This window comes from Mucilaginibacter sp. UYP27, from assembly GCF_040547175.1.
GTDB lineage: Bacteria > Bacteroidota > Bacteroidia > Sphingobacteriales > Sphingobacteriaceae > Mucilaginibacter.
Window position 1 is genome coordinate 403701 of sequence record NZ_JBEPPE010000002.1, and the last position, 56783, is coordinate 460483.

The 56783-nt window shown below is 43.4% G+C and carries 61 protein-coding genes and 1 tRNA gene (2 of these 62 cut by a window edge); 37 read left to right on the plus strand and 25 right to left on the minus strand.

Annotated features, from left to right (window positions below; translation table 11 throughout):
- A protein-coding gene (locus tag ABIB39_RS09635) for an FG-GAP repeat domain-containing protein (RefSeq protein ID WP_354429418.1) crosses the window boundary here: on the plus strand, nucleotides 1-237 show its final stretch. The gene continues 3114 nt to the left of window position 1, outside the view; only the last 237 of its 3351 coding nucleotides appear in the window; its start codon lies beyond the left edge, outside the window; the stop codon is at nucleotides 235-237.
- A 6-nt stretch (nucleotides 238-243) separates the two neighbouring features.
- Here the strand turns inward: ABIB39_RS09635 and ABIB39_RS09640 are convergent, their stop codons facing one another.
- The gene (locus ABIB39_RS09640) at nucleotides 244-1179 is read right to left on the minus strand and encodes a GyrI-like domain-containing protein (protein ID WP_354429420.1); all 936 of its coding nucleotides are present in this window, start codon (nucleotides 1177-1179) and stop codon (nucleotides 244-246) included.
- Between the two features lie 204 nt (nucleotides 1180-1383).
- On the opposite strand from ABIB39_RS09640, the gene ABIB39_RS09645 reads away from it, so the two are divergent.
- The 3 genes from ABIB39_RS09645 (at nucleotide 1384) to ABIB39_RS09655 (ending at nucleotide 5139) form a co-directional block, all read left to right on the plus strand.
- The gene (locus ABIB39_RS09645) at nucleotides 1384-2712 is read left to right on the plus strand and encodes a vanadium-dependent haloperoxidase (protein ID WP_354429422.1); all 1329 of its coding nucleotides are present in this window, start codon (nucleotides 1384-1386) and stop codon (nucleotides 2710-2712) included.
- A gap of 9 nt (nucleotides 2713-2721) precedes the next feature.
- Nucleotides 2722-4752: a kojibiose hydrolase gene (locus ABIB39_RS09650; protein ID WP_354429423.1), complete on the plus strand. Its 2031-nt coding sequence runs from the start codon at nucleotides 2722-2724 to the stop codon at nucleotides 4750-4752.
- A gap of 93 nt (nucleotides 4753-4845) precedes the next feature.
- Nucleotides 4846-5139 carry a TIGR03643 family protein gene (locus ABIB39_RS09655; RefSeq protein ID WP_354429425.1) on the plus strand — a complete coding sequence of 98 codons (294 nt, stop codon included), beginning with the start codon at nucleotides 4846-4848 and terminating at the stop codon, nucleotides 5137-5139.
- 111 nt (nucleotides 5140-5250) lie between these two features.
- Here the strand turns inward: ABIB39_RS09655 and ABIB39_RS09660 are convergent, their stop codons facing one another.
- Complete coding sequence (locus ABIB39_RS09660) at nucleotides 5251-5484, minus strand: endonuclease/exonuclease/phosphatase family protein (protein ID WP_354429427.1); 234 nt, start codon at nucleotides 5482-5484, stop codon at nucleotides 5251-5253.
- Between the two features lie 97 nt (nucleotides 5485-5581).
- Between ABIB39_RS09660 and ABIB39_RS09665 the strand changes: the two genes are divergently transcribed.
- The gene (locus tag ABIB39_RS09665) at nucleotides 5582-6925 is read left to right on the plus strand and encodes a M28 family peptidase (RefSeq protein ID WP_354429429.1); all 1344 of its coding nucleotides are present in this window, start codon (nucleotides 5582-5584) and stop codon (nucleotides 6923-6925) included.
- 18 nt (nucleotides 6926-6943) lie between these two features.
- On the opposite strand, the gene treA is transcribed toward ABIB39_RS09665, so the two are convergent.
- Together treA and ABIB39_RS09675 are read right to left on the minus strand one after the other, a co-directional pair.
- Entirely contained in the window at nucleotides 6944-8518 is a 1575-nt protein-coding gene (gene treA / locus ABIB39_RS09670; protein WP_354429430.1) for an alpha,alpha-trehalase TreA, read from the minus strand.
- An 89-nt stretch (nucleotides 8519-8607) separates the two neighbouring features.
- Entirely contained in the window at nucleotides 8608-9276 is a 669-nt protein-coding gene (locus tag ABIB39_RS09675) for a phosphatase PAP2-related protein (RefSeq protein ID WP_354429431.1), read from the minus strand.
- Nucleotides 9277-9463: 187 nt separating this feature from the next.
- On the opposite strand from ABIB39_RS09675, the gene eat reads away from it, so the two are divergent.
- The 4 genes from eat to eutC all read left to right on the plus strand — a co-directional run bounded on the left by eat (nucleotide 9464) and on the right by eutC (nucleotide 13621).
- Nucleotides 9464-10825, plus strand: coding sequence for an ethanolamine permease (gene eat, locus ABIB39_RS09680; RefSeq protein WP_354429433.1), 1362 nt, complete (start codon nucleotides 9464-9466; stop codon nucleotides 10823-10825).
- An 81-nt stretch (nucleotides 10826-10906) separates the two neighbouring features.
- Nucleotides 10907-11284, plus strand: a complete 378-nt coding sequence (locus ABIB39_RS09685) for a plastocyanin/azurin family copper-binding protein (protein WP_354429435.1) — start codon at nucleotides 10907-10909, stop codon at nucleotides 11282-11284.
- A gap of 202 nt (nucleotides 11285-11486) precedes the next feature.
- Nucleotides 11487-12875 (plus strand): ethanolamine ammonia-lyase subunit EutB, encoded by a 1389-nt coding sequence (locus ABIB39_RS09690; RefSeq protein WP_354429437.1) that lies wholly within the window; start codon nucleotides 11487-11489, stop codon nucleotides 12873-12875.
- Nucleotides 12863-13621 carry an ethanolamine ammonia-lyase subunit EutC gene (gene eutC, locus ABIB39_RS09695; protein ID WP_354429439.1) on the plus strand — a complete coding sequence of 253 codons (759 nt, stop codon included), beginning with the start codon at nucleotides 12863-12865 and terminating at the stop codon, nucleotides 13619-13621. The genes ABIB39_RS09690 and eutC overlap by 13 nt, the downstream gene beginning before the upstream one ends.
- 6 nt (nucleotides 13622-13627) lie before the next feature.
- On the opposite strand, the gene ABIB39_RS09700 is transcribed toward eutC, so the two are convergent.
- Nucleotides 13628-13981 carry a DUF4174 domain-containing protein gene (locus ABIB39_RS09700; protein ID WP_354429440.1) on the minus strand — a complete coding sequence of 118 codons (354 nt, stop codon included), beginning with the start codon at nucleotides 13979-13981 and terminating at the stop codon, nucleotides 13628-13630.
- Nucleotides 13982-14144: 163 nt separating this feature from the next.
- Here ABIB39_RS09700 and ABIB39_RS09705 point away from each other — a divergent pair, with 163 nt between their 5' ends.
- The 6 genes from ABIB39_RS09705 (at nucleotide 14145) to ABIB39_RS09730 (ending at nucleotide 18767) form a co-directional block, all read left to right on the plus strand.
- Nucleotides 14145-15347, plus strand: coding sequence for a GAF domain-containing sensor histidine kinase (locus ABIB39_RS09705; protein ID WP_354429442.1), 1203 nt, complete (start codon nucleotides 14145-14147; stop codon nucleotides 15345-15347).
- Nucleotides 15348-15482: 135 nt separating this feature from the next.
- The gene (locus ABIB39_RS09710) at nucleotides 15483-16418 is read left to right on the plus strand and encodes a sugar phosphate isomerase/epimerase family protein (protein WP_354429444.1); all 936 of its coding nucleotides are present in this window, start codon (nucleotides 15483-15485) and stop codon (nucleotides 16416-16418) included.
- An 83-nt stretch (nucleotides 16419-16501) separates the two neighbouring features.
- Nucleotides 16502-16897, plus strand: coding sequence for a hypothetical protein (locus tag ABIB39_RS09715; RefSeq protein ID WP_354429446.1), 396 nt, complete (start codon nucleotides 16502-16504; stop codon nucleotides 16895-16897).
- 9 nt (nucleotides 16898-16906) lie between these two features.
- Complete coding sequence (locus ABIB39_RS09720) at nucleotides 16907-17563, plus strand: hypothetical protein (RefSeq protein ID WP_354429448.1); 657 nt, start codon at nucleotides 16907-16909, stop codon at nucleotides 17561-17563.
- Nucleotides 17564-17618: 55 nt separating this feature from the next.
- Nucleotides 17619-18188, plus strand: a complete 570-nt coding sequence (locus ABIB39_RS09725) for a Crp/Fnr family transcriptional regulator (protein ID WP_354429450.1) — start codon at nucleotides 17619-17621, stop codon at nucleotides 18186-18188.
- A gap of 135 nt (nucleotides 18189-18323) precedes the next feature.
- A complete protein-coding gene (locus tag ABIB39_RS09730) occupies nucleotides 18324-18767 on the plus strand; it encodes a carboxymuconolactone decarboxylase family protein (protein WP_354429451.1) in 444 nt (147 codons plus the stop codon).
- Nucleotides 18768-18948: 181 nt separating this feature from the next.
- On the opposite strand, the gene ABIB39_RS09735 is transcribed toward ABIB39_RS09730, so the two are convergent.
- From ABIB39_RS09735 to ychF, 4 genes are all read right to left on the minus strand, one after another.
- Complete coding sequence (locus tag ABIB39_RS09735; RefSeq protein WP_354429453.1) at nucleotides 18949-19290, minus strand: hypothetical protein; 342 nt, start codon at nucleotides 19288-19290, stop codon at nucleotides 18949-18951.
- A 177-nt stretch (nucleotides 19291-19467) separates the two neighbouring features.
- Nucleotides 19468-19539, minus strand: a tRNA-Arg gene (locus tag ABIB39_RS09740).
- A gap of 104 nt (nucleotides 19540-19643) precedes the next feature.
- Nucleotides 19644-20651 carry an SDR family oxidoreductase gene (locus ABIB39_RS09745; RefSeq protein ID WP_354429454.1) on the minus strand — a complete coding sequence of 336 codons (1008 nt, stop codon included), beginning with the start codon at nucleotides 20649-20651 and terminating at the stop codon, nucleotides 19644-19646.
- Between the two features lie 134 nt (nucleotides 20652-20785).
- The gene (ychF, locus tag ABIB39_RS09750) at nucleotides 20786-21889 is read right to left on the minus strand and encodes a redox-regulated ATPase YchF (protein WP_354429455.1); all 1104 of its coding nucleotides are present in this window, start codon (nucleotides 21887-21889) and stop codon (nucleotides 20786-20788) included.
- A 194-nt stretch (nucleotides 21890-22083) separates the two neighbouring features.
- Here ychF and mgtE point away from each other — a divergent pair, with 194 nt between their 5' ends.
- The gene (gene mgtE / locus ABIB39_RS09755; protein ID WP_354429457.1) at nucleotides 22084-23454 is read left to right on the plus strand and encodes a magnesium transporter; all 1371 of its coding nucleotides are present in this window, start codon (nucleotides 22084-22086) and stop codon (nucleotides 23452-23454) included.
- Between the two features lie 91 nt (nucleotides 23455-23545).
- Nucleotides 23546-24025 carry a DUF5362 family protein gene (locus ABIB39_RS09760; protein ID WP_354429459.1) on the plus strand — a complete coding sequence of 160 codons (480 nt, stop codon included), beginning with the start codon at nucleotides 23546-23548 and terminating at the stop codon, nucleotides 24023-24025.
- Between the two features lie 81 nt (nucleotides 24026-24106).
- On the opposite strand, the gene ABIB39_RS09765 is transcribed toward ABIB39_RS09760, so the two are convergent.
- Nucleotides 24107-24427: a DUF3276 family protein gene (locus ABIB39_RS09765; RefSeq protein ID WP_354429460.1), complete on the minus strand. Its 321-nt coding sequence runs from the start codon at nucleotides 24425-24427 to the stop codon at nucleotides 24107-24109.
- A gap of 127 nt (nucleotides 24428-24554) precedes the next feature.
- Nucleotides 24555-26342, minus strand: coding sequence for an ABC transporter ATP-binding protein (locus ABIB39_RS09770; protein WP_354429462.1), 1788 nt, complete (start codon nucleotides 26340-26342; stop codon nucleotides 24555-24557).
- A 210-nt stretch (nucleotides 26343-26552) separates the two neighbouring features.
- On the opposite strand from ABIB39_RS09770, the gene ABIB39_RS09775 reads away from it, so the two are divergent.
- The 9 genes from ABIB39_RS09775 (at nucleotide 26553) to ABIB39_RS09815 (ending at nucleotide 32686) form a co-directional block, all read left to right on the plus strand.
- Nucleotides 26553-27638, plus strand: coding sequence for a Glu/Leu/Phe/Val family dehydrogenase (locus ABIB39_RS09775; protein WP_354429464.1), 1086 nt, complete (start codon nucleotides 26553-26555; stop codon nucleotides 27636-27638).
- A gap of 42 nt (nucleotides 27639-27680) precedes the next feature.
- The gene (gene nusB / locus ABIB39_RS09780; protein WP_354429466.1) at nucleotides 27681-28628 is read left to right on the plus strand and encodes a transcription antitermination factor NusB; all 948 of its coding nucleotides are present in this window, start codon (nucleotides 27681-27683) and stop codon (nucleotides 28626-28628) included.
- A 7-nt stretch (nucleotides 28629-28635) separates the two neighbouring features.
- Nucleotides 28636-29079: a DUF1573 domain-containing protein gene (locus tag ABIB39_RS09785; RefSeq protein ID WP_354429467.1), complete on the plus strand. Its 444-nt coding sequence runs from the start codon at nucleotides 28636-28638 to the stop codon at nucleotides 29077-29079.
- Between the two features lie 66 nt (nucleotides 29080-29145).
- A complete protein-coding gene (gene yajC, locus ABIB39_RS09790) occupies nucleotides 29146-29466 on the plus strand; it encodes a preprotein translocase subunit YajC (protein ID WP_354429469.1) in 321 nt (106 codons plus the stop codon).
- Between the two features lie 96 nt (nucleotides 29467-29562).
- The gene (locus tag ABIB39_RS09795; RefSeq protein ID WP_354429471.1) at nucleotides 29563-30510 is read left to right on the plus strand and encodes a YbbR-like domain-containing protein; all 948 of its coding nucleotides are present in this window, start codon (nucleotides 29563-29565) and stop codon (nucleotides 30508-30510) included.
- Nucleotides 30510-31112, plus strand: coding sequence for a dephospho-CoA kinase (gene coaE, locus ABIB39_RS09800; RefSeq protein ID WP_354429472.1), 603 nt, complete (start codon nucleotides 30510-30512; stop codon nucleotides 31110-31112). Before ABIB39_RS09795 ends, coaE begins: the two co-directional genes overlap by 1 nt.
- Complete coding sequence (locus ABIB39_RS09805; RefSeq protein ID WP_354429473.1) at nucleotides 31109-32047, plus strand: exonuclease; 939 nt, start codon at nucleotides 31109-31111, stop codon at nucleotides 32045-32047. The genes coaE and ABIB39_RS09805 overlap by 4 nt, the downstream gene beginning before the upstream one ends.
- Nucleotides 32047-32208, plus strand: a complete 162-nt coding sequence (locus ABIB39_RS09810) for a DUF5522 domain-containing protein (RefSeq protein ID WP_354429475.1) — start codon at nucleotides 32047-32049, stop codon at nucleotides 32206-32208. The genes ABIB39_RS09805 and ABIB39_RS09810 overlap by 1 nt, the downstream gene beginning before the upstream one ends.
- 28 nt (nucleotides 32209-32236) lie before the next feature.
- The gene (locus ABIB39_RS09815; protein ID WP_354429477.1) at nucleotides 32237-32686 is read left to right on the plus strand and encodes a MarR family winged helix-turn-helix transcriptional regulator; all 450 of its coding nucleotides are present in this window, start codon (nucleotides 32237-32239) and stop codon (nucleotides 32684-32686) included.
- A gap of 172 nt (nucleotides 32687-32858) precedes the next feature.
- Here the strand turns inward: ABIB39_RS09815 and ABIB39_RS09820 are convergent, their stop codons facing one another.
- A complete protein-coding gene (locus tag ABIB39_RS09820; protein ID WP_354429479.1) occupies nucleotides 32859-33428 on the minus strand; it encodes a phosphatase PAP2 family protein in 570 nt (189 codons plus the stop codon).
- A 135-nt stretch (nucleotides 33429-33563) separates the two neighbouring features.
- Here ABIB39_RS09820 and glmM point away from each other — a divergent pair, with 135 nt between their 5' ends.
- From glmM to ABIB39_RS09840, 4 genes are all read left to right on the plus strand, one after another.
- Complete coding sequence (gene glmM / locus ABIB39_RS09825) at nucleotides 33564-34955, plus strand: phosphoglucosamine mutase (protein WP_354429481.1); 1392 nt, start codon at nucleotides 33564-33566, stop codon at nucleotides 34953-34955.
- Between the two features lie 75 nt (nucleotides 34956-35030).
- The gene (locus ABIB39_RS09830) at nucleotides 35031-36167 is read left to right on the plus strand and encodes a cysteine desulfurase family protein (RefSeq protein ID WP_354429482.1); all 1137 of its coding nucleotides are present in this window, start codon (nucleotides 35031-35033) and stop codon (nucleotides 36165-36167) included.
- An 85-nt stretch (nucleotides 36168-36252) separates the two neighbouring features.
- Nucleotides 36253-36648, plus strand: a complete 396-nt coding sequence (locus tag ABIB39_RS09835) for a hypothetical protein (RefSeq protein WP_354429484.1) — start codon at nucleotides 36253-36255, stop codon at nucleotides 36646-36648.
- 82 nt (nucleotides 36649-36730) lie between these two features.
- Entirely contained in the window at nucleotides 36731-37021 is a 291-nt protein-coding gene (locus ABIB39_RS09840; protein ID WP_354429486.1) for a hypothetical protein, read from the plus strand.
- A gap of 91 nt (nucleotides 37022-37112) precedes the next feature.
- On the opposite strand, the gene accD is transcribed toward ABIB39_RS09840, so the two are convergent.
- Complete coding sequence (gene accD / locus ABIB39_RS09845) at nucleotides 37113-38000, minus strand: acetyl-CoA carboxylase, carboxyltransferase subunit beta (RefSeq protein WP_354430119.1); 888 nt, start codon at nucleotides 37998-38000, stop codon at nucleotides 37113-37115.
- A gap of 255 nt (nucleotides 38001-38255) precedes the next feature.
- Here accD and fbaA point away from each other — a divergent pair, with 255 nt between their 5' ends.
- The 3 genes from fbaA to ABIB39_RS09860 all read left to right on the plus strand — a co-directional run bounded on the left by fbaA (nucleotide 38256) and on the right by ABIB39_RS09860 (nucleotide 40312).
- Entirely contained in the window at nucleotides 38256-39335 is a 1080-nt protein-coding gene (gene fbaA / locus ABIB39_RS09850) for a class II fructose-bisphosphate aldolase (protein WP_354429487.1), read from the plus strand.
- Nucleotides 39336-39417: 82 nt separating this feature from the next.
- Nucleotides 39418-39918 (plus strand): low affinity iron permease family protein, encoded by a 501-nt coding sequence (locus ABIB39_RS09855; RefSeq protein WP_354429488.1) that lies wholly within the window; start codon nucleotides 39418-39420, stop codon nucleotides 39916-39918.
- Nucleotides 39884-40312: a GNAT family N-acetyltransferase gene (locus tag ABIB39_RS09860; protein ID WP_354429490.1), complete on the plus strand. Its 429-nt coding sequence runs from the start codon at nucleotides 39884-39886 to the stop codon at nucleotides 40310-40312. Before ABIB39_RS09855 ends, ABIB39_RS09860 begins: the two co-directional genes overlap by 35 nt.
- 89 nt (nucleotides 40313-40401) lie before the next feature.
- On the opposite strand, the gene ABIB39_RS09865 is transcribed toward ABIB39_RS09860, so the two are convergent.
- The 7 genes from ABIB39_RS09865 to ABIB39_RS09895 form a co-directional block, all read right to left on the minus strand.
- Nucleotides 40402-41259, minus strand: coding sequence for a hydroxymethylglutaryl-CoA lyase (locus ABIB39_RS09865; RefSeq protein WP_354429492.1), 858 nt, complete (start codon nucleotides 41257-41259; stop codon nucleotides 40402-40404).
- Nucleotides 41260-41263: 4 nt separating this feature from the next.
- The gene (locus ABIB39_RS09870; RefSeq protein WP_354429494.1) at nucleotides 41264-42577 is read right to left on the minus strand and encodes an NAD(P)/FAD-dependent oxidoreductase; all 1314 of its coding nucleotides are present in this window, start codon (nucleotides 42575-42577) and stop codon (nucleotides 41264-41266) included.
- Nucleotides 42578-42672: 95 nt separating this feature from the next.
- Complete coding sequence (secDF, locus tag ABIB39_RS09875; RefSeq protein ID WP_354429496.1) at nucleotides 42673-45660, minus strand: protein translocase subunit SecDF; 2988 nt, start codon at nucleotides 45658-45660, stop codon at nucleotides 42673-42675.
- A gap of 114 nt (nucleotides 45661-45774) precedes the next feature.
- Entirely contained in the window at nucleotides 45775-46257 is a 483-nt protein-coding gene (locus ABIB39_RS09880) for a dihydrofolate reductase (protein WP_354429498.1), read from the minus strand.
- On the minus strand, nucleotides 46254-46634 hold the full coding sequence (locus tag ABIB39_RS09885) for a type II toxin-antitoxin system death-on-curing family toxin (RefSeq protein WP_354429500.1): 381 nt from the start codon (nucleotides 46632-46634) through the stop codon (nucleotides 46254-46256). Before ABIB39_RS09885 ends, ABIB39_RS09880 begins: the two co-directional genes overlap by 4 nt.
- Nucleotides 46631-46831 (minus strand): hypothetical protein, encoded by a 201-nt coding sequence (locus ABIB39_RS09890; RefSeq protein ID WP_354429501.1) that lies wholly within the window; start codon nucleotides 46829-46831, stop codon nucleotides 46631-46633. The genes ABIB39_RS09885 and ABIB39_RS09890 overlap by 4 nt, the downstream gene beginning before the upstream one ends.
- A gap of 25 nt (nucleotides 46832-46856) precedes the next feature.
- Nucleotides 46857-47678 (minus strand): thymidylate synthase, encoded by an 822-nt coding sequence (locus ABIB39_RS09895; RefSeq protein ID WP_354429503.1) that lies wholly within the window; start codon nucleotides 47676-47678, stop codon nucleotides 46857-46859.
- Nucleotides 47679-47888: 210 nt separating this feature from the next.
- On the opposite strand from ABIB39_RS09895, the gene ispE reads away from it, so the two are divergent.
- Entirely contained in the window at nucleotides 47889-48692 is an 804-nt protein-coding gene (gene ispE, locus ABIB39_RS09900; RefSeq protein ID WP_354429504.1) for a 4-(cytidine 5'-diphospho)-2-C-methyl-D-erythritol kinase, read from the plus strand.
- Nucleotides 48693-48742: 50 nt separating this feature from the next.
- Here the strand turns inward: ispE and ABIB39_RS09905 are convergent, their stop codons facing one another.
- The 4 genes from ABIB39_RS09905 to tgt form a co-directional block, all read right to left on the minus strand.
- Nucleotides 48743-49027 carry a hypothetical protein gene (locus ABIB39_RS09905; RefSeq protein ID WP_354429506.1) on the minus strand — a complete coding sequence of 95 codons (285 nt, stop codon included), beginning with the start codon at nucleotides 49025-49027 and terminating at the stop codon, nucleotides 48743-48745.
- Nucleotides 49028-49847: 820 nt separating this feature from the next.
- Nucleotides 49848-50771, minus strand: a complete 924-nt coding sequence (locus tag ABIB39_RS09910) for a DMT family transporter (protein ID WP_354429508.1) — start codon at nucleotides 50769-50771, stop codon at nucleotides 49848-49850.
- Nucleotides 50771-51886, minus strand: coding sequence for an LptF/LptG family permease (locus ABIB39_RS09915; RefSeq protein ID WP_354429510.1), 1116 nt, complete (start codon nucleotides 51884-51886; stop codon nucleotides 50771-50773). Before ABIB39_RS09915 ends, ABIB39_RS09910 begins: the two co-directional genes overlap by 1 nt.
- Complete coding sequence (gene tgt, locus ABIB39_RS09920; protein ID WP_354429512.1) at nucleotides 51887-53017, minus strand: tRNA guanosine(34) transglycosylase Tgt; 1131 nt, start codon at nucleotides 53015-53017, stop codon at nucleotides 51887-51889.
- A gap of 204 nt (nucleotides 53018-53221) precedes the next feature.
- Here tgt and ABIB39_RS09925 point away from each other — a divergent pair, with 204 nt between their 5' ends.
- Genes ABIB39_RS09925 through rsmG form a run of 3 tightly spaced genes read left to right on the plus strand, consistent with a single transcriptional unit; the run spans nucleotide 53222 to nucleotide 55552 of the window.
- The gene (locus tag ABIB39_RS09925; protein ID WP_502916199.1) at nucleotides 53222-54340 is read left to right on the plus strand and encodes a glycosyltransferase; all 1119 of its coding nucleotides are present in this window, start codon (nucleotides 53222-53224) and stop codon (nucleotides 54338-54340) included.
- On the plus strand, nucleotides 54331-54936 hold the full coding sequence (locus tag ABIB39_RS09930) for an RNA polymerase sigma factor (protein WP_354429516.1): 606 nt from the start codon (nucleotides 54331-54333) through the stop codon (nucleotides 54934-54936). The genes ABIB39_RS09925 and ABIB39_RS09930 overlap by 10 nt, the downstream gene beginning before the upstream one ends.
- Nucleotides 54926-55552: a 16S rRNA (guanine(527)-N(7))-methyltransferase RsmG gene (gene rsmG / locus ABIB39_RS09935; RefSeq protein ID WP_354429517.1), complete on the plus strand. Its 627-nt coding sequence runs from the start codon at nucleotides 54926-54928 to the stop codon at nucleotides 55550-55552. The genes ABIB39_RS09930 and rsmG overlap by 11 nt, the downstream gene beginning before the upstream one ends.
- Here the strand turns inward: rsmG and ABIB39_RS09940 are convergent, their stop codons facing one another.
- A protein-coding gene (locus tag ABIB39_RS09940; protein WP_354429519.1) for a TonB family protein crosses the window boundary here: on the minus strand, nucleotides 55553-56783 show its 3' portion. Its footprint extends 980 nt past the window's final position; only the last 1231 of its 2211 coding nucleotides appear in the window; its start codon lies off the right edge, out of view; its stop codon occupies nucleotides 55553-55555. It abuts the gene before it with no gap.

Below are 56783 nucleotides of genomic sequence, written 5' to 3' on the forward strand. Positions count from 1 at the left end.
TTACTAATTAACGGTAACTTTTGGGGTGTTGTACCTTACGAGGGTAAATATGACGCTTTGGGTTTGGTTACCGCACATTATGATAAAAGCACTAAACAGTTTTCGCCGCCGCAATATTGGCTAAACCCCTTGCTTAACTCTCAGGAAATAACTGCCTTACAATCTATAAAGGTTTCAGGGGCTGATGCCTTTATTGTTACCACTTATAATGGTAAGCTAATATTGGTTACGAAATAGCCGTATTTAATAACTTGGATAATAGATCTTAGTTACCCACTTTGCGGAGTCTGGTTCTCTAAGCCTGTTGGTAAGTAGCGAGCCATAAGGCATAGCAGGTGATTTTAGGCCCTTGTTTTCCTGGAATTTTTTAAGCTGGTTAAAGGCTATTTCAACGGTATGAAAACCGCCCTTAACTTGTGTAGTGAGCAAGTTGCCTCCTTTAGGTAGTTTGTTAATTACGGAACCTTTTGAAGGCGTTATCAATTTATTAATAGGTATGGCAACCATAACCTGGTACCCATTATCCACCTGGTGAATATTTACCATAGGTGAATCTAACTCCATGGCGTTTTGACCGCTTACCTGCGTTTTTAAATCGGCAATAGCGGCGTAAATTATTTTTACTGATGGGTAAGACGTTGTATTGGTAGTGGTAGCTATCACTATCGGAAATTTTATCTTTTCGGCAGCAACCGTAATGCCATATATATTGCTGTCCTGTTGCATGAATTGTTTAAAGCGGCTAAGGATGCTGTCGATATTTTTGGTTTCCTGTTTGATCTTCAAATATCCGGTTACCCTGCTGATGGGGTTAAGCTCGCTCATTGTTTGGGTAACCCAGGTAACTTTACAAACCTCATCGCTGCTTGCCAGGTAGGAGATATTGCCGGTCAGGTTAATGCCTTTGGGGTCTATTATTACATCAATGCCGGAGTTAGTGTTTTTTTGCAGCAGAAATTCAATACCATTATAAGTAAACAGATCTGGGTTTGAAGCGCTGTGTTTTCCCGGCCACCATTTATCCCATGGCTTTTTATTTACCAGGAATTTAGCCACGTTAACATCTGTCGCATCAATCTGAACAATGTGGGTAGTTTTTATTTTTTGTGGGATAATAAAGTAAATGCTGATGAAGGCCAGGAGAAGGATGCAAAAGGATATCAGGAACGGTTTTTTCATAAGAAGTAACGAAATATTTTGTCGTGGAGCAAAACTAATTTGACCCTTTTATTGGTGTAAAAGTAATTATTTAGATGGGTTAAAATCAAACAATTTATGTAATGGGCTATTAGCTAAAAAACCTTATATTAGCCTGTTATCCAACAAAAGCCAATAGATATTTGATGCTTATAGAGCATCGTTTTTCTTAAACCAAATTATAATATGAACCGTTTCCTGTTTTTGATTGCAGGTGTAATTTTAATGTTTACATCCTGCAAGAAAGCCGACTACCAAAAGGTTACCCACGACCCCGAACTTTACCGGTCCACCGTAAAAAGACTGAACGATATAGTATTGGAAAATAACTTTCCGCCGGTGATAGCATCCCGGAATTATGTTTACGCAAACATAGCCGCTTACGAAGTTATCGCCGCCGGCGATCCAACGCATTACCGCTCATTAGCCGGGCAAATAAAGCACCTGCCAAAGGCGCCGCAGCCCGAAAGAGGTAGGGAGATTGATTTTCAGTTCGCATCATTGTTGTCTTTTTGTTTTGTAGGTAACGCGGTTACCTTTCCCGAAGGGAGCATGTCTGTTTATGTTGATGAACTGAAACAGAAAGCCAAAGACGCCGGTATGCCGTCGGATGTATTTGAAAACTCTGTTGCTTACTCAGATAGTGTTGCTAAACATATCATGAAATGGAGCAAAAAAGACCATTACGCCCAAACCCGCTCGGCAAGTAAATATACTGTTACCCGCAAGGATGGCCGCTGGATCCCTACGCCGCCAATGTATGCCCAGGCGCTTGAGCCGCACTGGGGTGAGATCCGCACCTTGGTGTTAGATTCAGCTTCGCAGATCCCTGCACCTGAGGCACCTGCTTATAATATGACGGATAAAACCGGTGTGTTTTACAAAGCCGTTATGGAAGTTAAAACCCTTGGCGACAGCCTAACTACCGACCAAAAACACATGGCCGATTTTTGGGATGATAATGCTTTTAAAATGAATGTTATCGGCCATGCGTCATTTGCTACCAAAAAATTTGGCCCCGCAGGCCATTGGATGAACATTGCCGGTATTGGCTCAAAAATGACGAAAGCCGACTTTGGCACAACGGTAGCAGCTTATACGCAATCTTCGATAGCCTTATTTGATGCCTTTATAAACTGCTGGTATGTAAAATATAAATCAAATAGCGTGCGCCCCGAAACGGTAATAACAAAACTGATTGACCCCGATTGGAGGCCACGCATCCAAACGCCGCCATTCCCGGAATATATAAGCGGGCATGCCGTAATATCTGCCGCCGCTGCCGAAGTACTTACCCATGCCTTTGGCGATAATTTGCCATATACCGATGCATCAGAATCTGAATTTGACATACCCGAGCGCAAGTTCCCGTCTTTTAGGGGCGCTGCGCAAGAGGCTGGTTTGTCGCGAGTTTATGGTGGCATCCATTACAAAAATGCCTGTGTTATCGGTAATATGTCGGGCCGTAAAATTGGCGCTCTGGTGGTCGAAAAATTAAAATTAAAGATCAAGTAAATTGCTTTTATGAGAAAATTAGCTTTCCTCGTTATAGTATTTAGCACTATTGCTGTTGGCGTGCAGGCACAAAGCCCATGGGTAATTAAAGCCGATAAAATAGACCCCAACAACTATTACGGCATAACCGTAGCTAATGGGATGATCGGTATCGTATCATCGCCCGAGCCTTTTAAAGTGAAGAATGTGGTGCTTGCAGGAGCGTATGACTTATATGGACGTGGCCGGGTAAGCAACTTTTTGAACAGTTTTAACCTCCTTAATATGTACCTGGAAGTTGACGGTAAACGCCTTGATGCCAAAATGGTAAGTAATATGAAACAGGAATTGGATATGCAGCATGCCGCCATGACAACCACGTTTGATTATGGCGACAAGGCGAGTATCAAATACACCTATTATTCATTGCGGCAATTGCCATTTACCGTTTTGATGGATGTTGCCATCACCGCTAAAAAGAACATCAACATCACAGCCGCCAGCGTTATGGAGGCGCCCGATGCCTTGAAGGAAGTACAGAATTATTACAACGAGATTGACAGGCCGCATGTAACCATTAGCCTGCTTACATCAACCGCAAAATCGCCTACGGGCAAGTTACAGTTGTGTGCATCAACTTCGTTTTTGTTTAACGAAGAGCATGGCAAGGAGCCGCGCGTTATCCACGAAATGTGGGACAATAACATGCACCTGATGAAGTTTAGCCGCGCTATCGGTGCAGGCCAAACGTACAAATATGGGGTAACAGGGTCGTCCATAACATCAGCACACCACGCCGACCCGTTGAACGAGGCGGAACGTTTAACCATTTTTGCCAAATTGGAGGGCCACGATAGGCTGATCCAGTTCCATAACAAGGCTTGGGACGAACTTTGGAAAAGCGACATCCAGATAGAAGGCGATGCACAGGCGCAGCAGGATGTTCACAGCATGTTATATCACCTGTATTCGTTCTCGCGTGCAGGCACGGCATTATCTCCATCGCCAATGGGCTTATCCGGTTTGGGTTACAACGGCCATGTGTTTTGGGATACCGATCTATGGATGTTCCCGGCGATGCTGATGATGCACCCGGAGATAGCAAGATCCATGGTGGAGTACCGTTTTGAAAGATTAGAGAACGCCCGGAAAAACGCTTTCTCGCATGGTTATAAAGGGGCGATGTTCCCTTGGGAGAGTGCCGATAGCGGCGTGGAAGAAACACCGGTTTGGGCATTAAGCGGCCCGTTTGAACACCACATAAGTGCCGATGTTGCCAACGCTGCCTGGGCTTATTACTGCGTAACGCAGGATAAGCAATGGCTGCGCGAAAGGGGCTGGCCGATCTTATCGGCAACTGCCGATTTTTGGGCGAGCAGGGTGGAGCGCAACGGCGCCGGCCATTATGACATTAAGAATGTAGTTGCTGCCGATGAGTGGGCAGAAAATATTGATAACAACGCATTCACCAATGCCGCCGCGAAGTCTAATTTGATGAATGCTACCGCCGCCGCGCAGATCTTGGGCATACAAGCCGATAGCGATTGGGTGAATGTTGCCAACAATATCCCAATCTTAAAAATGGCAAACGGCGTAACGCAGGAGCATGCGCAGTACAAAGGCGAAGGTATCAAGCAAGCTGATGTGAACCTGTTAGCTTATCCGCTTAAAACTATTACCGACCCGGTACAGATAAGAAAAGACCTGGAGTACTATGAAACCCGCGTACCAAACGAAGGTACCCCGGCCATGACGCAGGGCGTATTTGCCCTTCTTTACGCCCGCCTTGGCGATGGACAAAAAGCGTACAAATGGTTTAAGGAAGCGTACGAGCCAAACCTAAACCCGCCGTTTCGTGTGATAGCGGAAACCAAAGGCGGTACCAACCCTTACTTTGCAACGGGCGCGGGCGGTATTATCCAGGCCATGCTCATGGGTTTTGGAGGATTGGATATTACACCAACCGGCATCGTGCAAATAAAAAGCAAGCTGCCTGCCAATTGGAAATCAATAAAAATAACCGGGGTAGGAACGAATAAGGCGACCTACACGGTGAAATAACATCACCCCCGAATACACTGTGGAGACGCGATACCTCGCGTCTCTTTTTGTTTAAACGGACTAACAAATTTTGATTTTAAGGGTTAAACAAGCATGAGCAAAGCCGCAAACATTACTAACCTTTCCATAATTGACACAGATCGCGTGATGGAAATGGCATGGGAAGACCGTACGCCATTTGATGCTATAAAAGCGCAATTTGGCTTGAGCGAACAAAATGTAATAGACGTGATGCGCAGGCAAATGAAATTATCCAGTTTTAAAATGTGGCGGGCAAGGGTGCAGGGCAGGCAAACTAAACATGCAAAATTACAGGTTGACGGTACTGATAGGTTTAAATGTAATTTACAACGGCAGATAACGCTGAATAAGATAAGCAAGCGGTAAATTATGAGATAATAATTTTACAACAACTCGTTTTATTCTTTCTCTTTCTTCTCTTGAGCTTCTTCTATATCGTCTTCATCGGCCGTTAACGGTTGCTGATGGTTATAGGCATCAGCATCCAGTTGGATGTCCAAAAAAAATCGGAAAGTGGTCTGACCCGTAATTAGATAAGCGTTTTATTTTGTTTAGTTTAAAATGCCTTGAAATAAAAGCATGATCTAATGGAAAGCGCACAAAAAAATAATGCGCATGAAACGAATTGAAAAAGCCACGGCCACGCCTCCGATCAAGCAATCCGCTCAAAAAACCGGAATTTTTAATTTGATTGCTATGTTTAAGGCACAATGTTAAATTATTTGGTGCACCAATTTATATAGCATTGGTAACGCATATAATACAGGTTTAAATTACCCGCACCGATTGTTATTTTATAAATTGCCTTATGAAATGTTTTAGTCTGCTTAGCATCTTTTTTATCGCCTTTTCGGCATCTGCACAAACTACCGTAAAGCAGGATGCGGGCATCAAACAAATGGTAGAAGAGGTGTCTTCTAAAAAAATCGAAGCTATTGTACATAAACTGGTGAGCTTTAAAACCCGCCATACACTAAGCGATACGGTTAGTAAAACCGAGGGCGTTGGCGCTGCCCGTAACTGGATCAAAGCCGAATATGAAAAATATGCTGCCCCCTCAAACGGGCGCATGAAGGTACAGTTTGATGAGTTTATCCAGCCACAGGGTAATCGGATTGACAGGCCCACGCCCATGAAGAACATTTTGGCGATCTTAAAAGGGACTGATACTGCTAATAAACGTATTTACATCGTATCCGGCCATTACGATTCAAGGGTGACAAATGTGATGAATGTAAAATCATTTGCTCCCGGCGCGGTCGACGATGCATCTGGCACGGCGGTTTCTATGGAACTTGCACGGGTGATGGCTAAACGGTCGTTCCCGGCAACCATCATATTTATGGCCGTGGTGGGCGAGGAGCAGGGGCTGTATGGCTCTACCAATGTTGCTAAACGCGCTAAGGCCGGGGGCTGGCAGATTGATGCCATGTTGAATAATGATATAGTAGGTAATACCTATGGCATGGAAACCGGCCTGAAAGATAACCGCAGCGTACGCGTATTTAGCGAAGGGGTACCTGCCGCCGAGACTGATAAGCAGGCCGCAATTCGGAATTCAGTAGGGGGAGAAAATGATAGCCCTGCGAGAGAACTGGCCCGTTACACCAAGGAAGTAGCCGAGCGTTATGTAGAACAACTGGATGTAAAACTCATTTACCGCCGCGACCGTTACCTGCGTGGCGGCGACCATACACCATTCTCGCAACAAGGTTATACCGCCATCCGGATCACCGAAATGAACGAGGATTTTAACCGCCAGCACCAGGATATCCGAAAAGAAAACGGTGTAGACTACGGCGACCTGCCAGATTTTGCCGATTACGATTACACCCAAAAAGTTGCCCGCATGAACCTATCCGTACTGGCAAACCTTGCCCTCGCGCCGGCATCGCCACAAAATGTAGGGATTATCACCAGTGGTCTTACCAATAAAACGCAATTGAAATGGGATGCCCCAAAAGGCAAATCCCCGGCGGGTTATTACGTGCTGATGCGCGAAACCATCAGCCCGTATTGGGAAAAGAAATTTTGGTTTACAGGCACAACTGCCAACATCGGCTACTCAAAAGATAACTATTTATTTGCTGTGCAAGCCGTGGATGCAGATGGGCACGAAAGTTTGCCGGTGTTTCCTAAGCCGGTGAGATAGAAAACAGATAGTGGTCAGTTATTCTCCCTGCTGCTCCTCATAATGATACCTGTTCATCAACTTTAATAATACCCCGTTCGTCCACCCGAAACCATCCTGGAGTGGATATTCGCCGCCGCCTGCTGTTAGACTGGTATCAACTACGTTGTACTTTTCTAACAGCTTGCCGGTCTTCTTAAATACGCGGATGTTTAGCTGCAGCCAGCGGGTGGCAATATCTTTAGCCAGTTCGCTGTGCCCATAGTTCTCCAACCCGTCAATAGCCATGTATTGCAGAGGAGCCCAACCGTTTGGCGCGTCCCATTGCTGGCCGCTAAAGTTTAGCGTAGTAACCAGTCCGCCCGGTTTCAGAAAATTGGCCTTTAAGCCTTCGGCTATCTTGTTTGCCTGCATAGGCGTTGCCAGCTTAAACTCCAGCGGGAAAACAGCCGCCAAAGTTTGGATTGGCGAAAATCGCTTCGCAACGAAGTTATAGTCGCCAAACCAGCCTGTTTTTTCATCCCAAAAGTATTTCAGGATGGCTTTTTTGCGGGTAGTTGCTTTGGCAGTATATGCGGTGTAAAGTTTCGTGTTGCCTTTAATTTGATAGCTGTGGGCAATAGTTAATTCAAGATTGTACAACAGGCAGTTTAGGTCTACAGGTACAAGGTTGGTAGTCTCGATAGTACCCAAGGTAGCCGCATCGCTAAACCAGCGGCTGCTAAAATCCCAGCCGCTTGCTGCTGCCGCACGCACGTTGTGGTAAAATACGGGTAAGGGTTGTTTGGTGGTTTTAGCGGCATCCACATCTTTAATATAGCTTTCCTCGCGTGGCTCGTCGCTTTCGTCCCAGTACCGGTTAAGCAGTGTGCCGTCGGCCATGCGTACGGCGCGATGAGTTGCTTTGTTATTAGCCAATGTTGCGCCGCCAAGCATCCAGTAGTTATATTCCTTTATTAATTGCGGTTGATACTTGCTGAGGATGGCCTTGCCCTCGCTTTTTGCCAGCAAATTTACCATCAATGAGAAAAATGGCGGCTGCGAACGGGTTGAGTAATAGGCACGGTTCCCGTTGGGGATAAAACCGTAAGTATCTATCAGGTAAGCAAAGTTATCTATCATGTTGCTGATCACTTTTGTTTGCTTACTTTCTTGAAGACCAAGCATCGTAAAGTAACTATCCCAGTAATAGATCTCGCGGAAACGGCCGCCCGGTACAATATAGGGGTTAGGCAAAGCCGCTAATGATGATAGCTTTGAAGTGGCATCCGGCTTGCGTTGCAGCACCTGCCAAAGGGTATCAATATGTTTACGGATGCCGTCCTCAATATTAGTTTGAAAGGCATGGGTAACGCCTGATGGTACGGTAAAATTAGCCATCACAAACGCCTTAAGGTCGAAACCTGCTTTGCCTAATTGCTCGTTATAGGCTTTCATGATCTGCGACGGCGCGTATTTCGGCGTACAGTCCACAAAGGTTTTATTATCCGGAAATATAGTAGATGATTGTACCGACTCGAACAAGCCGGGAAACAACTGGCGCGGTGTTCTTTGCTGTGCTTTCACTACAAAAGTGCAAAGCAATAAGGCTGCCACAATAAAGGTTTTTTTCATTTATAAGGGGTATTATAGGTTATAACCAGAGCCCTTAAATTTAAACTTTTAATGCAGTAAATACAAGCGGGTTATAGCGGCGGCGATACTTAGTTTTCGCTGTTTTTAAGCTGATCGAGCTTTAGGATTTTGCGCACCGCCAAAAATATGAGGTAAACCAAAAATGGTGCGGCAACAACGTCAATAGTGTAGTGGATGTGTTGAACAAGCAACAACACCATCACTGCTATGATGGCTATAAAGCCCATTACCTTGTCGCTACGTTTTTCCAAACATAAAAATATCAGCACCATAGTTGAGGTATGCCCCGAGAAGAACAAATCGCGTGTAATAACTGTGTTTCCGTAAAAAACGTTGGTAAGTGGGTCTAACAGGTGAATAAGGCCAACGGGAGGGTCAAGCGGTATGAGATATATGGTTAGCATGCGGGCAAGGTTGATGAATATCAGCGTCCACACGTAGTTGATGTATATAACCGGGTTGTAGAGTGCACGCGCGAATGTCAGCGCAGCCATGCCCCAAATAATAGTAAATATGATTATGGATACATCATGGGCGGGTATATTAGCCAAAACCCAATCGCTAAGTAAAACACCTTGTCGTTTTTGTATATAGTTAAAAAATATGGGCATGCCCGATAGCATGATAGCCACAATGAATGAGCCTATTAATAATTTATCACGTTTTTTAGGTGATTGCAGGGCAGTAGTCCAGGCTTGTTTTACAGAAGGTTTACCTAATTCCGTCACTATACACATTAATTAAAGGAGCGCAAATTTACGAAAACCCCCTATATTAAATAAGGGTTAGTTGAATATTACATTTTCGTTAGAATAGACGGAGTTGATAAACAATTGTTACTAAAGTTATTACTAATTGTTGTTTTTATTTGAATAATTTTAATGAGTATATTAAGGCGTTGTAAAACTCATAAAACTAAAGCCTTTGGAAAACATCAACGCCAAACAACTGAAACGGGTATTAAAGCCCATCCATCTTTGGGCAATTGCGGTAGGGCTGGTTATATCCGGCGAGTATTTTGGCTGGAACCTTGGCTGGGCGGTATCCGGTACCATCGGTTTCCTGATCGCCACATTGGTGGTTACGCTGATGTACATCACCTTTATTTTTAGTTATACCGAATTAACCAGCGCCATACCACATGCCGGCGGTGCTTTCGCCTATGCCTACAGGGCTATGGGGCCTTTTGGCGGGTTAATAGCCGGCTATGCTACACTTATAGATTTTTTGCTTGCTACACCTGCTATCGCGTTTTCATTAGGGGCATACCTGCATTTTTTGCATCCGCAGATAGGGGTTTTGCCATCGGCGCTGGTATTCAACGTGGTGTTTATTCTGCTCAATATTTCGGGGGTGAAGGAATCGGCAACCTTCTCGGTTTTCATAACCATTTTGGCCGTGGGCGAGCTTTTGCTTTTTATGGGTGTGGTTGCACCATCCTTTAAAATGGATAATTATTTAGCCAACCCAATGCCTTTTGGCTGGAGCGGTGTGTTTGCTGCCCTGCCCTTTGCAGTATGGTTTTACCTGGCGATAGAGGGCGTTGCTATGGTTGCCGAAGAAGTAAGAGACCCCAAACGCAACATCCCGAGGGGGTATATTTCGGCATTAATAACCCTTGTGTTTTTAGCATTGGGGGTAATGATATTAACCGGCGGCGTTACCGACTGGCGCAAACTTAGCAACCTTGATTACCCGCTGCCCGAAGCCATTGGTATCGTATTAGGTAAGGCAAACGGACTCACAAAAGTGTTTGCCAGTATAGGCTTATTCGGGCTTATCGCATCTATCCATGGTACCATACTGGCATCATCAAGGCAGGTATTCGCGATGGCCCGGAGCGGTTATTTGCCGCGTGGCCTGGCATCCGTTAATAAAAAATTTAAAACACCGCACTGGGCTATTGTGTCCGGAGGGGCTATCAGCTTTATTGCATTGTTTACCGGCACAACCGGGCAAATTATCATTTTATCGGTTATGGGGGCAGTAGTGATGTATATGATGAGCATGATAAGCCTGTTCATTCTTCGTAAAAAAGAGCCCCGTATGGAGCGGCCTTTCGCTGCCATATTTTACCCCGTGTTCCCGGCTATTGCATTGGTTATCTCTACCATTTGTATGTTTGCCATAATGTATTACAACTTTATGTTGAGTATGATCTTCTTCGCCGGGCTTGCTATTGCAATTGCTATTTTTATGCTAATGGGGAAACATAAAGTGCGGATAATGGACGATGAGCTGATGGAAAAAGCGTTGGAGCAGCCGGTTATTCCAACCTCAAAATAAATCTTTAAAAAACATTCTTGGGGCAAAGCAACCATCCTGTAAATGTGGGCGTAATCATATTAAACACTAAAACCATTTAATATGAAAAAGTACATCTTAGGGATCTCGTTGATGATAGCGGTTGTGATTATGGGTATTGCGGCTTGTTCAAAATCAAGCAGCAGCAACCCAACCCCCGAAACACCAACCAACCCATCAAAACCGGCTACAGGCGCTACAGTAAGCATTTCGGGTTTCGCCTTTTCCCCTGCAAGTGTAACTATTAAGGCCGGCGAGGCAGTAAAATGGACAAATTCTGATACTGCACCACACACAGCGACAGATGTTGCCGGTTCATTTGACAGCGGAACACTAAATCAGGCAGGTTCGTTTACACACACATTTGCAACGGCAGGTACTTACACCTACAAATGCGTTATCCATTCTACAATGGCTACGGCAACCGTTGTGGTACAATAATTAATTGTTGTGAGTAATTGATAGGTGAGCATTTGCTGTGGATAGGGTTGGTGAGGATTTTTATTCATCACGGCGGTGCTCACTCTTTTTTCTCTGTGTTGCAGCACTGCATTACCCTTGCCAATGTTAAGCTTTTATTAAAACAGGCTATTATTGCCGGTTTTTACGTCGAAGAATTTATCTTAGTAAAAACTAAAGCAATATGCCATATCAGCATACCGTACAAGGGAAGGTTTACGGGTTTGATAACCTGCGGGTATTGCTGGCAAAAGCCTCGCCGTTCCGTACAGGGGATGCGCTGGCGAAATTAAGTGCGGAAACCTACGAAGAACGCGTTGCCGCCCAGATAGCACTTGCGGATGTCCCCCTCAAGGCTTTCCTGACCGAGGCCGTTATCCCTTATGAAGACGATGACGTTACCCGCCTTATTATAGATACTCATGATTCCTTAGCTTTCCAATCCATAAGCCATTTAACCGTTGGCGAACTTCGCGACTGGCTCCTGAAAGACAAAACAGACACCCCTGTGCTAAAAAGCATCGAAGATGCCATAACGCCCGAAATGGCTGCCGCGGTATCTAAAATAATGCGCAACCAGGATCTGATAGCGGTAGCAAAAAAATGCGAAGTGGTTACCCGGTTCCGCAATACCATAGGCTTAAAGGGGCATTTTGCTACCCGCTTACAACCTAACCATCCAACAGATGATCCGCGAGGTATTGCCGCCAGTTTGATAGAAGGGCTGTTGTATGGCAGCGGCGATGCGGTAATTGGAATTAACCCCGCTACAGATAGTCCCCAGGCGGTAATGCAGATCTTAACCTTGGTTGATAACCTGCGGCAGCAGTTTGAGATCCCTACTCAAAGCTGTGTGCTAAGCCATATCACCACCACAATAGAGCTTATCAATAAAAATGCGCCCGTCGATCTTTGTTTTCAATCTATCGCGGGTACGCAAAAGGCTAATACAAGTTTCGGCGTAAGTTTGTCTTTATTAGAGGAGGCTTACCTAGCAACGCTATCCTTAAACCGCGGCACGGTTGGCAATAACGTAATGTACTTTGAAACAGGTCAGGGTAGCGCGCTGTCTGCTAATGCGCATCACGGGGTAGATCAGCAAACCTGCGAGGCGAGGGCTTACGCGGTGGCAAAAAAGTTCAATCCTTTTTTGGTGAACTCGGTAGTGGGATTTATTGGGCCAGAGTATTTATACGATGGTAAACAGATCATCCGCGCAGCACTGGAGGATCACTTTTGCGCAAAACTGCTTGGCTTGCCCATGGGAATGGATATTTGCTACACCAACCACGCCGAGGCTGACCAGGACGATATGGACAACCTGCTTACCCTGCTTGGGGTTGCCGGCTGTAATTTTATTATGGGCATCCCCGGCAGCGATGATATTATGCTAAATTACCAGAGTACATCCTTCCATGATGCTTTATATCTGCGTAAAGTGCTTGGCCTTAAACCCGCGCCCGAGTTTGAACAATGGCTGATAAAACAAGGTATATTTGATGAACAAGGTAACCGATCTGCCACTGCTGCCGCAGGTTTGTTAAAAGATATGGGGAGTTTATGGATAAAATAACCAAGCCGGAACAACCCGACCCGTTAAGTTTTTTAAAGGAGTTTACCGCTGCCCGGATCGCGATTGGCGCAACGGGTAGCAGCATCCCAACCAAGCAATCGTTACAATTTAAACTGGCGCACGCCCATGCCCGCGATGCGGTTTATTCTGCTATGGATACAGAAAGTTTGGAAGATGCGCTGGCGCAATTCCATCGGCCGGTTTTGCAGTTGCATAGTATGGCTGATAGCCGTGCACATTATCTGCAGCGCCCCGATCTTGGCCGTAAACCCAGCGAAGAATCCCTTAACCGCCTTGCCGACCAAATAACCGGCGACGATATTGTAATTATTATTGCCGATGGGTTATCCGCGATTGCTATAAATAAAAACGTGCTGCCGCTTTTGCAATTGCTTATTCCGAAACTATCAGCCGCTAATTTGAAAATCGCGCCCTTGTGCCTTGTGCAGCAGGGCCGGGTAGCCATAGGCGATGATATAGCCCACGAATTACAAGCGAAGTTTTCCATTATGCTTATTGGCGAAAGGCCGGGGCTTAGCTCCTCAGATAGTATTGGCGCTTACTTAACCTATCAGCCCAAACCCGGTTTAAAGGATAACTCGCGCAATTGCATTTCAAACATCCGCCCCGGTGGGTTGGATTTTAACTCGGCTGCCAATAAGATCTTTTACCTGGTGCAGGAGAGTTTTAAGCGTAAGTTATCAGGTGTGGAATTGAAAGATAATGAGGGCTTGATAGGATTATAAATAAAATTATTGTTTCTTCATTTCCTTTTTACGCATGGGCATCGCGTCAATAATCCCGTAAAGGTTTTGAAGGGCTATAGGTTGCGAATTACGGTATTTCTCACCGCCGTCTTTGCCGGTTAATGTAACAGTAAAAAATCCTCTTATCTTATTTTTTTCGAATACAGCTGCAGTTTCGTTACTGTAGATATAGGTTTGGATAACGATATTCCTGCTGGCAAGCCCGGGCTTATCACTGTTTAATATTTTTAATTGCTGCGTGTAGGCAGCATTATCAGCACTGGTTGTATATAAAGTTAAAACACGTTTTTCATTGGTTTGAAAAAATAATACTATCGATAAGATAATTAAGCGTGTCATAAATATTGTTTATAATGTATAGAATTTAACTGAAATTGATTGTTGTATAAAACCCCAAAGTGGTACAAACTTAAAACTAAAAGGAATAATTGGCCTTTTCGGATATTTTTTTGACAACCTTTATAATAAATATACGTAATTAATTTCGAACCAATTCTTATATATGCAGAACCAGCCGATACCCGGGAATGAAATGGAACGGATCATCAGTCTGTCCGACTTCGACCTTGATTACACCAGTTTCCAGGACAATTTTAAAGACCTTGCCAAGTTAGCAGCAAAAGTTGCCGGTACCGAGATCTCGCTTATTAACCTCATAGATTCGTTTACGCAATGGACGATCACTAACCATGGGTTAGATATTGAACAGATGCCGCGCGAGGAATCTGTTTGCCAGTACACCATCGCCAGTCCCGAAGATCATTTTGAAGTGAAAGACCTAAAGGCTGACGAGCGTTTTAAAGACAGGTTTTATGTGGCAGACGACCCAAACCTGCGTTATTATTACGGCATCCCGCTAAAAACTGCTGAAGGGCATAACCTTGGCGCGCTTTGTATGCTCGATAAGGACCTCAAAACACTGTCTCCCGAAAAGGTAGAACTCTTAACGATCATCGCCGACGAAATTGTAAACCGACTGAACGCGCACCGCGTAATTACCGGCCTTAAAACCAAACTGCACGAGGCGAATGAAACTAAAAAGAAAGTGGCCCATGACATTCGCGGGCCGTTGGGCGGCATTATAGGCCTGGCGCAGGTAATAAGCGAACAGGGGCAGGAGAACGAGATTGACGAAGTGTTGGAGTTTATAAACCTGATACAGCGCAGCGGCCGCTCGTTACTGGAACTTGCCGATGAGATCCTTACCGCTGATAAACCTCAGCGCGACCTAAAAGCTGATGAGTTTAACCTCATTGTTTTTAAGGATAAACTGGAAAAGCTATACACGCCGCAAGCGGTATATAAAAAAATTAAGTTCACGGTAAACACATCCGTAAATTCATCAACCATACCATTTTCAAAAAATAAGTTGCTGCAAATAACGGGTAACCTCATCTCAAACGCTATGAAGTTTACCCCCGTTAACGGCAGTGTATCAGTAGATTTGAGCCTGAAGATAGAAGAAACCCAAAATTTGTTGCAAATAAATGTAACCGATACGGGCGTAGGCTTAAGCCAGCAAGCTATTGATACTATACTAAGCGGCAAGGCCGAATCTACAAATGGTACAGGAGGCGAGCAGGGCTACGGCTTTGGGCTGGCACTGGTAAAACACCTGGTAGATACCCTGAAAGGCAATATGCACATTTATTCGCACCCGGGTAAGGGCGCTAATTTTGAGATAGCATTGCCGCAGGTACAGTAGGCAGATTGTAGTAGGCAGTTAGCAAACTTAATTACCATGCAAACCGCACCAAGTAAAACTTTTAATACATAATTTGATGGGTGTTATAATTTGATAACTTTATATCAACCAACACACATCAAACCGTATCGAATCATGAAAAAGCAAACCTTAAGCAGGCGCCAGTTTATTGGCACCGGAGCCATCGCGGCAACCGGGGTGCTGTTCCTTTCAAAAATATCTTTTGCCAACTCGTTGCTTAACGGGTTTGCTAAGCCAAGCATGATAAACGGCGTGCAGATAGGGGTGATCACCTATTCGTTCCGCAGTATGCCGGGCACTGCCGAAGACCTGCTAAAATACTGTATAAACTGTAACATAAACGCCATTGAGTTAATGGGAGATGCCGCAGAATCCTATGCCGGCGCACCTAAGCGCGAGCAAGGCCAGAACTGGACAGCCTTTGCTCCCAAAATGGCCGAATGGCGCACAAATGCACCTATGGATAAGTTTAAGGAACTGCGCAAAATGTATAATGATGCCGGTGTAAGCATCTACGCCTGGAAACCCAATGCGCTGGGCACAAAAAATACCGACGCCGAGATTGAATACGCTTTTAATGCCGGTAAAGCGTTGGGATGCAACCATGTTACTGTCGAGCTGCCTGATAACGCCCAAACCAAACGCCTCGGCGACCTGGCTACCAAACATAAAATGATGGTAGGCTACCATGCCCACACGCAGGCCACCCCAACCCTTTGGGATGCCGCTTTGGGGCAATCGAAATATAACGGCATCAACCTGGATATTGGGCACTATGCATCGGGTACCAGCAGTAGCCCCGTTCCTTTCATTGAGAAATACCACGACCGTATTACCAGCATGCACATTAAAGATCGTAAGTTTAATAACGGGCCTAACGCGGTTTGGGGACAAGGCGATACCCCGATAAAAGAGGTTTTAGCCCTGATGAAGAAAAATAAATACAAGTTCCCGGCTACAATTGAGCTGGAATACAATATTCCCGAAGGCTCTGACGCGGTTAAAGAGGTGAAAGTGTGCCGCGCCTATGCCGCGGATGCATTAAAATAGCAAGCGTGTGCAACCTATTGATAAATATGGCGTCTATTGTATAGTCACCTTATTTAATTTATCCCAATTTCTACATTCGCTCCATGAAAAAATACATCTACCTTTTCGTTATTGCACTTATTGCCAGCAGCTGCAGTTACACCGTTTATGATATGGCTAAAGGCAGGTTAGATATAGCCCCAAAAGCAACATATAACGTTAATTACACAACAGAAATACCTGCCGGTACAACTGCTACCATCAGCTATATTGATAAGGATAATACCAGGCATGTAGAGAAAGAATACACAGGCAAATTAGATAAATCGGTAGTGTTACCCTCAGGCCAGGATGTTAAGTTAACCGTTGATGTTAATCTGCCAAAAACCACTCCGGCAAGCCAGCTGGTAACCACTATTAAAGTAGATGGCGAAGTTGTTGACACCAAAACTCAAACGGGCAAAAAAGTTTTATACAGGTTTGAGTTTAAGCTGCCATAAGTTTTTCAAATGGCAGATCTTAAAATTACAGGCGGGGCGTACATTGGCAGAAGCAGGGCCACGTGGCCGTTTGCCAAATTAACGGTAAACGACCGTTTGTTAGAACTTAATGCAGGTATTATTGGCAAATTTGTGTTTAAGCCATCGGATATCGTTACTATAAGGCCTTATGATGGATTTGCAGGATTTGTTAACGGTGTTGAGATAGTGCACACCGTACAAAGCTATAAGGAGCGCATTGTGTTCACTTCGTCAAAAGGTGTTAACGAGGTGATCAGGCTTATAAAACAAACCGGGTTTTTAGATAATAAAGATAAGCAGGGTTTAATATACGATTATGATATAGATGCTTTAAGGGCAAGCGGCACCTTCCCTCTAAAAACCCTCCCAACAGTTGTAATTGTTGTGATTTGGAACCTTTTGTTTTTTATCGATTTCACCGGGATAATGAAGGGAGAAATGCCAGCTAATTCTTTTTACTCGGGCCGTAATCTTGCAATAACGTATATGCTTGTATTGGCTTTACTGATACTTGTATTTAAGCCTCTAAGCAGTTTGATCTTAAAAGAAGGCCGTAGTGTTGGTGATATTATGCCATTTCTACTGTTCCTGATGTTTATACTTTCTATTTTGCTTGCAGGTTCATTACTGGCGCCGGTTAGTTAACTTTACCCGCACAGTGATTGATTATCATATAGAATAATTGCTAAATAGTAGAAATATGTATCCACAACTACTGGCCCACATTAAACGCCAGGTGCAGCTTAACCCGCAGGAAGAGCAGATGCTTTGCGATAGCATGGAGTTGAAAAAATACAAGAAGAAGGAAATCATCCTGGAGCCGGGCCAGCATTGCAAGGGTGAGTATTTTGTACTGAGCGGGTTGCTGCGCCAGTATTACGTTAACGCCAAGCTTAACGAACAGATTGTACAATTTGCCTTAGAGAACTGGTGGATAGCCGACCATGACAGTATTGTAAACGAATTGCCCGCAGGTACTTACATCCAAACTATCGAAGCATCAGAAATATTATTGCTGCATAACCGCGATAAAGGCCCGCTACTAGAGCAGATCCCCAAGTTGGATACCTACTTTAGGCTAACTATGCAACGGGCTTTTATAGCCTCGCAACGCCGCATAGGCTTTCTGTTCAACCAAACCGATGAGGAACGCTACAGATACTTCACCGCCATGTTCCCCGGCTTTGTACAGCGAGTGCCGCAATATATGCTGGCATCATACCTCGGTTTTACCCCACAATTTTTAAGCAGGATAAGAGCGAAGGGGTAGAGAATAGAGCCAAGAGAAAAGAATCCAGACGTAAGATTTTTATTCTAGGCTCTGGATTCTAATTTTTCTTAACCTCAGTTCATTTTTCTGAAGGGTGCTTATACGCAACTTTGTCTTAACAAAAACAAGAAGACAATGACAAGAGCAAACATTTTAACTACCCAGCCCGATGCTTACAAAGCAATAATGGCTTTAGAAAATTTCGTTATCAGCAGCGAAATAGAACCACTGCATAAAGAATTGATCAAACTTCGTTCATCACAAATTAATGGTTGTGCCTACTGTTTAGATATGCATAGCAGGGATGCCCGCAAACTTGGCGAAACCGAGCAGCGCATTTACACATTAAGCGCCTGGAGAGATACCCCGTTCTTTGACCAAAAGGAGCAGGCGATATTGGCGTTAACCGAAGAAGTTACATTGATTAATAAAAAAGGAGCGTCTGATGATACCTACAATAAGGCTACCGAACTATTGGGCGCTAAATACGTAGGCCAGGTTATTATAGCCATCATCACTATAAACGCCTGGAACAGGATAGCCATCAGCTCTCACTTCCAGCCCGCGTTGCAAAAGTAATTTCAGCCGTATTTTATGCATTGTGCTCACGATTTTACACCACGTTAAATTATTAAAAAACTGTTTATCAGCTTATTGAGTATATTTTTTCGAGCGTTCACGCGTGAACGTGAACACCAATTGCCAATAAAAAAGCCATCTGCAATTGCGGATGGCTGTTCTTAATTTATATCGGGTTTGCTTATTTAAAAGCAGATATGTGTGTTGTTTTGATGCTGAGGATAAAAGATTTACCTACGCTTATTTTGATGTTTTTGTCCTGAAGCATCTCTTTGATGGCCTCGTCCGTTTTAAGGGCCTCATACAGATCGCGGGCTACAGCCGAACCGCTGATGTTGTTGGTTACCTTGCCGTTTTCCATAGCGATGTTAAACGTATAGCCAGATTTTCCCCTGTCGCCTGCCGACTCGAAATCGGTGATGTTCAGTTTAAAACTTTGGTCTTCGTTTAAGCTCCTTTTTAAATGCAGGCGTATAACTGGGATATATTTTCTCCAGGTTGTTAAATATTTTCTTTCTTCCATGTGTGTGTGTAAAGGTAAAATAATTAATTGGTTACACTAACTATTCTACCGTTTATCTGTTACAGACAACTGCATTATGCGTAAGCTATTATATGCATAACGGATAAATGCTGATCTTATTTGAAATTAATTAAGACAAAAAACCGCCTTAAAATTAATTAAGACGGTTGCTATAAGTGTCCACGATGAGATTCGAACTCATATCGACGGCTTCGGAGGCCATAATTCTATCCATTGAACTACGCGGACAATATTTGCGCAAATATAGAATTTTTGCTGCTACTATGTGTCACAATATAAAAAGCCCGGGTGGCATGTTGCAGCAACCCGGGCTTTTTATAATATTGGGAACGTTACGGCATACCCGCACCGCCGGATGATCCATAGATCTGTCCGGTTGCGTAGCTTGCATCCGCAGCGGCTAACTGTACATAAATGGAAGCCAGTTCTGCAGGTTGGCCGGGGCGGCCCATTGGGGTTTGCCCACCAAACTGTTTTAATTTTTCTTGTGTTGCGCCACCGCTAACCTGTAATGGTGTCCAAATTGGGCCGGGGGCGACGCCGTTTACGCGGATACCTTTTGGTGCCAATTGCTTAGCCAGCGAGCGCACATAGTTAGTGGTTGCCGCTTTAGTCTGGGCGTAATCATACAGATCGCCCGATGGATCTGTAGCTTGTTCTGATGTTGTGCCGATGATAGCCGAGCCAGGTTTTAAATAGGGCAACGCTGCTTTAATGGTCCAGAAGGGGGCATAGATATTAGTCTTCATGGTCCAGTCGAATTGCTCGGTACTAATATCCAATATCGACGGGTGCGTTTGCTGGCGGCCGGCGTTGTTCACCAATATATCCAGTCCGCCTAATTGTTTAGCCGCATCGTCCACCATTCTTTTACAAAAGGCTTCGTCGCGAAGGTCACCGGGAATGGCTACCGCTTTGCGTCCTGCTGCTTTTATCAGGGCGATGACTTCACGTGCATCCGGTTCCTCTGCAGGCAGGTAATTGATGGCAACATCGGCACCTTCACGGGCATAAGCTATTGCCGCAGCACGCCCCATGCCCGAGTCGCCACCAGTTATAAGTGCTTTTCTGCCCGCCAACCTGCCTGATCCTTTGTAGCTTTTTTCGCCATGATCGGGCACAGGGTCCATTTTACCGGCCAAGCCAGGCCATGGTTGCAATTGGCCGTTAAATGGTGGCTTCGGATACTTGGTTTGTGGGTCTTCCAGCGATTGCGCTGTTTGATTAGATGAGCTAAACGCCTCTGTAGCGCCTAAAACCGGGGATACCGCAACTGCGGCAAGCCCTGCACCAAGACCGCCAATTACGGTCCTCCGGCTAATTTTTTTATCGTTATTCATAGGGTAGTTTTCGTTATAGTATAATATAATAACCCATGGTTTGTAATTTAGTTTGAGGGATTTAGGAAATTGTTAAATAAAAAACCCCGCTTAAGCGGGGTTTACATTATCTTACTCCCCCTACGGGGCTGGGGTTACACGTTAAACCTAAAGTGCATAATGTCGCCATCCTGCACAATGTAGGTTTTACCTTCAACGCTCATTTTTCCGTTCTCTTTTATAACCGCTTCAGATCCGTTGAACTTTACAAAGTCTTCATACTTGATAACCTCGGCACGGATGAAGCCTTTCTCAAAATCTGTGTGGATAACACCTGCTGCTTGTGGAGCTGTAAAACCTTTTGTGATGGTCCAGGCGCGTACTTCCTGTACACCCGCGGTAAAATAGGTAGCAAGGTTAAGTAAGCTATAGGCAGTTTTAATCAGTTTGTTCACACCTGATTCTGTCAAGCCCAGATCACCTAAAAATTCCTGGCGTTCTTCAAAGGATTCCAATTCAGCGATTTCGGCTTCTATTTGTGCAGATATGACCAAAACCTGCGCCCCTTCTTCTTTCGCAATAGCTTTTACCAACTCTACATAAGCATTGCCCGTAGTAACAGAACCTTCGTCCACGTTACAAACGTACAATACCGGTTTAGCAGTCAGCAACCAAATATCTTCGATGTATTCTTTATCCTCTTCAGCAACGGGGGCAGTGCGTGCGCTTTTACCTTCAAGCAAATGGTTTTTGTACACGTTAAGTACGTCGTAGGTTTTTTTAGCTTCTTTGTCGCCGCCTGTTTTGGCCATTTTCTCAACCTTCTGGATCTTCTTTTCTATCGAATCCAGGTCTTTCAACTGTAATTCGGTGTCGATGATCTCCTTATCGCGGATAGGGTTAACAGAACCATCAACGTGAATTACGTTATCGTTATCAAAGCAACGCAATACGTGCAGTATAGCGTTCGTAGCGCGAATATTTGCCAGGAACTGGTTACCCAAACCCTCGCCTTTACTGGCACCTTTAACAAGGCCTGCAATGTCAACTATCTCAATAACATTCGGTACGATGCTTTTGGGGTTAACAATCTCGGTTAGTTTTGTAAGGCGCTCATCAGGTACGGTAATTACCCCCACATTTGGCTCGATTGTACAGAACGGAAAGTTTGCCGCCTGTGCCTTGGCATTTGATAAACAGTTAAAAAGTGTTGACTTACCCACATTTGGTAAGCCTACTATACCACATTGTAAACCCATTTGTTTGTTTTTTGAATCAAGATTTCAAGAAGTAGGAACAAGAAAAGAATCTTGTCTCTTGATTCTTGTTCTCCTGCCTCTTTTAAAGGCGCAAAGATAACAGAAAAAAAGCCTTGTAATTTGAAAAAATAAACGACTTTTGCCAGCGTCGCAAAAGGCAGAAAAATAGGTTAATAAGATGTAAACACGGGCTTATGGAAGAGATGGTTGAGCAAATAGAATTACTACTGCAGCAGGAGGATACCACGCAGCTACAGGAATATTTGAACAACATGAATATCTCTGACGTTGAGGAACTTATAGATGAACTGCCTGAGCACGGCCCTAAATTTATCGAGATACTATCTATTAACCGCGCGGTTAATGTATTCCGCATCCTTGATTTCCCTACTCAGGAAAGGATCATCAAAAAACTTTCGGGCAAAAAGGTAAGCGAGATTGTAAATGAACTGCCACCCGATGACCGTACCGCATTTTTTAGCGAATTACATGGCGATGCGGTTGCCAAATTGATCCTGCACCTTTCGCCCGCCGACCGTAAAGAGGCGCTTTCTCTTTTGGGTTATAAAGAAGACAGCGTTGGCCGTTTGATGACACCCGATTATATAGCCGTCAAAAAAAGCTGGGATGTAACGCGAGTGCTATCGCACATACGCCGGTACGGTAAAAACTCCGAAACTATCGATGTTATATATGTAATAGGAGAGAATGGTATTCTGCTGGATGATATCCGGATCCGCGAGATACTACTCGTTGCACCCGAAACTAAAATAAGCGACCTGATGGATGGCCGCCTCATCGCCCTGAGTGCAAACGACCCGCAGGAAGATGCGATAAACGTGTTCAGGATGAACAACAGGACGGCCTTGCCGGTTACCGACAAAGAGAACATACTACTTGGTATTGTTACGGTAGATGATATTCTGTGGATTGCAAATGAAGAATACACAGAGGATATCCAAAAAATTGGAGGTACCGAGGCTTTGGACGAGCCATATTTAGATATAAACCTTTTTCGCCTGGTAAAAAAGCGGATAAGTTGGCTCATTGTACTTTTCCTGGGCGAAATGCTTACGGCAACTGCTATGGGGCACTTTGAACACGCTATCGCCAACACTGTAGTATTGGCCCTGTTTGTACCGCTTATTATATCAAGCGGGGGTAACAGTGGGTCGCAGGCATCAACGCTAATTATACAGGCTATGGCATTAGGGGAGGTAACCATAAGTGATTGGTGGCGGGTTATGCGCCGCGAAATAATATCCGGCCTGTTACTGGGTACAACCCTTGGTGTAATAGGTTTTATGCGAATTTACATATGGACACTTTTTAGCAATATATATGGCCCCGAATGGATGACAGTTGGGTTTATAGTAGGTATCGCTCTTGTCGGCGTAGTGTTATGGGGATCATTAGCAGGCTCTATGCTGCCATTACTGTTAAAAAAGTTAGGGGCCGACCCTGCGACATCATCCGCACCATTCGTGGCAACGCTGGTAGATGTTACCGGCCTCATTATTTACTTTACTATTGCAGTCTTATTTATGCCGGGTATTAACCATTAAGAATTTTTATTCTATAATGTTGGTTTATTGCTTGTTTCAGTTCAGATAATTTATATCTTTAAAAGAAATTCAAACACCCTAAACTAACACAATGGAAATTGACGAAATGCCGGTACAACCGGTAACACCCGAGCCACAGATCATTTTAAACGAACAAGCGCAGTATTACTTACAAAAAGCCGGACAATGGGCCTACTTTTTAGGTATAATGGGCTTTGTTGGTACAGCCTTTATTGCTATAATGGCATTATTTGTGGGTACTATTTTTACCACAATGGCTACCATTAACCCAATGATGGCTGCAGCCGCTGGTATGGGCGGTTTATTTACAGTGATATACTTGCTTATAGCTTTAATAAGCTTTTTCTTTGCTTTGTATCTTTACCAATTTGGTGATCGTATTAAAAAAGGAATCACCTACAAAAGTGCAGAAGATGTAACTATAGCGCTTAGTAAGCTCAAATCATTTTTTAAACTTTGGGGTGTATTTACGGTAGTATATCTTTCGTTTGTTGCACTGATGATTATCATAAGCATCTTAGGTGGCGCAGCCGGAATGATGAACAGGTAACGAACTTAAACGTTTATAAACAAGAAGCCCCGCTTAATTAAGCGGGGCTTTCTTTTATAATTTAGGTTTATTTATTTTTTATTAGAAAGAGAAATCTTCGTCGGCTTTGGCGGTTTCAACGTTTTCACCAAATTCATAGCGTTTCTCAACCACTTCCTGATGCTCTTTAATGTAATCTACAGTGTCTTTAAGGCCTTCGGCAAATTTTTCAAAGTCTTCTTTATAAAGGAAAATTTTATGTTTTACAAAAACACCGTCCTCTAAACGTTTTTTACTTTCAGTGATAGTCACGTAGTAATCGTTAGACCTGGTTGCTTTTACATCAAAAAAATAAGTTCGTTTACCGGCCCTTATCTTTTTGGAGTACACTTCTTCACGCTCTCTATTGTCAAAATCTCCCATAAATTTTTTATTGTAATAGTTTTGGTGGCATAAATATATATAAAAAACTAATTGCAAGTATTTAATTAAATCACAATTAGATCTTTATTTCAATCTTTTACGCCAATTAAGAGTAAAGGGTTGCGTTTTAAGCTTGTTCCTCTTCTTCCAGCAGTTGTTTTTCGTATAACTCAAAGTATGGGCCTTTAAGTTCCATTAACTGGTTGTGGGTGCCTTGCTCTACAATTTCACCATTATCAAGCACTAAAATGTTGTCGGCGTTTTTGATGGTGGAGATACGGTGCGATATAATTACGCTGGTTTTGCCTTGCATAATTCGGCCAAGGTTGCTCAATATTTCTTCTTCGGTGCGGGTATCAACGGCAGACAAACAATCATCAAATATCAATACCTGCGGATGCTTTACTATAGCCCTGGCAATGCTTACCCGCTGCTTTTGTCCGCCAGAAAGGGTTACGCCACGCTCGCCTATCAGGGTTTCGAAGCCCTTCTCCAGCTCCATAATATTATTGTAAACGGCAGCATCCTTTGCGGCTTTCTCTACACGTGGCATATCCAGCAGATCGGCGCTGAAGGCTATGTTGTGAGATATGATATCCGAGAACAGGAAAACCTCCTGCGGTACAAAGCCAATTTGCGACCGGTAGTTATCCAGGTTAAGCTGGAGTAATGATTTATCGTCCACCAGGATCTCGCCGCCGGTTGTGTCGTACATGCGCATCACCAGGTTGGCAATGGTAGATTTTCCAGACCCGGTACGACCAATAATCGCCACCATTTCGCCCGGATTAGCAGTAAAAGAAACATTTTTTAGTGCCGTAATACCAGTATCAGGGTATTTGAACGATACGTTCCTAAATTCGATCTTACCGGCTAATGTATGCGGCAGTGCTTTGGGAGATTGGATCTCGGGCTGCTCGTGCAAAAACTCGTTGATACGCTTTTGAGAGGCGGCCGCGCGTTGGACAAGCGAAGTAACCCAGCCTAACGAAATCACCGGGAAGGCCAGCATGTTCAGGTACACAATAAACTCGGCGATATTACCGGGCGTGATGTTACCCTTCATTACCTCTACACCGCCAATGTACATGGTGATCACGTTACTTAACCCTATCAGCAACAGCATCGACGGGAAAAACATAGCCTGAACTTTGGCCATGGCCATACTTTGGGTTTTATAATCTTCGCTTTCGGCGGCAAATTTCTCCCTCACAAAGCTCTCGCGAACGTAAGATTTAATGACCCTGATGCCCGAAAAATTCTCCTGTACAAAGCTGGATAGGGCCGACAGCCGCTGCTGGATCTTCTCGCTGCGGTATTCAATAACGGTGTTCACATAAAATATAATAACCGCCAAAATAGGCAGCGGCAATACCGAAAACACCGCCAGCCTTACACTTACCGTAAGCATGGCGTATATCACCAGTATAAATAACACAATGGTATTAATGGTGTACATAATGCCCGGCCCAAGGTACATGCGCACACGGCTAACGTCTTCGGTAACGCGGTTCATGAGGTCGCCGGTGTTGTGGCGGCGGTAAAAGGCAAGCGATAAAACCTGGTAGTGCGAATAGATCTCGTTCTTAAGATCATACTCGATATGCCTCGACATGAGGATAATGGTTTGTCGCATAAAGAACAGGAACAATCCGCGAAGCAATGCCAGTACCAAAACCAATATGCCGAATAGTAGCAAGCTGGAGCCAAAAATATCGTAAATAACCTCCTGCCTGTTAAAACCATCAAATAGCTGGTAAACACCAATGTTCTCCGTAACCAGATCGAACGCTACGCGGATAACCTGCGCCGGCAACACGCCAAATATATTTGATATGATAACAAACAGCACACCCGGAACCAGGCGCCAGCGGTATTTATAAAAGAATTTATTGAGGTATGCGAGGTCTTTCATGTGTGTTTAGTCCGGAAAGTCAGCAAGACCGGATGATTCTGCCTATATCCAAAAGTACATGTTTAATAGTAACTCCAAAGTAAAAAGTAACCATAATCTAAGTCTTTCGGACTTTCCGCCTATCGACTTTCCGACTTTAACTTTGCCACGCAAAAAAAAACCTCTACTTTTGCCGAACCATAACTAATATTTTACTTGCCGCGTCCCTAAATGTCTGTTCAACAACCTACCGATAGTATATTTAACCAGCTCGATGCCTTCGGACATAAGAAAGTTGTGTACTGCAGCGACCCGGATACCGGTTTAAGGGCTATTATAGCTATACATAATACCACGCTTGGCCCGGCCTTTGGCAGTACCCGCATGTGGGCCTACAAAACCGAGGCGGATGCTTTAAACGATGTGTTGCGCCTGTCAAAAAGCATGACCTATAAGTGTGCTATTGCGGGTTTAAACATGGGTGGTGGCTATTCGGTTATCATCGGCGACTCTCACAAGGACAAGAACGAGGCCATGATGCGCAAGTTTGGCCGCTTTATTAAAAATCTTAACGGCGAATTTATTACCTCTGAGGATGTAGGCACAACCCCACGTGATATGGAATATATCCGTATGGAAACGCAGCATGTTACCGGCATCCCCGAAAGTTTGGGCGGTAGCGGCGACCCGGCACCGGTTGCGGCTAAAGGCGTTTATATGGGCATTAAAGCTTGTGTAAAAGAGCAGTTTGGCACCGACAGCCTTACCGGTAAAGCAGTAATTGTACAGGGAATTGGCCACGTAGGCGAAAACCTGGTAAAGTTGCTTCGCGACGAAAATGCGAAGGTTTATATCAGCGATATTAACGATGAGCGTACCCGCCAGGTATCAAAAAAATACGGTGCCGAAGCGGTATCTAATAACTCGATATTTGATATCGACGCGGATATTTATTCGCCATGTGCTTTAGGTGCTACCATCAATACTGAAACCATCGCAAAAATAAAGTGCGGAATTATAGCGGGATCGGCCAATAATCAGTTGCAGGATGAGCGTATACACGGCAAAATGTTGCTGGAGAAAGGCATACTTTTTGCCCCGGATTACGTTATTAACGCGGGTGGTATTATTAACTGTTACTCGGAGTTGATGGGTTTTAGTAAAAAGCGCACCCTGCAGCTTACCGAAAATATTTGTGAGGCAACCCGTAATGTTTTAAAACTTTCTAAGTTGGAAAATATTTCTACTACAGATGCGGCAAACAAAATTGCCGAAAAACGTATTGCTGATATTAAAAAAGTAAAATCAACCTATTAAAATTTATCATAGCCCAATTGCGGGCATAATCGTTCTTACAACATGTTAAACAGAAGGCACCTTAGGGTAAAAGTGTTACAGTCGCTGTACGCGTTCCACCAATCGGATACAAGAGACATTAAAGCGCATGAAAAAAACCTGCTAAGTAGTATCGATCAGGTTTTTGAAATGTACATCTGGATGCTATCATTAATAAGCGAAGTGATAGACTACAGCGAAACCGATGCGGTAGAAAGGGCCGCGAAACATTTACCAACGGCCGATGACCTTAACGCGAGTGTTAAGATCATGAGCAACCGTTTCCTTGTATCGTTAAAAGACAACCGCGATTACCTTATCGCCCTTAAAAAGTATAAAGTAGAGTGGTCGTTTGATCCTGAATTGGCAAAATCACTTTTCACTACGCTTAAAAATTCGACGGAATACACCGAGTACATCGCAAAAACCGACGATACCTTACAAACCGATAAAGACATCATCAAGTTCATTTTCAAAAAGGTGATCCTTAAATCATCATTAGCCGAACAGGTTTTTGAGGATAAATTTATCTACTGGCCGGTTGACCGCGAGGTGCTGCAGGCGCTGATCGCTAAAACATTTAAAAACTTTTCATCAGATAACTATGCCGAAAACAAGCTTGCCGATATTAGCGGTAACTGGGTTGAGGATAGGGAATTTGTAGTGAATTTGTTTGAGCAAACCATCCGGCACGATGTAGCTTACCAGGCGTTGATAGCCGAAAAGACCCAAAACTGGGAGCCTGACCGTATAGCGATGATGGATACCTTATTAATGAAGATGGCTATCGCAGAGTTTATTAACTTTACATCTATCCCGGTTAAGGTTACCATTAACGAGTACCTGGAGATCTCGAAGGAGTTTAGTACGCCTAAAAGTAATTCGTTTATAAACGGTATATTAGACAAGATTTTGTTTGAATTAAAAGAGCAAAACAAGATCAAGAAAATAGGCAGGGGATTAATAGAATAATCAAAAAATGAAAAAGCTGTTTTTATGTGCAATTATTGCAGGCGCGTTGTTTACATCGGCCTGTAACCAAACCGGCCAAAACGCAAGCGCGGCCGTAGCTGATAACGGTAACACCAGCGCAACCAATGCGCCTGTTATGAAGTTTGAAAAAGAAACCCATGACTTTGGCAAGATCAAGGATGGTGACAAGGTTACTTACGAGTTTAAGTTTACCAATACAGGTAAATCGCCGTTGATTATTAAAGATGCGGTTGCAACATGTGGCTGTACCAAGCCAGAGTGGCCTGCCACCCCGATACAACCGGGTGCCGATGGTGCCATAAAAGTTACGTTTAACAGCGCCCATAAACAAGGTTTACAGGATAAACAAATTACCATTACAGCTAATACCAACCCTGCGCAAAGCATGGTACATTTAATTGGCGAGGTAACCACAACTACTACTAAATAAGTATAATTATTTGTGAAGCGCGGTTAAACAGCTAATTCACAAAATCACTAATTCAATAATTAATAAATGATAGCTACAGTTTTATTACAAGCCGGCGGCGGCTTAGGTTACCCTCAATTGATCATGTTTGGCGCAATTGCCGTTGTGTTTTACTTTTTCATGATCCGCCCGCAAATGAAGAAACAAAAAGACCAGAAAAAATACGTTGATGAGCTTAAAAAAGGCGACAAAATTGTAACTACTGCTGGTATACACGGTAAAATTTACGAAGTTGCCGAAACAACTTTTCTTGTTGAAACAGAAGGCGGTGGCCGCATCCGTTTTGATAAATCTGCCGTATCGTTAGATGCCTCAAAAGCATTGAATACACCGGTAGTTACCAAATAGGTTTAAAGGATAAAGGTAAAAAGCGAAAGGAAAACCTTTCGCTTTTTTTGTTTCAAGCGTTTTACCTTTTACCTTTACCCTTTCACCTCAAAAAGAATGGCAATAATAAAATTATCTGCAATTGAGCGCCGGCGGTTATCGGCCTTTGTGACCTGCCTGGTGATTGCCATAGTTGCGTGGATGTTTACTACGTTGTCCAACCCATACAAATTCAGCATAAAACAAGTAATAGTTTTTAAAAACGCCCCACAGAAACGTGCGTTTCACCCGCTGCAGCCAGATACTGTTAATGCCATGGTGCAGGGCACGGGCTGGCAAATGCTGATGTTTAGGATGAACGATGAGAAAAAGGCCATCACCGTTGATCTCCATACGATCGATCCCAAAAACTACGTAGTACTTAGCTCGCAGTTAAAACAGATTAATACTAATAAGGAGTTAGAGCATGAGATAATCGCTATAACTCCCGATACCTTGTTTTTTGATTTTAGCAGCCGCACAGTTAAGCGTGTGCCGGTAGAACTGGTACAAGCAATAACCTACCAAAAGCAGTTTGCCCAGTCGGACAATGTGAATATTAAGCCCCGTTATGTAACCATTAGCGGCCCTGCCGAGGTTTTAAAGAAAATAAGTACCTGGAAAACTGATACTGTTAAAATTAATGATGCTAACGAAGATTTTTACGGCCGTATAAAAGTGCAGGGTGTTAAAGAAGGCAACCTGAGCGTGTTGCCCAAAACTGTTACGGTGAACATCCCCATTGATGAGTTTACCGAAAAAACGATTGACGTACCCGTAAAACTCATCAATAATAATAAGTATTATGATGTAAAGATCTTCCCGCAAAAGGTTAGGGTAACGTTCACTACATCGCTAACCAATTACCCTGACTTGAACGAGGACGATTTTGAAGCAGTTGCCGATCTGGAGCTATGGCGCCACAACGGATACACTGTGCTGCCCGTAAAGGTAACACGGTCGCCATCGTACAGCAGGGTGGTAAAGATAGTACCGCAGAATATTGATTTTATTATCAAAAAATAATGTTTAAAGTAGGCATCACCGGCAATATAGGCAGTGGCAAAACCACCGTTTGCAAAATATTTGAAGTATTGGGCATCCCGGTTTTTTATGCTGATGATGCAGCCAAACAAGTTATGGTAAAGGATGAAGAACTTATTAAAGGCATAAAAAAAGCCTTTGGTAACGATGCCTACTTTGCCGACGGCAGCCTTAACCGCAAGTATATAGCGGGCATCGTGTTCAACAGTGAACAAGAACTTGAAAAGCTGAACGCGCTGGTACACCCCGCCGTTTTTCGTGCTTTTGATAAATGGGTGCTCAATCAAAAAGATGCGCCTTACGTGTTAAAGGAGGCCGCCATATTATTTGAAAGCGGCTCTTACAAAAAGTGCGACAGGGCTATAATGGTTACGGCACCTTTAGAGGTCCGTATAAAACGTGTTACCCAACGTGATGGCATTACCGCCGACGAAGTTAAAGCCCGTAACGCCCGCCAATTTACTGAAGAAAAAAAGCTGGCCCTGGCCAACGATGTTATTATAAATGATGGCAAGCAACTCGTTATTCCGCAGGTGTTAAAACTGCACGAATTGTACTTATTCATCGCCCAACAAAATTCATGATATTAGACGATTTTATTGCCTTCAATGCCAATGGCCTATACTGCCGTTATGCCGATTTTTACCTGGATCCGCAACTCCCGGTTACCAATGCCGTAATAAGCCACGCCCACGCCGATCATGCCAAGAGCGGCAATACCAATGTTTATACCACCGCTGCTACTTATGCCTTTATGCAATTGCGATACGGCAAGGGCGCGGCTAAAACAACCCATATAGCGGATTATAAAGCACTGTTTAGCATTGGCGATGTGCAGATAGCTTTTATCCCCGCAGGCCACATGCCCGGCTCTGCACAAGTGTTAATGGAGTATCAGGGAACACGCTACCTTTACACCGGCGATTATAAGCTACAGCCCGACACCACATGCGAGCCTTTTGAATTTGTAAAGGCCAATGTGATGATAACTGAAAGCACCTTCGCCGACCCGAATACCGCACACCCGGACCCGGTAGAGGAGATTAAAAAACTAAATGATATTAAAATAAACATTCTGTTAGGCGCTTACAGCCTGGGTAAAAGCCAGCGTTTGATTAGGATGATAAACGATTATGCCCCGCAGAAAAAGGTATTGGTACATCACCGTATTATGCCTGTCAACGCTATTTATCAAAAGCTTGGGTTCGAACTGGGCGATCACCGGATGTACGGACGTAAACTTATGAAAACGCAAGAGGAGTGGGTGTACATTGTGCCGCCCTTTACGTTTGAGAGTTATATCAGAGCAACAGGGGTGAAGCGCCTGTTTGCATCCGGCTGGAAAAATCTGCAGGTTAACAATCAGGACACACTGTATATATCAGACCATGCCGACTGGGACGACATCATCAAAACCATTGAACAAACAGAGCCTCAACAGATCTGGACGCTGCACGGTGACGGCACACATTTAAAAAAATACTTTAATAACAATATTTTTGTGAAATTGCTGAGCTAATGCTACAGGAAAACGTTGATTATTACATAAACCAGGACGGTAACTTTGTTTTTACAAAAGAATACCATTTAAAGCGCGGTTATTGCTGTAAAAACCAATGCCTGCACTGCCCTTGGAATTACCGCGGCGAGAACAAAACTGAGCAGGAAACAAAAAAATAATAGATTATATTTGCCGAATAGTTAAATCATGGGAATAGAGGAAGATATAAAAAGCACGAATTTTGAAGACAATTACCACAAAGCGGTAATTAATCTTAACTATACTTACGGTTGGATCAACAACTATATGCGCCCGGAATTTGAGCGTTATAAGCTTACCCAACAACAATTTAATATCCTGCGCATATTACGCGGCCAGTACCCAAAACCTGCCACCGTAAATTTGTTAAAGGATAGGATGATAGATAAGATGTCGGATGCATCGCGTATAGTTGACCGCCTGGTGCAAAAAGGCCTTGTATCGCGCTGTACCAACTCCCGCGACCGCCGTGCCGTGGATATCCGCATAAGCGACGAAGGTTTAGAGATACTTAAAAAAATGGATGCCTGCTTCAAAACTAAGGACCTGTTCAAACAAAACCTTACCGAAGAGGAAGCCGGCCAGCTAAGCAACCTGCTCGATAAGATGAGAGGATAGGTTTAAGAGAGTCAGGGTTTTTAGAATCAGGAGCTAAGACAAATTATAGTGGGCGTTTACGAAAATAAGCGCCTTTTGTGTTAATTACTAATAGGTTTGTCAGTCTGAGCTTGTCGAAGACCTCTACGCGCGACAAATGGTTCGACAGGCTCACCATGACATTGTGAGACTTCTATGCCTTAAACCCAGGCACTACCTTCTTATACCCAAACGCAAACAACATGCCTACTAAACTACCATAAATAGCCCCGCCGGTAACATCAAGCGGGTAGTGTACGCCTACATAAACCTGTGCAAAACAGATAATGGCGGCCCATAGTATCGTTGCAGGCAGTACCCATTTCCACCGTTTAAAAAATATAAAACTTAAAAATGCGGCTATGGCAAAATGGTCGGTGGCGTGGGTGGATGGGAAGCTGTAGCCAGGGCCACACGTAACACGGTTTATATCGGTAGGGCCGGTCACCGGGTCGCGGCAGGGCCGCAGGCGGTTTACGTTTGGCTTGATGATGCTGGCACTTGTAAAGTCGGCAAAACCAACGGCCATTGCCAAAAACACAACCAGTATCATGCCCTGCTTTTTGTATCGCCAAATGCTGAAAATAATGATGAACAGGTATAGCGGGATCCAAAATTTGGGGTTGCGCATCAGCGGCATCAAAACGTCAAAAAACGAGTTTGATAGGTCGTGATTGATGCAGTAGAATAAATGCCGGTCAAAGTTTAGCAGGAAGTCGGGCATCGGGTTATTGTGGTGATATACCTAGTGTTGTCAACAGTGGTAAATATAGGCAATAAATTGACGTGCAAACTATTGCTTTTTTTACAATGCTATAGCTTAAATATTCTTATTTTTGCGGCTAATCATCTATATATTTTGACACTCATAAAATCTATTTCGGGCATCAGGGGTACCATAGGTGGTGCAGCCGGCGACGGCTTAACCCCCTTGGATATTGTAAAATTTGTATCTGCTTACGGTAGCTGGGCTGTAAAACGAACTGGTATTAAAAAGATAGTTTTGGGCCGCGATGCCCGCCTATCGGGCAGTATGGTAAACAACCTGGTGATAGGTACGCTGCAAGGCTTGGGGATAGATGTGATAGACTTAGGCCTCTCAACCACCCCGACTGTTGAGGTTGCCGTGCCTGATGAAAATGCTGCAGGTGGTATAATCCTTACTGCGAGCCATAACCCAAAACAATGGAACGCCCTTAAATTATTGAACGAAAAAGGCGAGTTTATTAGCGATGTAGATGGTAAAGAAGTTTTAGAAATTGCCGAGAACAGCGATTTTGTTTACGCCGATGTAAATGACTTGGGTACTGTTACCAATGATGATAGTTACCTGCAAAAACATATTGATAAAGTACTGGCGCTGCCTTTGGTGGATGTTGCCGCTATCAAAAAAGCCAACTTTAAAGTAGCTATTGATTGTGTAAACTCTACAGGTGGTATTTTTGTCCCGGCTTTATTAAAGGCGCTTGGTGTAGAAGTTACCCACGAGCTTTATTGCGAACCTGACGGCCACTTTCCGCACAACCCGGAGCCATTGCCGGAGAACTTGGTAGCCCTGGCGAAAGAGGTTTTAAAAACCAAATCTGACCTCGGTATAGCTGTTGACCCTGATGTTGACCGCCTTTGCTTTGTTTGCGAAGATGGCAGCATGTTTGGCGAAGAGTACACATTGGTTGCCGTTGCAGATTATGTGTTAAAGAACAACAAAGGCAACACGGTATCAAACCTGTCATCAACCCGCGCCCTGCGCGATGTTACCGAAGATGCTGGCGGAGAATACCATGCTGCCGCGGTAGGTGAGGTAAATGTGGTTAATAAAATGAAGGAAGTGAACGCCGTAATTGGCGGCGAAGGCAATGGCGGGGTTATTTACCCCGAGTTGCACTACGGCCGTGATGCTTTGGTGGGTATAGCTTTATTCCTGACCCATTTGGCTAACTATGGCAAACCGGTATCGGTTTTAAGGGCATCATACCCAAGCTACTTTATCTCAAAAAACAAGATCACGTTAACGCCCGAGATGGATATTGACGCGTTGTTGTTGAAGGTGGAAGAGAAATACCAGAACCAGCCGCACTCTACTATCGATGGTTTGAAAATAGAGTTTGATAAGCAGTGGGTACACCTGCGCAGGTCAAATACCGAGCCTATTATCCGCATCTATTCTGAAGGAGGTTCAGAAACCGTTGCAGAGAGCCTGGCTAACAAGATTATTGCCGATATAAAAGAAATACTGAATTTAAACGAGTAGCAGACAAACCGCCGGGGTTGGGGAATCCCACGGTATTGCCTGTTATTTTTACTGACCATAATTATTTAAGAAACGATGCGAGTTTATTTAGACAACGCTGCTACTACCGCCTTTGATCCTGAAGTTTTAAAGGAAATGTATAAAGTGATGGAAGGCCATTTTGGCAATCCATCGTCAATACACTCCCACGGGCGCGAAGTGCGTACTTTGATAGAGCGTTCGCGCAAAACCATTGCCGGCTTGCTTCATACGTCGCCTGCCGAGATCTTTTTTACGAGCGGCGGTACCGAGGCTGATAACACCGCTATCCGTTGCGGTATTGTAGATCATAAACTTACACATGCCATCACTACTAAGTTAGAGCATCATGCAGTTGTGCATACGCTGCAGGCAATGGAAAAAGCAGGCGTTATCAAACTAAGCTACGCCGATGTTGACTGTAATGGCAACGTTGATTATGATCATCTGGAAACGTTATTAAAGACAAACGACCGCAGCTTTGTATCGCTGATGCACGCCAATAATGAATTAGGTACACTTACAGATATTGAGCGCGTAGGCCAGCTTGCCGAGGCCTACAACGCCCTCTACCATAGCGATACGGTACAGACAGTCGGCCACTATAAACACGATCTTAGTAAGCTTAAATTGCATTTTATGGTTTGTGGCGCGCATAAGCTGCACGGGCCAAAAGGCGTGGGCTTTTTACACATCAACCATAAGGTTAAAATTAATCCTATGATCTACGGTGGTTCGCAAGAGCGCAACATGCGTGGCGGTACCGAGAATGTTTACGGTATTGTAGGCATGGCCAAAGCGCTTGAACTTGCTTATGCCGATATGGATAGCCACCAGGCGTACATACAGGGCTTAAAAAGCTATATGAAAGCCCAGTTGGAGCAAAATATTCCCGGCGTTGCATTTAACGGTGAAACAGAACCTTCAAAAAGTTTATATACAGTGCTAAATGTGTCATTCCCCGAAATGGAAATGGCCGATATGCTTTTGTTTAATCTTGATATTGCAGGTATTTCGGCTTCGGGCGGCAGTGCATGCAGTTCGGGTACGGATATTGGCTCGCACGTGTTAACTGCTATTGGCGCTAACCCAAACAGGCCAGCGGTTAGGTTCTCATTCTCTAAATACAACACAAAAGAAGAAATCGATTACACCGTAGCCAAACTGCGCGAAATGTGCATGATTGCTATTTAAGGTTAAAATATTTTCTTATTTGTAAATTTCTGCAAACATTTAGTTTATTTCATAGGTTGTAATCATAACAATTAAAACAAAACTTATGATAACTAACAACGAAAATTCCTGGACAGAAGATTTGAATGATCAAAACCAGGGCGGAGGCTCAAATTCTTTCGGTACGCCCGAGAGCGGCGATACTACAAACAACAATTACAGTGATGATGCTGATGACGAATCAACCATTGACGAGAGCAGTCTGGATGATACAGAAGGCGGCGGTGGCAACATTGCGGGCAGCTATTCATCAAATGAAAGTATGAGCGGCGAAAACAGCACTGATACAGATGATCTTAATCCGGCAACCGGTGATGACCTTTCTGATGACGAATCAGAAGATGACGAGTTGGGATTGGACGATGAGGAAGGTATAGAGGATACTGACCTGGACGAAGATGATTCGGATTCTGACAGCTCTGCAAGGCCGGGTACTTTATAGGTATGAGCAGGTATATTTCTATTTTGTTAAAACATGGCCTCGTTTTTGATTGTTTATTACTTAACAATTAAAAACTAATAATATGGAAATCAACGAAACAAACCCGGAATATAACCCGGAGCACAACCCGAACGAAACTCCTGAAGAGCAACAGTCTAACAACGAAGGCACAGGATATCGCCAGCAAAATGAGCAGGAGCAGCAGCAGGAAGGTGCTGATACATCATTTAGCGAACAAAATGATGTAACACCGCCTGATCGGCACGAATTCCCATCAACGGGCACCGCAACAAAAACTGACTTTACCAGTCGTGACCAGGGCCGCACAACAGGCCGTATGGTAGGCCACGAACCGGGTACTGAAGGTATATAGGTTACCTCCCTGCCCTTTAACGGGGAATAGAACTCAATAAAAAAGGCCATTCGTAAAACTAACGAATGGCCTTTTTTCATAGATATATTTCTTAAGCCTCAGCCTCAGACTCGGTTTTTTCTTCTTTTGAAGGTGAAGGCGCCAGCATTTTTAAGAATGAAGCCAGTTTCTCTTTCATTTCCCTGCGATCAACAATAAAATCAAGGAAACCGTGCTCCTGTACAAACTCTGCCGTTTGAAAACCTTTCGGAAGGTCTTTTTTAATAGTTTCTTTAATAACTCTTGGGCCGGCAAAGCCAATCAATGAACCCGGCTCGGCAATATTAATGTCGCCCAACATAGCATATGATGCGGTAACACCACCTGTGGTAGGGTCGGTTAATAACGATATGTAAGGTATTTTAGCCTGGCTCAATAATGCAAGCTTCGCCGATGTTTTAGCCATTTGCATTAACGAGAATGCAGCTTCCATCATACGTGCACCGCCCGATTTTGAGATCATCAGGAAAGGAACTTTGTTGGCGATGCTATAATCTATAGAACGTGCAATCTTTTCGCCCACTACAGATCCCATTGAACCACCTATGAAATTAAAATCCATACAGGCAATCATTAACTCCTGCCCGTTCATTTTGCCATGCGCAGCACGAATAGCATCTGTTAACCCGGTTTTGTTTTTGGTCTCCTTTAACCTGTCGGTATATTGTTTGGTATCTGTAAAGTTTAGGGGGTCGCCCGAGTGTAGGTTGGTAAACAGCTCAGTAAACTGGTTATCATCAAACAAAACAGAAAAATATTCTTTTGAACCAATGCGTAAATGGAAACCACAGTAGTGGCAAACGTATTGGTTTTCAACCTGTTCAGAGTAGTGTAAAGGTTTTTTACAGTTGGGACATTTATTCCAGATGCCATCAGGGGCTTCCTTCTTTTCCTCAGTAGTCGTAATTATCCCTTTAATTTCTCGCTTAAACCACGCCATGTCTATTTCTAAGTCTTTCAAGTACTGCAAAGAAACAAAAAATATCACAACAAGTTTGTAAATGTTAACAGAAGTTAAAGTTGTTGTAGGTGTATTTGTAGGGTAGCTAAGTGTAAAAATAACACCCTATATATTGCAGCAGGCAGGTTTTATGCACATTTATTGGCATTTAGCTAAGCGTAATTGGCTAAAACTTTAATAATGATATAGGTAAAACCCATAATTTTTATAACTTCGAACCCCAAACATACGCTCATGGATTTAAAAAATATTAAAGGTGTTCTGCATGGTGACCAAGTGCAGGAACTATTTGAAGCAGCTAAAAAACATAAGTTTGCTTTACCTGCCGTTAACGTTATCGGCACAAACACTATTAACGCGGTAATGGAAACAGCTGCGGCTGTTAACTCACCTGTTATTATCCAGCTATCAAATGGTGGTGCCCAGTTTTACGCTGGTAAATCATTAGATAACTCAAAATTACAGGCCTGCATTTTAGGCGGTGTATCTGCTGCCAAGCACGTGCATTTATTAGCCGAGCACTACGGTGTCGCGGTGATTTTGCATACCGACCACGCTGCCAAAAAATTATTGCCGTGGATAGATGGTTTGTTAGAGCATGGCGAGAAGTTTTTTGCTGAAACAGGCCAACCGTTGTTCTCATCGCATATGCTTGATCTTTCTGAAGAGCCTATTGAAGAAAATATCGAAATATCTGCTAAATACTTAGAGCGCATGGCCAAAATGGGCATGACCGTTGAGATCGAACTGGGGGTAACCGGCGGAGAAGAAGATGGCGTTGACAACTCTGATGTTGATAGCTCACGTTTATATACCCAACCAGAAGAGGTTGCTTATGCTTACGAAGAACTATCTAAAGTTAGCCACCGCTTTACCATTGCTGCTGCATTCGGTAACGTGCATGGTGTTTACAAGCCGGGTAACGTTAAATTACAACCGGTTATCTTACACAACTCGCAAGAGTTTTTGAAAGAGAAACATAACCTTACTGCCGAGAAACCTATCAACTTTGTATTCCACGGTGGTTCGGGCTCAAGCCAGGAAGAAATTCGCGAAGCGATATCTTATGGCGCTATTAAAATGAACATCGATACCGATATGCAGTTTGCATTTTGGGAAGGTATAAGGGATTACTACCAGGCCAAAGAAGGTTATTTGCAAACACAAATCGGCAGTCCTGACGGCGATGATTCTCCAAACAAAAAATATTACGACCCTCGTGTTTGGTTACGCAAAGCAGAAGAAACTTTTGTAAAAAGGTTAACCGAAGCTTTCGGCGATCTTAACTGTATCGACGTTAACAGCAAACTATAGTAGTTTAAAACTACCTGAATAAAAAACCGCCCATGTTATAAACATTGGCGGTTTTTTTAGGTTGTAATGTAAATTAAATGCAATGGCTAAAGGAAAAAAAAATTTATTTGAAAGTTTCTCTAACTGGGCAACAGCTGCAACGGGCAGTTCGGCCGCGTTTTTAATTGCCATTAGTACTATTATTGTTTGGCTTATCACCGGTCCGGTATTTAAATATTCTGATACCTGGCAGCTTATCATTAATACCGGCACAACTATTATTACCTTTTTAATGGTGTTTCTGATCCAAAAATCGCAAAATAAAGACTCCAAAGCGGTACACCTTAAGTTGAACGAACTGCTTGCATCGCATCAAGGTGCCAGTAACCGCATGGTGGATATTGAAGACCTTACCGAAAAAGAGCTTGACCAGTTACATAAATTTTACGTGCAGTTATCAGACCTTGCCGAGAAAGAGGATGATCTTACCTGCACGCACTCTATAGATGCTGCCGAAGAGAACCACGAATCTAAATTATCCGGCTACCGTACAAAACCACATTACCAACATGCCGTCAAAAATAGAAGTAAGGCAAATAACTAACCCTACCGACCTTGAAAAGGCATTCGCCATAAGGCACGAAGTATTTGTTTTGGGGCAGAACTGTCCTGCCAATCTGGAACGCGCTAACGAAGAAGAATCGCACCATTTTTTAGTTACGGTTGATGACATACCTGCCGGTGCATCGCGGTGGCGCAAAACCGCCGATGGTTATAAACTTGAACGTTTTGCAGTCTTGTCAAAGTTTCGCGGCTTTGGCGTTGGGCAAGCCCTTGTGAAAGCCGTACTGGCTCATCTGCCTGCCGATGCAGCCTATGTTTACCTTAATTCGCAAACACCCGCCATAAGCTTATATGAGCGCTTTGGCTTCAAGAAAACAGGCCCTGAGTTTGAAGAAGCGGGGATGATGCATTATAAGATGGTTTTAACCCGATAAAATCAGGAAGCAAGAAAACATTGCTCATGCGTCATTACCACGTCGCTATTGCGCCTCGCAATGCACGCGCGTAGAAAAGTGAATTAAGCTCACCCGAAAACCTTTCCAGAATAATCCATCGCTTCGCTTAATTTGTCAAGATCAAGCCCTAAGTCGAGGTTTTGATGCAAGAGGTATGCTATTAGGTTTTCGGTGGCGATGTTGCCTGTAAGGTCATCCGTGGCCATCGGGCAGCCACCATATCCTTTTAGCGCTACATCAAACTTTTTACAGCCCACTTCATAGGCCGCCGCTACTTTTTCCTGCCAGGTATTGGGTGTGGAATGCAGGTGTACGCCAAACTCTGTAATTTCAGACATTTGGGTTAGGGCAGGGTATAACGTGGTTATCTGTTCGGGTGTGGATGCGCCGATGGTGTCCGATAGCGCGATGTAGCCAATGCCTTCATCGATCATTTTTTGCGCCCAATGTTGCACAATTTCGGTGTTCCATTCATCCCCGTAAGGATTACCAAACCCCATAGACAGGTAAATCAACAAACTTTTATTGTTGGCACCACATAGTTCGTTAATGCGCTTCACAGTATCAAACGCTTGCTCGATGGTAGTATTGGTGTTACGTAACTGAAACGTTTCTGAGATGGAGAACGGGTACCCGAGGTAATGGATCTCCGGGTAAATCACCGCATCTTCCGCGCCACGGTAATTAGCTATAATGGCTAATAGTTTTGATGTAGTATTATCTAAATTGAGCTTGCTCAAAACTTCGGCGGTATCACGCAGTTGGGGGATAGCCTTTGGCGATACGAAACTGCCAAAATCAATGGTATCAAAGCCCACTTGTAATAGCAGGTTTATATAGGTGGCTTTTACATCTGTCGGTACAAAATCATGCAGGCCCTGCATGGCATCGCGCGGGCATTCGGTAATTTTTATGTGCTCGGCCATCGGGTTAGTCGGGTTTAGAAACCTGCTCTTGTTTGTCTACAAGTTCTTCGCGTTTAAAGTTACGGATAATTAGCCTGCTGCCACCGTTATAGGTAACGTAGCTGGCTATCCAGTTTATGAATACAATAACGCGGTTACGGCCACCCATAAGCGATATCAAGTGTATAAACATCCAAATCAGCCACGCAAAAAATCCCTGGAATTTTATCTTACCAAGATCAGCAATAGCCTTATTACGGCCAATGGTTGCTAACGATCCTTTATCGTTATACTTAAATGGTACAGTTTGTTCGCCCTTTATCAAACGGTATATGTTTTTACCTGTAGCTTCGCCCATTTGTATAGCAACCTGTGCTACGCCCGGGTGCCCCTTTGGGGTTTCGTCGGTAATCATGGCGGCCACATCGCCTATGGCAAAAATATTGTTGCTGCCTGCAACGCGGCAAATGGTATCGGTTTTAATGCGGTTGCCTTTCTCGATAGCGTCTTTAGAAACGCCCTCGGGCACAACGCCCATTACCCCGGCAGACCAGATCACGTTTTTTGTAGGAATGCTTTTGCCGCCTTCAAATTTTATTTCGTTACCGTCAAAACTTTCTACTTTTACATTTAATAAAAGTTCTACACCCATTTTATGCAAGAAATCTTCCGCAGCTTTTGAACCTTCATCACTGAACGGACCTAATACCTTCGGAAGGAAATCTACAAGATAAACCTTCATTTCCTCTTTGGCAAGTTCGGGGTAGTCTTTGTTAAGCACATGATTGCGCAACTCGGCTAACGCGCCTGCAAGCTCTACACCGGTAGGGCCTGCACCAACCAGCACGAAGGACAGGAATGGCGCGCGTTCTTCTTTAGACGGCTTTAAAATGGCCTCCTCCAGGTTTTGCAGCACCATATAGCGCAGGTTTAATGCCTCGGGTATAGATTTCATTGGCATGGCAAAATGCTCGATCTCTTTATTGCCAAAAAAGTTGGTTGTTGAACCTGTGGCTACAACTAAATAATCATATGCTATATCGCCTATGGATGTTGCTACGATATTACGTTCCGTATGGATCTTATTGACTTCGGCATGGCGAAAACGCAAGTTTTTTTGACCCTCAAAATTTTTACGTAATGAGAACGCAATGGACTCCGCCTCCAGGCTCCCTGTCGCTACCTGATATAACAGCGGCTGAAATGTATGGTAATTGTGTTTATCTATCAGGACAATTTCTACAGGCTTATCTGCAAGTTGCTTAGCTACCTGTATGCCGCCAAAGCCGCCGCCTATAATGACTACCGTTGGGAATTTTGATTGACCAGTAGGGTTCATGAGAATATGTTTTTTGTTTACGCCAAATGTCTTTAGTTGTAAACAAAAAAGGCTCCAAATGTTCTTTGGAGCCTTTAATTTTTATGTTGAAATGACTATTTCAGGTCTTTCTTTCCAAAGTCGATGATAACCGGTGAGGCTACACATATCGAAGAATAAGTACCAAAAACAACACCAATTAGCAACGCGAACGAGAAGCCTTTAATAACATCGCCACCGAATATGAACAATATCACCAATATCAATATCACGGTAAATGCAGTAATAATGGTACGGCTTAAGGTATTGTTAATAGCGTGATTGATTACTTCTTTCGGATCGGTATTTTTCTCGTTCAATAAGAACTCGCGGATACGGTCAAATACTACCACGGTATCGTTAATAGAGTAACCGATAACGGTAAGCAATGCAGCTATAAACGCCTGGTCGATATCTAAAGAGAACGGAAGTACATCTTTAAATAAGGAGAAGAACGAAAGTACCAGCAAGGAATCGTGCGCGGTAGCGATCATCGCACCAAGGCTAAACTGCCACTTACGGAACCTGATCAATATATAAGCAGAGATTACGATGATAGCCAAAATAATGGTCCACTTAGCAGAAGCTTTAACTTCGTTTGCTATAGTAGGTTCTACTTTTTGATATTTTAGATCCCGGCTGGCATCTATTTTAGTAGCAGGATTAACAGCTAGCGCTTGCAATAAAGCGGTCTTCACTTTATCATCTGCATTTCGCGAGGTATCATTTATTAGATAATTAGTATTGATACTCATTTTATTACCCGAACCAAAAGTTTTAATCTCGGTACCGCGGCCAATCTTTGCATCTACAGCGTCGTGCAGTTGCTCGGTAGTAACGTGTTGGGCAAAGGGGATAATATATGTACGGCCACCACCAAAATCTACACCATAGTTAAAACCACGAGTTGCCATCGATATTAAACCTGCCACGATGAATATACCAGAGAAGATATAGAATTTGTAACGGTTTTTAACAAACGCATAGTTGGCGTTTTTGAAAGTATGTGAGCTCCATGGGCGTGAGAAGGTGATATCCCAGCCTTTTTCGAGCATAAATTCAAATATCAACCTCGAGATCAATAAAGAACAGAACAAGGTGGTTATGATACCGATCATCAATGTAGTTGCAAAACCCTGTATAGGGCCGCTGCCAAATAAGAACAAGATAACACCTGTTAAGAATGTACTGATGTTGGCATCCAAAATAGAAGGTAAAGCATGCTTAAAACCATCTGCAACCGCTATACGAATAGATTTGCCTAAACCAAGTTCTTCGCGCACACGCTCGTAAACCAATACGTTAGCATCAACCGCCACACCTAATATGAGTATGATACCGGCTATACCAGGGAGTGTTAACACCGCGCGGATACTTACCAGTACACCAATCAGGAAAAATACGTTTATCAATACCGCTATTACAGCTACCGTACCTGCACGTTTGTAGTAAGCTATCATAAAGATAAGGATAACCACTAAACCAAGTACACATGATAGTAAACCTGCGTTGATCGCTTCCTGCCCTAATGACGGGCCTACAACTTCTTCGCCAATGATACGGGCAGGTGCCGGTAAGCGGCCTGCTTTAAGTATGTTGGCTAAATCTTGAGTATCTCCTTGTGTAAAGTTACCACCGGATATTGATGACACACCACCGGAGATTTCATTTTGAACGTTAGGGGCAGAGTACACATTATCATCTAACACGATAGCGATAGCCCTTTTTTGTGCCGACGCTGCAGCTTCCGCAGTAACGGTTTTCCATTTCTGGGCACCCTGGGCGTTCATATACATGGTAACCTCAAAACCACCCTTTTGCTGATCTACATCGGCACGTGCATCGTTTATTACATCACCTGATAATACCGGGCCGTTTTCGGCACCCGCCAGTTTAATAGCATATAGTTCAAATACCTTTGTGTTTTTGATAGGTTTTACACCCCAAAGGAATTTCATGTTTTGCGGAATAACAGATTTCATATCTGCACTGTGCAGGTATGTGTTAACCTTAGCGGTGTCTTTAACTGCAGAGTAACCTACTACAGGGCCTTGGCTTAATTGCTGCTGGCCATCCTGGCCCTGAACAGTAACCGGCGACATTACCGCGAACAGCGGGTTTTGCGCGGCAATTTGTGTTTTATTTAAGCCTGCAGAATCTTTACCGGTAGCAGCATTTTTTAATTTGCTTAGTAACGAAGCGGCAGAATCTTTTGCAGTTGTTGGTTTGGCAGTACCTGCAAGTTTTGCTTTAGTAGTGTCTGCTTTTACAGTGTCTTTTTTAGGGGCTGCAGTTTTTGCTTTAGCAGCTAATAAGCCATTAATGTTGTTTAACAGGCCGTAAACCTCGGTGTTATCATAAGTTTGATAAAACTCCAGTTTAGCAGTTCCTGACAAAAGCTTTCGCACACGCTCAGGCTCCTTAACACCCGGTAACTCAATTAAGATCCGGTTGGTGCTTTTTTGCAGTTGGATGTTCGGTTGGGTAACACCAAACTGATCTATACGGGTATGTAATACCGTGTAAGATTGTTGTACCGCTGTAGAAGCCTGGTCTTTCAGGTAAGTCTCAACTTCGCTGTTGGATGAATTGAATTTTAATTTATCCTGGTTGTTGCTGTTTGCAAATATGGCGGCAAGTTTGCTGTTTGGCGCCAATTTCTCATACTCGTCAACAAAAAGGGTAATATAATCCTTTTGCTCGGTTACGCTGCGGGTTTGCGCGTTTGTTAAAGCCTGGTTAAAGGCAACATCGGCATTATTGTTTGATAACGAAGTTACCAGCTCGCGTAAAGAAATTTGCATCGTAACGTTCATACCGCCTTTTAAGTCGAGGCCCAGGGCAAGTTCCCTGTCTACACAATACTGGTAAGTATGGCCAAACACCGGATAAACCGGTAGTGTTGAAACAGAATCGAGATAGGCCTTTTCCTTATCAGGATTGCCTTTAGAATACGCTTTGGCATCATTCTCAACTTTGTGGGCCACCCATGTAAATGAAAGCTGGTATAAACATACCACAGCCAGCAGAATGGCGAAAAATTTAATAACCCCTTTACCTTGCATCGCGAATTAAATATGTAATTAATTAGTTTATAAGCTTTTTAAATAAGACGGCAAATCTAATAAAATTTCACAAGCCTGAAATTTTTAATTGAAACAAAATAATCTGAGTTTTTGTTACCGCCGGTTTAGTGTAATAAATGAATAGGGAAGCGGGTTTTTCTCGTCCGGCTCATTATACTCCAGGCTTGCTTCGTCCCATTTTAGGTAGTCAATTTCAGGAAAAAATGTATCAGCCTCAAAATCTTTATGGATTATGGTGAGATAGATGCGATCGGTTTTATCCATCGCCTGTCGGTAGATCTCGGCACCTCCACCAATAAATACCTCGTCCTCTTGCGCGCAAAGGCTCAGGCCCTCTTCAATGGATTTTACAACCTCGCAGCCGGGGATCTCCATGTCTTGTCTGGTCACCACGATATTGCGGCGGTTTGGCAACGGTTTACCAACCGACTCGTAAGTTTTGCGCCCCATAATAATGGTGCGCCCTGATGTAATCTCTTTAAAATGTTTCAGGTCCTTCGGCATATGCCAAAGTAACTGGTTGTTTTTACCAATGGCGTAATTTTGGGCTATGGCTACTATGATTGATATGGTCATTGGATTTTAATTGAATGCCGAGTGATCCAATCTTTAATTTGATCGAAGTTTATTTGGCCCATACTCGCGGCTATGGCCATGTTATATTTTTCTTTTTGCGATGCCACCATGGATATGTTTTCTTCCCGCAGAGTAACGCGAAGCAATAGGTAAGCTATACGCTTATCGCCATCCATAAAAGGGTGATTGATAATAAGACTTTCAAATATTGCAGCAGCCTTTTCAATGGCTGTTGGATAAAGTTCTTGCTGGTCAAACGTCATGTAGGGCCTGGCTATTGCAGCCTCTAAACCAGCAATGTCCCTAAGTCCCTTACTTCCGCCAAATTGATCAATTAAACCGTTATGATATTTTTCGACTTCCTGTAAATCAATCATTGTGCAAGCTTCCTGAATACTTCTTCGTCCTCAGCAATTATTTCTTTAACATATTCGGCGCGCTTTGCTTTCTCTGCAATTTTAGTGTTCACGTCTTGTATATAACCTAAAACTTCTTGCAGCAAATTTTCAGGGGCACTCTCTGGGATTTGCCCAATAGCTTTCTGGATCTCTTCTTTTAATTCTGCAGTACTCATAATATCAAATTTACAAATTACCATCCTAAACCGCAACAACCCCTTTAATGTGCGGGTGCGGGTCGTAGTTTTCCAGCGTAAAATCTTCAAACTTAAAATCGAAGATGCTTTTTACATCGGGGTTTATTTTCATGGTTGGTAGTGGCCTTGGGTCGCGGCTTAGTTGCAGCGCGGCTTGCTCCAGGTGGTTATTGTAAATGTGCGCGTCGCCAAAGGTGTGGATAAAGTCGCCGTAGTCAAGGTCGCATACCTGTGCCATCATCATCGTAAGCAACGCGTATGATGCGATGTTAAAAGGCACCCCTAAAAATATATCGGCACTGCGCTGGTAAAGCTGGCAGGATAGTTTGCCCCTTGTTTCGCCTTTTGAGGCATCTGCAGGCTGCACGTAAAACTGGAAAAGGCTATGGCAGGGTGGTAGAGCCATTTGGTTAACGTCGGCCACGTTCCATGCCGATACCATTATGCGGCGAGAATCCGGGTTGTTTTTGATCTGGTTGACCACCTGGGTTATCTGATCGATATGGCCGCCATCCGGGGTAGGCCAGCTGCGCCATTGGTAACCGTACACCGGGCCAAGGTTACCGCTCTCATCAGCCCACTCATCCCAAATGCGAACGCCGTTATCTTTCAGGTATTGGATATTGGTATCACCGGTTAAAAACCAGATAAGTTCGTGAATGATGGATTTGAGGTGCAGCTTCTTTGTCGTTACCATCGGGAAACCATCTTTTAGGTTAAATCGCATTTGGTAACCAAAAACGCTAAGGGTGCCTGTACCTGTGCGGTCATGCTTTTGCGCTCCGTTCTCCATCACATGCTGCATCAGGTCGAGGTACTGTTTCATTTTAGGATAATTATTGATTTCGTGAATTGTTGAATTAGTGATTTCCGATCTTTTGGACGAAACCAACAATCCATAACTATTATTTAGTTGGCATTAAGAAACCATTCTCCCAATCTCCCATTCACTTTATAAAACACTACAAATAAAAATAATCTATTTTTGGTATCCTACTGATGTGTATAAATACATGCGGTGTTAATTGAATTTTTGATGATAACATTTCCCAACGCCAAAATAAATATAGGCCTTAATATTATTGCCCGCCGCCCCGATGGTTACCACGACCTGGAAACCGTTTTTTACCCCATCAAAATTAATGATGTGCTGGAAGTGGTAGAGGCTGATAAACTGAGTTTCGAATCATCTGGTTTAGCCATTCCCGGGACGATGGAAGACAACCTTTGTATCAAAGGTTACCATTTGTTAAAAAAAGACCACGACCTGCCGCCGGTAAAAATTTTTCTGGAGAAGAATATCCCGATAGGTGCGGGACTTGGAGGAGGATCTGCCGATGCGGGGTTTTTCATTAAATTGATGAGCGATAAATTTGGCCTTGAACTAAGCGATGACCGCATGGAAGAATACGCACGGATGCTTGGTGCCGACTGCGCTTCCTTCATCCGCAACAAACCTGTGTTCGCATTTGAGAAGGGAGACGAGTTTGAACCTATCAATCTCGACCTGTCTGCTTACAAAATTGTATTGGTGATGCCCGATGAGCACGTATCAACCGCAGAAGCCTACAGAGGCGTAAAACCTGCCGCGGTTCGCGATTCGTTATACGATCTGGTAAAAACGCCCCTTACGGCATGGAGAGGGCAGATTAAGAATGACTTTGAGGCCCATATCTTCCACGATCATCCCGTTATACGTGGCGTAAAAGCAGAACTGTATGAGCATGGCGCCATATACGCCAGTATGAGCGGGAGCGGGGCGTCAGTTTTTGGTATTTTTGAGACATTGCCAGACCTTGGGAATATGAAAGAAAACTACCAGGTTTTTGAAAATGTGTAACAAGGCATGGGTGTACAGCTATCTCAAATCTTAGGTCTTAAAACTCCTATCTAATCTTTGCTGATATATTCCCGGTCTTCGTCACTTAGTGTAGTTTTATCTTCATCGGCGTGTAGCTCATCGTAGTGCTCGCTGATGTTGTATTTCTTGTTTTTTGGGCGGCCCACCAATACGCCTAAAATAAACGCTGCAACCGCGATGGCCGTCATTACCGGCACCTTAGACATATAGGTAGTAGAGAATAGAATTGTGAATTTTACCTCATCAGTGTTTTGCATAATGATGATGGTTAGCAACACCACAATTACAAGCGCGATAATATTTTTAATGCTCATTGATTCTCCCCCTGTTTTTAGTTTCCACAAGATGCGATTTTAAAACGTGTTTTTAAAATATTGGATCTCGAGCCACATTAAACACCGGATAAATATTTGAACCGGAGGAGGTGGCAGGGCTCGCGAAAAATCAACTCTTCAATATTCTAACATTGCAGATGCCCACCTGGATTTGGCCACCAAATTCTATCAATTTTTATGGCACGATAATCGCCTTATGTCATCGATTGGGTGTTGAGTTTTAAGCCTGATATTTCGCTCGAAAATCAAATTGGTATACAAACTCTGCACTTGTACCAGTTTCTATAAAATCTCACATCAGGACTTCGGTACACTTTCTTCCCGAAAATTGACTGTTTTAACAAATTAAATTTATACGTTATTTAACATGATGTAAATACCTCATTTATAATCAACTAAGCGGTTTATTTTGTTTCTTAAAAGGTTATTGCTATTATTTTTAGTATTTGCTTATTTTTCAAATTTGATAGGCGTTAATTAATAATTTATATGTACTTAATAAGTATCTGATTATCAAGTATATATATAATTATCTTAATTTTTATATTCAAATGGTTTGTAAAAATATATCTCTCTTCCGTGCTGTTTGCAAATAAAAACTGTAATCAATTTCAATACACTATTTAATTTAAAAAATGCGTCAGTTTCCCTCGGATTTGTTGTGGCGGGAAAATGTATCGCTAAAATATAAGATGGCTTAGAATGGCTTAAAATGCCCTAGATATTGAAGTTTACTTTGCCCCCACCCTGGAGATTTGAGGTGAATTACGGGCGTAATTAGTTAGAGCAAAACGGCAGATTAACGGTTACGGCGCTTAGCTACTTGCTTCTGGGCGACAGGAAAAAGGAAGACTGTAGAAAGAATAATAGCAGAGCCTACCCAAAAACCAGCGGACATTTTATTCATCTCGCCAAAGAAAAGGAACGACATAATGATGCCATATACAGGCTCCAGGTTGGTAACAAGTGCTACCTTAAAGGCCGAAATTTCGCGCATTACCGATACGCCCGCAACATAGGCAAGCGCTGTACATACGGTGCCAAGGATAACAAGGTAACCAATATCAGATAGGTTTGGTAAGGCAAATTCTATGAGCCCACCTGTTACAAAAAGGTAAATAGTGATCCATAAAAGGGCGCCGCTTAGCTCATAAAAAGCAATCACAGGGGCTTCCAGTTTCTTTACAAAACGGCTGTTGATGATGGAAAACAGGCTTGCAAGAATAGCGCTAATTAGGCCTGCTATAATACCCTTAGTGTATTTATATTCGAATTTAAAGATCAAAACAATGCCGGTAATAATTAAAATACCGGCTACGATCTCCATTTTTGAGATGCGTGTTTTGTTGATCAGTGGCTCAAAAATGGCGGTAAAAAGTGTGATGGACGACAGGCAAACCAAGGCCACCGGGATGGTGGAAAGTTTGATAGAAGCGAAAAATAGGATCCAATGGCCGCCCACTAAAGCGCCAGTAAAAGCCAATTTTAGTATCGTTTTAGCCTCTATTTTGAACGCTGTTTTGCTGAATTTGAAGTATAGAAACAACGATACCGCGGCAATTAGCACCCGGTACCAAACTAAATTTACCGCAGATATGGTGATAGCCTGGCCCAATATGCCGGTAAATCCCCAGATAAAAACGGTAAAATGGAGGATTAAAAGGTTTTTGTTTAGTCCCGGAATCGCTTTTTTTCGCCCCAAATTAGCCCCTGTTTTGGTCATTATTTGGGTGCTTTAATGATAAGGATATAGGCTAATGTACCAAAAATGAGGCTCGGTGTGAGCACTGCTATGAGGGGTGGGAAGCCTCCTTTTATGGCAAAAACCAACGCGAATTTGTTAACTACAATGTAGGTAAAACAGATGAAAATACCAATCCCCAGGGGTAGGCCAACACCCCCGCGCACTTTTCTGGAAGAGATGGCAACGCCAATACACGTGAGTACAAACGTGGATAAGGGCTCTACAAACCGCCTGTATTTTTCAAATTGCATGTCAACAATTACGCCAGTGCTGCGAGTCTTTTCCTTCTCTATTCCCTGGTTCAACACTGCTAAACTCATGGTTCCGTAAATGTTGCTTATCACATTATCATGGGCTTCAAAGTCAATTGGACGCATGTCTAAGGCGGTATCTATAGGGGGTAAATTTGTTTTTAAAGTTTCTTTTAAACCGTTTACATAACGTATAGTTGCCATATTCAGCGTCCACTTATTTTTAAGCGAATCGTACTTTACACTGGTTGCTGTCAACTTCTCTTTTAGCTCATCGCCATCAAATTTTTCGAGGGTAAAATTGTACCCTGTTTTTAAGTTTGGGTCGTAAGTTTGGAGGTAAACAAAGGTGCGTTTATCCAATTGTATGTGCACTTCGCTCTTGGAAGGGTCGTCGTTTTTAAAGAAATGCGAACTTTCAAAAGATACTTTTAGCTTGTTTGTATAAGGTAAAACGTAGATATTTAAGAGCAGAGAAATAACAAATATCAATGATGCCGAGATGATATAGGGCCTTGTAAAACGATAAAAACTGGCCTTGCTGGTTAAGATAGGCACAATTTCGGTTTGGTTGGCCATCTTCGCCGTGAAGAATATTACAGCCAAAAAGTTGATGAGCGGTGATAGCAGCATCATATAAAACGGGATAAACCCGGCGTAATAAACAAATATTACATCATGTATGGTAGTAGCATCACCCAAAAAATTGTCCAGGTGTTCAGAAACATCAAACACTACCGATATCACCAAAAAAATACCCAGCGTAAACACAAATGTGCCCAGGTATTTCCTCATGATAAAGGAATCGATAATGGTTAAATACTTATCTAAAAAGCGTTTCATTTATAATCTTTGGCCTAAACGGGTTACCATAACTTTCTTCCAGTCGTAAAACTCACCGCTGATGATTTTATTGCGTGCTTCCTGAACTAACCAGATGTAAAAGTGCAAGTTATGCAAAGTTGCTATCTGCGCCCCCAACATTTCGCCGCTATGGATCAGGTGGCGCAAGTACGCTTTGCTATAGCAGGTATCGGCATAAAGGTCGCTATCGGCCTCGATGGGGCTAAAATCGTTCTTCCACTTTTCGTTACGCATGTTCATGACGCCATTTTTGGTGAACAACATGCCGTTGCGCGCGTTACGGGTAGGCATAACACAATCAAACATATCAATGCCTAAGGCTATGTTTTCCAGCAGGTTAATTGGCGTGCCTACGCCCATCAGGTAACGCGGTTTATGTTCGGGCAGTATATTACACACTACCTCTGTCATGGCGTACATCTCTTCGGCCGGTTCGCCTACGCTAAGGCCTCCAATGGCATTACCTTCGCGTTCAAAAGAAGCGATAACCTCGGCAGAACGGATGCGCAGATCCTTATAAACAGATCCCTGTACAATAGGGAACAGGGTTTGATCGTACCCGTATTTAGGTTGGGTAGCATCAAAACGGTCGCAACAGCGCTTAAGCCAGCGGTGCGTCATCTCTATAGATCGTTTCGCGTAGTTATAATCGCAGGGGTAAGGCGTACATTCATCAAAAGCCATAATGATATCGGCACCAATAGTGCGCTGGATATCCATCACATTTTCGGCCGTAAACAGGTGTTTAGACCCATCTACATGCGAACGAAAGGTTACGCCCTCTTCCTTTATCTTACGTACCTCGGTAAGCGAATATACCTGGTAGCCTCCGCTATCCGTTAAAATAGGGCCTTCCCAACCGTTAAATTTGTGCAGGCCGCCAGCCTGTTCAAGGGTGTTTAACCCCGGCCTTAAGTATAGGTGGTAGGTGTTCCCTAAGATGATCTGTGCCTTAATATCGTCCTTCAACTCGCGCTGGTGGACTGCTTTTACCGTGCCGGCTGTGCCAACAGGCATAAAAATAGGCGTTTGTATAACCCCGTGGTCTGTAGTAACCTCGCCCGCGCGGGCCTTAGAAAGAGGATCGTGTGCTGTTAAATTAAATTTCATTTATCGGCACAAAATTAACAAAAGCTACCTTATTGTTGTAACCTTTAAAGGTAGCAAAGTGGTAATGTTTGCTGCTGATAGCTAAATGTTTTGCACATTTTGATGAAGTAATACCTTTAATATAAAATATGTTAACATTTCAGCTTTAAAACATGACAACATTACAACCTTTTTTAACAACTTTGCACCTTATTATTAAGGGGTTTGGAAGGTTATATACAAGAGGCATTATTTGTTTTATTTCAGTTATGTTTTATTGTACAGTTGTATTACCTCATTAGTAATCACAGCAAGCTAATGCGCTACACCCCGCATGATAAAATGCCTGCCCCGGGTGTGCCAATTTCTGTTATTATCAGCGCCCGTAACGAGGCCCGCAACCTTATACAAAACTTACCTTATATACTACAGCAAAATTACCCCGATTACGAGGTGGTTGTAATAAACGATTGCTCGAGCGATAACTCTCACGAGGTTTTGCAGGATATCCAGCGCGAGTTTGCGCACCTTAAAGTGGTGACCATTAGCGAGCACGTACGCTTCAAAACCGGAAAAAAATTCGCGTTAACCCTGGGCATTAAAGCTGCTAAACACGAGCACCTTTTATTTACCGATGCCGATTGCAAGCCCGCTACTTTAAACTGGATAACCCGCATGGCGGCTAAATTCGCCGGCGATACGCAGATCATTTTAGGCTACTCGCCATATACCCGTACCGGCAATTTTTTAAACCCGTTCGTCAGGTTCGAGACGTTGAAAACCGCACTCAATTATCTGTCGGCAGCGCTAAATGGTAACGCTTATATGGGCATTGGTCGTAACCTGGCCTATACCAAAACATTATTTTTTGGGGCGAAGGGTTTTGCGGCGCACATGCATGTAATATCCGGTGATGACGACTTGTTTGTAAACCAAAACTCAACAGCAACAAATACCGTAATTGAGATACACCCCGATACTTTTACTTATACCGATGCCAAAACAACTTTAGGCAGCTGGTTTAGGCAAAAGAAAAGGCACATGGGTGTTGGTAAACTGTATAAAAATAACCACAGGCGCATGCTTAGTTTTGATGCGGTAAGCGGCTTTTTATTTTATGTTTTATTTATATTGTGCCTGGTGTTTAAGTTTGAACCGCTATTAGCCATTGGCGTAGTGGTTTTTAGGTTAGCACTACAGCTAATTATTTACCGCAAGGTATTTAAACGGTTGGCTTGCGGTGATCTGGTATGGTCATTGCCTTTTTTTGATATGATATATTATATATATTTAAACGTGTTTGGATTGATAGGTACCTTTATTAAAACCACCAGATGGAAATAAATAAAAATTTCACCGAGAATGCGAAGAACGATTTTCACCTGGTTGTAAAGGCAAGGGAGGGAAGCCAAAAAGCTTATGCCGACCTGATGCACCGCTATAAAGATTCTATTTACTTTATGGTGCTGAAGATGGTGAACAATAAGGAAGATGCCAACGACCTTACCGTAGAAACCTTTGCTAAGGCCTTTGAAAAACTGGAAAAATATCAGCCCGAGTATGCTTTTAGTACCTGGCTTTTCCGCGTGGCTACCAATAATTGTATCGATTTTATCCGTAAGAAAAAATTGAATACGCAGTCGATACATGGGATGCTTGATGAGGATGGCGACGAAAAGCCGCTGCAAATAAAATCGGATATACTAAACCCCGAGGAGTTTTCCATCAAAAAACAGCAAACCGAAGAACTTAAATTACTGATAGAGAGTTTACCCATCCGGTATCGTAACCTGATAACATTGCGTTACTTCGACGAGTTATCGTACGAGGAGATAGCGCAACAGCTCGACTTGCCTTTGGGCACCGTTAAGGCACAATTGTTTAGGGCGAGATACCTGTTAGGTAACATCATTAACCGACATAATAAGGATGACATCTGATATCCTGCTCAAATACTTTCCCGAAATAACAGCCGGGCAACAAGCACAGTTTGCTCAGTTACAAGAGCTTTACAGTCTTTGGAACAGCCAGATAAACGTGATATCCCGTAAGGATATCGACTTGCTTTACGAACGCCACGTGCTGCACTCGTTAGGTATTGCTAAGGTGATGACCTTTTTACCCGGCGAAAACGTGTTAGATGTTGGTACCGGCGGTGGTTTCCCCGGCATTCCACTGGCTATTATGTTCCCCGAAACTAATTTCCATTTGGTTGATTCTATCGGCAAAAAAATAAAGGTAGTTAACGAAGTTGCCGCTGCTTTGGGGTTGCAGAACGTTAAAAGCACCCATGCACGTGCCGAAGAGATTAAGGAGCAGTTTGATTTTGTTGTGTCGCGCGCGGTTACGCAGCTAAAAGATTTTTACCCCTGGGTAAAGGGCAAATTCAACAAAAGATCTAACAATAAATTAGCTAACGGGATCCTGTATTTAAAAGGTGGCGACCTTACACAAGAAATTGCCGAAGCGGGTTTAGCCGTTCAGCAATATCATCTCAAAGACTACTTTGAGGAAGAGTTTTTTGAAACCAAACAGGTTATTTACGTGAAAGGGTAATTAGTAACGTGACCCCATTATTAGTATCATACCGGCATAATTTTCTCTATCAGCAAATTTGCCTTCAAGAATTCCTGCCACATGCGATCCAGCTTTGTCAGAAATATTAAAATTTCCCGAAAGTAAATATTCGCCCGGATCTGTTTCTACATAACCTTTAAACGTATTTAGGGCTGCAATCATCTGTTCATCACAACCATTGCCTACACTTTTTACAAGTTTAACATTGTCTATTTGATGATTACTTTTTACTCTGTAAGATACAACAACGTTACCGGCGGTATTATTTTCGCGTGCCTTTTTTGGATAAATTATTGCCCTTAACATGTAATTAGACAGACTATCATAAGCCCGATCGGTCCAACTTAAGTAAGAACTTATTTTTAGATGATAGTCCTGAGATGATTTTTCAATTGTTGGTACCGTGCCATTAATAAACTTAGTGCTAATTTTAGTTTTAATAGCACCAGATTTCCTGTTAACAACCGGGGTATCTATCACTATAGAAACAGCTGGCGGGGATTTTACGCCTTTTAGCTTTTTGTTTTCGATCGGCGGCGGTGGCGGCGGAAGTTTTATTTGATCTTTTACTTTAGGGCGCGCCGGCAGCGGGAGCTTTACCTGGTCCTTTACTTTAGGGGGAGCTGGCGGTGGCGGCATACGGTTTTGTTTTGGCGGTGCAGGTGGTGGTGGCGGCATTTTTGGTGCTTGCTGTATAATTATGTTACCAATGAACTCCGGCTGCTTCCTTACATTATTTTTGGCCAGATAATTGGCTTGGTTACCCGGTAGCCAAAAATCTATCTCAACTATATACTTACCTGCTTTACTTTTAAGCACATAGGGGAATTTTTTCAATGCATTTACCGCAAATTCGTCGTAACCGTTATGTGTGCTTTCGGCCACCGTTACGTTACTTAATTTGCCGGGTACATTAATGTCAAAATTTAATACCACGGCACCATTAATATGCTTTTTCAATGCCTCGGCCGGGAACTTCCCGTGGATATTTACATAGCTATACACAGCAGTAAAAGGCTTTTTTACAGGTGCTGTCGGTGGTGGCGGCATTAATACCTTATTAGTATCGGCAAATGCAGACGCACGCTCAACTATTTCGATCTTCATACCGGCTTTCATAAGATCTGTTTTACCTGTTTCGGTTAAAGAGTTGACGGTGTAAGTAGTTTTAACCCCTGTTTTTGGATTTTCGTGCACCATTTTGTCTGAT

Coding starts and splice junctions, on each gene's coding strand:
- ABIB39_RS09770 (WP_354429462.1), bottom strand. CDS start 26,342: ATGAAAGACCTCGCATACCTCAATAAATTCTTTTATAAATACCGCTGG.
- yajC (WP_354429469.1), top strand. CDS start 29,146: ATGATAGCTACAGTTTTATTACAAGCCGGCGGCGGCTTAGGTTACCCT.
- ABIB39_RS09710 (WP_354429444.1), top strand. CDS start 15,483: ATGAAAAAGCAAACCTTAAGCAGGCGCCAGTTTATTGGCACCGGAGCC.
- fbaA (WP_354429487.1), top strand. CDS start 38,256: ATGGATTTAAAAAATATTAAAGGTGTTCTGCATGGTGACCAAGTGCAG.
- ABIB39_RS09700 (WP_354429440.1), bottom strand. CDS start 13,981: ATGACACGCTTAATTATCTTATCGATAGTATTATTTTTTCAAACCAAT.
- ABIB39_RS09785 (WP_354429467.1), top strand. CDS start 28,636: ATGAAAAAGCTGTTTTTATGTGCAATTATTGCAGGCGCGTTGTTTACA.
- ABIB39_RS09885 (WP_354429500.1), bottom strand. CDS start 46,634: ATGATTGATTTACAGGAAGTCGAAAAATATCATAACGGTTTAATTGAT.
- ABIB39_RS09715 (WP_354429446.1), top strand. CDS start 16,502: ATGAAAAAATACATCTACCTTTTCGTTATTGCACTTATTGCCAGCAGC.
- ychF (WP_354429455.1), bottom strand. CDS start 21,889: ATGGGTTTACAATGTGGTATAGTAGGCTTACCAAATGTGGGTAAGTCA.
- ABIB39_RS09840 (WP_354429486.1), top strand. CDS start 36,731: ATGGAAATCAACGAAACAAACCCGGAATATAACCCGGAGCACAACCCG.
- ABIB39_RS09765 (WP_354429460.1), bottom strand. CDS start 24,427: ATGGGAGATTTTGACAATAGAGAGCGTGAAGAAGTGTACTCCAAAAAG.
- treA (WP_354429430.1), bottom strand. CDS start 8,518: ATGAAAAAAACCTTTATTGTGGCAGCCTTATTGCTTTGCACTTTTGTA.
- ABIB39_RS09795 (WP_354429471.1), top strand. CDS start 29,563: ATGGCAATAATAAAATTATCTGCAATTGAGCGCCGGCGGTTATCGGCC.
- ABIB39_RS09815 (WP_354429477.1), top strand. CDS start 32,237: ATGGGAATAGAGGAAGATATAAAAAGCACGAATTTTGAAGACAATTAC.
- tgt (WP_354429512.1), bottom strand. CDS start 53,017: ATGAAATTTAATTTAACAGCACACGATCCTCTTTCTAAGGCCCGCGCG.
- ABIB39_RS09640 (WP_354429420.1), bottom strand. CDS start 1,179: ATGAAAAAACCGTTCCTGATATCCTTTTGCATCCTTCTCCTGGCCTTC.
- eutC (WP_354429439.1), top strand. CDS start 12,863: ATGGATAAAATAACCAAGCCGGAACAACCCGACCCGTTAAGTTTTTTA.
- mgtE (WP_354429457.1), top strand. CDS start 22,084: ATGGAAGAGATGGTTGAGCAAATAGAATTACTACTGCAGCAGGAGGAT.
- ABIB39_RS09705 (WP_354429442.1), top strand. CDS start 14,145: ATGCAGAACCAGCCGATACCCGGGAATGAAATGGAACGGATCATCAGT.
- ABIB39_RS09730 (WP_354429451.1), top strand. CDS start 18,324: ATGACAAGAGCAAACATTTTAACTACCCAGCCCGATGCTTACAAAGCA.
- ABIB39_RS09865 (WP_354429492.1), bottom strand. CDS start 41,259: ATGGCCGAGCACATAAAAATTACCGAATGCCCGCGCGATGCCATGCAG.
- ABIB39_RS09720 (WP_354429448.1), top strand. CDS start 16,907: ATGGCAGATCTTAAAATTACAGGCGGGGCGTACATTGGCAGAAGCAGG.
- ABIB39_RS09890 (WP_354429501.1), bottom strand. CDS start 46,831: ATGAGTACTGCAGAATTAAAAGAAGAGATCCAGAAAGCTATTGGGCAA.
- ABIB39_RS09910 (WP_354429508.1), bottom strand. CDS start 50,771: ATGACCAAAACAGGGGCTAATTTGGGGCGAAAAAAAGCGATTCCGGGA.
- ABIB39_RS09880 (WP_354429498.1), bottom strand. CDS start 46,257: ATGACCATATCAATCATAGTAGCCATAGCCCAAAATTACGCCATTGGT.
- ABIB39_RS09895 (WP_354429503.1), bottom strand. CDS start 47,678: ATGAAACAGTACCTCGACCTGATGCAGCATGTGATGGAGAACGGAGCG.
- ABIB39_RS09725 (WP_354429450.1), top strand. CDS start 17,619: ATGTATCCACAACTACTGGCCCACATTAAACGCCAGGTGCAGCTTAAC.
- ABIB39_RS09760 (WP_354429459.1), top strand. CDS start 23,546: ATGGAAATTGACGAAATGCCGGTACAACCGGTAACACCCGAGCCACAG.
- ABIB39_RS09735 (WP_354429453.1), bottom strand. CDS start 19,290: ATGGAAGAAAGAAAATATTTAACAACCTGGAGAAAATATATCCCAGTT.
- rsmG (WP_354429517.1), top strand. CDS start 54,926: ATGACATCTGATATCCTGCTCAAATACTTTCCCGAAATAACAGCCGGG.
- ABIB39_RS09870 (WP_354429494.1), bottom strand. CDS start 42,577: ATGAACCCTACTGGTCAATCAAAATTCCCAACGGTAGTCATTATAGGC.
- ABIB39_RS09915 (WP_354429510.1), bottom strand. CDS start 51,886: ATGAAACGCTTTTTAGATAAGTATTTAACCATTATCGATTCCTTTATC.
- ABIB39_RS09775 (WP_354429464.1), top strand. CDS start 26,553: ATGTCTGTTCAACAACCTACCGATAGTATATTTAACCAGCTCGATGCC.
- ABIB39_RS09645 (WP_354429422.1), top strand. CDS start 1,384: ATGAACCGTTTCCTGTTTTTGATTGCAGGTGTAATTTTAATGTTTACA.
- secDF (WP_354429496.1), bottom strand. CDS start 45,660: ATGCAAGGTAAAGGGGTTATTAAATTTTTCGCCATTCTGCTGGCTGTG.
- ABIB39_RS09855 (WP_354429488.1), top strand. CDS start 39,418: ATGGCTAAAGGAAAAAAAAATTTATTTGAAAGTTTCTCTAACTGGGCA.
- ABIB39_RS09820 (WP_354429479.1), bottom strand. CDS start 33,428: ATGCCCGACTTCCTGCTAAACTTTGACCGGCATTTATTCTACTGCATC.
- ABIB39_RS09685 (WP_354429435.1), top strand. CDS start 10,907: ATGAAAAAGTACATCTTAGGGATCTCGTTGATGATAGCGGTTGTGATT.
- ABIB39_RS09655 (WP_354429425.1), top strand. CDS start 4,846: ATGAGCAAAGCCGCAAACATTACTAACCTTTCCATAATTGACACAGAT.
- ABIB39_RS09745 (WP_354429454.1), bottom strand. CDS start 20,651: ATGAATAACGATAAAAAAATTAGCCGGAGGACCGTAATTGGCGGTCTT.
- ABIB39_RS09650 (WP_354429423.1), top strand. CDS start 2,722: ATGAGAAAATTAGCTTTCCTCGTTATAGTATTTAGCACTATTGCTGTT.
- coaE (WP_354429472.1), top strand. CDS start 30,510: ATGTTTAAAGTAGGCATCACCGGCAATATAGGCAGTGGCAAAACCACC.
- nusB (WP_354429466.1), top strand. CDS start 27,681: ATGTTAAACAGAAGGCACCTTAGGGTAAAAGTGTTACAGTCGCTGTAC.
- ABIB39_RS09810 (WP_354429475.1), top strand. CDS start 32,047: ATGCTACAGGAAAACGTTGATTATTACATAAACCAGGACGGTAACTTT.
- ABIB39_RS09930 (WP_354429516.1), top strand. CDS start 54,331: ATGGAAATAAATAAAAATTTCACCGAGAATGCGAAGAACGATTTTCAC.
- accD (WP_354430119.1), bottom strand. CDS start 38,000: ATGGCGTGGTTTAAGCGAGAAATTAAAGGGATAATTACGACTACTGAG.
- ABIB39_RS09835 (WP_354429484.1), top strand. CDS start 36,253: ATGATAACTAACAACGAAAATTCCTGGACAGAAGATTTGAATGATCAA.
- ABIB39_RS09690 (WP_354429437.1), top strand. CDS start 11,487: ATGCCATATCAGCATACCGTACAAGGGAAGGTTTACGGGTTTGATAAC.
- ABIB39_RS09665 (WP_354429429.1), top strand. CDS start 5,582: ATGAAATGTTTTAGTCTGCTTAGCATCTTTTTTATCGCCTTTTCGGCA.
- ABIB39_RS09675 (WP_354429431.1), bottom strand. CDS start 9,276: ATGTGTATAGTGACGGAATTAGGTAAACCTTCTGTAAAACAAGCCTGG.
- ispE (WP_354429504.1), top strand. CDS start 47,889: ATGATAACATTTCCCAACGCCAAAATAAATATAGGCCTTAATATTATT.
- ABIB39_RS09830 (WP_354429482.1), top strand. CDS start 35,031: ATGCGAGTTTATTTAGACAACGCTGCTACTACCGCCTTTGATCCTGAA.
- ABIB39_RS09905 (WP_354429506.1), bottom strand. CDS start 49,027: ATGAGCATTAAAAATATTATCGCGCTTGTAATTGTGGTGTTGCTAACC.
- ABIB39_RS09805 (WP_354429473.1), top strand. CDS start 31,109: ATGATATTAGACGATTTTATTGCCTTCAATGCCAATGGCCTATACTGC.
- ABIB39_RS09860 (WP_354429490.1), top strand. CDS start 39,884: ATGCCGTCAAAAATAGAAGTAAGGCAAATAACTAACCCTACCGACCTT.